Here is a 57,538-nt window from a genome sequence, read left to right on the forward strand (position 1 = left end):
CGAAGGCGCCGATGAGGCCGAACACGTTGTTGATGGCGAGGTAGTAGGCGAAGCGTTCGTCGGTGACCTCGTCGGAGACGAAGGTGTCGCTGTGCTCACCGATGCCCGGCAGCCGGGCGTCGAGGTCGCCCCGGCGGGACTCGCGGAAGTAGTAGCCCTGGTTGTCGCGGTAGCGGCCGCCGGCCGGCCAGCCGTCCTGGTCGAGGCGGAGCAGCGTGTTCTGCTGGTGCGCCTCCAGCGCGATCCCCGCCTCGCCGTCGAGCCAGAGCACGGGCCGGACGACCTGTTCGAGGTAGCGCAGGAACCACTCGGCGGCGACGGCGCCCACGGGACGGCCGGTGCGGGCTGCGAGCCCCGCGACGAGCCGGGCCACGCGGGAGTTGAGGCTCCTGGGGCCTGTCGTCGGACTCGGCTCGAAGTCCGGGCGCGGGGAGACCAGTCCGGCGACGCAGCCGATGTCGTCGGTGGGGGCGAACGGGTTGTGCCTGATCATCACGTCGAGGCCGGGCACGGGCAGCCCGTCCGGGTCGTCCACGGCGAGCCAGGCGGGGTCGCGGACGATGTCGAAGCCGGGGTGGGCGGCCTGCCACTGCTTCGCCAGCCCGGCGCGCAGCAGGCGGTGCACCTCGACGCCCCGGTGGAGTTCCTTGCGCAGGTTCTCCCGGCGGGAGTTGGTGATGCGCAGTCCGAGCGACAGCTTGAGCATCGCCGGGGCGCCCGGGCGGTGGACGGTCCTTACGGAGGAGGTGGGGTGCCAGGGCGAGCCGAGGGGGCCGAGGTCGCGCAGGAGGCCGGAGTCCAGCAGGGCGGCGACCGGCGCGCGGTGTCGTACGTCGCGGGCCTGCCAGGGGTGCAGGGGCAGGGCGCTGTAGCCGTCGGGCATGGGCAGCTCGGTTCCGGCGAGCCGCCCGAGGAGCTGGTCGGCGGGGACGGGGCGGCCGCGTTCGGTCCAGGCCGAGTCGGAGGCGAGCAGGGAGGGGGCGACGGCCATCCAGTGCAGGGGGAAGGAGCCGCGGAGTTCGGGCGCGTACTGCCGGGCTTCGGCGTCGGTGAGTTCCTCGCGGCTCTTCGGGGTGGGGTGCAGGGGGTGGCCGAGCAGGAGGGCCTGTTCGGCGCTGAGGAAGAGGTCGGGTCCGTCCTCGGGGTGGGCCCGGCGGTCCCGCAGGAAGGTGGCGGTCCTGCGTTGTGAGTCGGCGACCCGCGCGACGAGGTCGGCGCCGTCCGCCGCAGCGGTGCCGTGGGGCTCGGCGGGGTCTGCCTGACCGGGGCTCTCGCGGGTGAGCAGGGCGGCGAGGGTCACGGCGTCGACGGAGGGGGCGTGCTCGGGGGCTCCGGCGAGCCGGGGCGGGCCGAAACGGTGCCAGCCGGTCGGGGACCAGTGGCGGACGGGGGTGAGGAGAACGCTGCCGCTGGCCGGGAGCGGGATGTGCAGGGTGCCGTTGTCCGGGGCGGTCAGGCCGGTCTCGCGCACCCAGCAGCGCAGGAGGTTCTCCACCGCCGCCGCCTGCGCCGCGATGTGCGGGTCGTCGGCCTCCAGCGGGTCGGCGTCGGTCCCGCCGGGCCCTCCGGCGACCGGCGTGCGCCGCTTCTGGTGCGGCACCGCGTCGGCGAGCGGTACGGGGCCGCTGCCGGGGTCCGCCGGTTCGTCGGGGGTCTCGGAACGGCCGTCGGGTGTGGGCGTGGCGTTCATGACAGTTCCTCGGGGGTGATGCGGGTGCGGGTTGGTCGCGGAGGGGTTCCGCACGGCGGACGAGAGGTGGGGCGGTGACGAGAGCAGGGGGTGCCGGCGCGCGGCGGCGGGTGTGCGGGTTCGGCGGAAGGGCGCTGCCCGGAGGTGGGTTCGCCGCTCTCCGCCGACGCGCGCGGATGGTGCGCGCCGGCGGTGGGGTGGCCTGGCGGCGGCTAGCCCGTGCGCTGGTGGTCGCGGTTCGCGGCGGTCACCGCGTCGGCGAGACGGTCCAGTACGGCCGACGCCTGCTCGTCGCTGATGGTCAGCGGCGGGAGGAGCCGTACGACACTGTTGTGGCGGCCGCCGAGTTCCACGATCAGCCCCCGGTCGAGGCATTCGCGCTGGACGGCTGCGGCGAGTTCGGGGTCGGCGGGGTGGGGCGTGGTGGCGGAGTCCCAGCCGTCCGTCTCGGAGCCGCGCGCTTCCGGCACGGGCCCGCCCGCCGGGTTCACCAGCTCGACCCCGATCATCAGCCCGCGCCCCCGCACGTCTCCCACGCAGGCGAACTCATTGTGGAGTTCGCGGAGTTGGCCCAGCATGCGGGCACCGAGGGTGCCGGCTCGTTCGGCGAGGCCGTTCTCGCGGACGTGAGCGAGGGTGGCGGTGCCCGCGGCCATGGCGAGCTGGTTGCCCCGGAAGGTGCCCGCGTGGGCGCCGGGCTGCCAGACGTCGAGTTCCTCGCGGTAGACGACGACGGCCAGCGGGAGGCTGCCGCCGATGGCCTTGGACAGAACCATCACGTCGGGGGTGATCCCGCTGTGGTCGACCGCCCAGAAGGCACCGGTGCGGCCCACTCCGGTCTGGACCTCGTCCGCGATCAGGGGAATCGACCGGTCGGCGGTGACCCGGCGCATCCGGCGCAGCCAGTCGTCCGGCGCCGGGATCACCCCGCCCTCGCCCTGGACGGGTTCGAGGATCATCCCGGCCGGCCGGGGCACGCCCGACTTGGGGTCGTAGAGGACGGACTCGGTCCAGCGGGCGGCGAGTTCGGCGCCGCGCGGGCCGCCGACGCCGAAGGGGCAGCGGTAGTCCTGCGGATAGGGCAGGCGGCCCACCTGGAGGTCGGGGGCGCCGCCGGACGCGGCCAGGGCGCCCGCGGTCATGCCGTGGTAGGCGCCGGTGAAGGCGAGGATGCCGTTGCGGCCGGTCGCGGCGCGGACCAGCTTGAGGGCGGCCTCGACGGCGTCGGTCCCGGCAGGCCCGCAGAACTGCACGCGGGCCCGGTCGGCGAACCCGGCCGGCAGGGTGCGGAACAGCTCGGTGATGAAGGCGTCCTTGACCGGGGTCGCGAGGTCCAGCACGGAAAGGGGCGCGCCGGAGTCGAGGACCTTGCGGATGGCCTCCAGCACCACCGGATGGTTGTGCCCGAGGGCCAGCGCCCCGGCGCCGGAGAGACAGTCGAGGTAACGACGGCCGTCCGCGCCCTCGATGGTGAGGCCCCGCGCCCGCACGGGCACGATGGGCAGGGCTCGGGCATAGGTACGCGCGGCGGACTCGCGCGCCGACTGGCGCCTGAGAATCCCCTCGTGCACGGCCGGGGTTCCCCGGTAGGTGCTGTCGGCCTCCGACTCGGTCACGGCCACGGCTCGCTGTCCTCCCGCTGTCCAGAGGCGAGTTGCTCGACGGGGACGGGCGCAGGCAGCGGTCCCCCACGGCTACCAACCGCCGGCCGGCCGCCTGGTTACGGGTTGCTTCAAGATCCTTGCCGTGACGTAACCGTTGCGGTTCCGTCGGAAGTCCCCTACAGCGAACGCATAGTGTGTGGTCCCGTCCCGCGAGTCCGGGGAACCGGTGCCTGTCCGCAGCAAGTTGGGTGCCGGTAACGGGCCGAAGCGCCATGTTCCGTCACAACAGGGAGAGTCACCACCATGCACTCCATACGGCCGTCGTCCACCGCTCGCCGAGGGAGGGGTACGCCCCGCAGGACCTCCCGCGCGCTGGCGGCCGTCGCCCTCGCCTCGGCGCTGGCGCTGACCGCCACCGCGTGCGGCGGAGACGGTGACGACAACGCCGGCGGCAGCCCGTCCTCCACCGCGCGGGGCTCGGACGGGAAGGTCCGGGTCCCGCAGGACCTCCAGGACAAGCTCCGCCAGCACGGCATCGACATGGACAAGTGGAAGAACGGCGCCTGGAAGAACTGGGACCGGGACGACTGGCTGCGCGAGGCCAACGACTTCATCAACCCGATCATCAGCGGCCTGTGGGACAAGGACCGGATGCGGGGCGCCGACGACCCGGCCAAGCGGGTCGACGACAACGACCTCTCCGGCGACCAGGGCGTGACCGACCCCGAGCCGCAGCCGGTGCAGGCCAAGGCGGTGCGCCCGCCGTACCACACCAACGCGGCCACCTCGGGCAAGGTCTTCTTCGACTCCCCCAAGGGCACGATGGTCTGCTCGGCCACGGTGGTCGAGGACCCGGCGCACCCGGGCAGGTCCAACCTGATCTGGACGGCCGGCCACTGCGTGCACGCGGGCAAGAAGGGCGGCTGGTACCGCAACATCGCCTTCGTGCCGTCGTACAACAACCAGAGCCTGTCCTCCTCCGAGATGGAGGGCGCCTCCCGCGCGCAGGTCGCGCCGTACGGTGTCTGGTGGGCCGACGCCGCGAAGACCTCGCAGCAGTGGATCGACGGGGGCGGCGAGACCGGCGGCAACGGCGCCTCGTACGACTTCGCGGTGATCCATGTGACGCCGGAGCAGGGCAACGGCGGCAAGTCGCTGGAGGAGACGGTCGGCGGCGCGCTGCCCGTGGACTTCGCCGCTCCCGCCGCGACCGAGGTGAGCGCGGTCACCGCGAGCGGCTACCCGGCGGCGAAGCCGTACAACGGCCAGTTGCTGTACCAGTGCCAGGACAAGCCGGGCCGGCTGTCGATCGCCAAGGCGGACCCGACGATGTACCGCATCGGCTGCACCATGACCGGCGGTTCCTCCGGCGGCGGCTGGGTGGAGCAGGGCGCGGACGGCAAGCCCACGCTGGTCTCCAACACCTCGATCGGCCCCGCCTCCTCGGGCTGGCTGGCCGGGCCCCGGCTCGGTGAGGTCGCCAAGGGCGTGTACGACTCGGTGAGCGCGAAGTTCGCGGACCGGTAGCCGCCCCGCACCCATGACGAAGGCCCGCCGCCCCCTCTCGCGAGGGGACGGCGGGCCTCTTCGTGCTCCGGCCGGTCAGGCGGTCGCGGTCGGCGTGTACGGGGCCAGGTCGGCCGCCAGCTCCGCGTGCACCCGGACCTTGATCAGGGTGCCCTCGGCGGTGTGCTCCTCGGAGAGCACCTCGCCCTCGGTGTGGGCGCGGGCGACCAGCTTGCCCTGCGTGTACGGCACGAGCGCCTCGATCTCGACCGAGGGGCGGGGCAGCTCCTCGTCGATCAGGGCGAGCAGCTCCTCCAGGCCCTGGCCGGTGCGCGCCGAGACGGCGATGGACCGCTTCTCGACCCGCAGCAGCCGCTGGAGGACCAGCGGGTCGGCCGCGTCCGCCTTGTTGATCACGACGATCTCGGGCACGTCGGTCGCGCCGACCTCCCGGATCACCTCACGCACGGCGGCGAGCTGCTCCTCCGGGACCGGGTGCGACCCGTCCACCACGTGCAGGATGAGGTCGGAGTCGCCGACCTCCTCCATGGTGGAGCGGAACGCCTCGACCAGGTGGTGCGGCAGGTGCCGGACGAAGCCCACGGTGTCGGCCAGCGTGTACAGCCGGCCGCTGGGGGTCTCCGCGCGGCGGACGGTCGGGTCCAGGGTGGCGAACAGGGCGTTCTCCACCAGGACCCCCGCGCCCGTGAGGCGGTTGAGCAGGGAGGACTTGCCGGCGTTGGTGTAGCCGGCGATGGCGACGGAGGGCACCTTGTTGCGGCGGCGCTCCTGGCGCTTGATCTCGCGGCCGGTCTTCATCTCCGCGATCTCCCGGCGCATCTTCGCCATCTTCTCGCGGATGCGGCGCCGGTCCGTCTCGATCTTGGTCTCACCGGGACCACGTGTGGCGAGGCCACCGCGACCGCCACCCATCTGCCGGGACAGCGACTGACCCCAGCCGCGCAGTCGCGGCAGCATGTACTGCATCTGCGCGAGCGCGACCTGCGCCTTGCCCTCACGGGACTTGGCGTGCTGGGCGAAGATGTCCAGGATCAAGGCCGTACGGTCGATGACCTTGACCTTGACGACGTCCTCGAGCTGGATGAGCTGGCCGGGGCTCAGCTCACCGTCGCAGATGACGGTGTCCGCGCCGGTCTCCATCACCACGTCGCGCAGCTCCAGGGCCTTGCCGGAGCCGATGTAGGTGGCCGCGTCGGGCTTGTCGCGGCGCTGGATCACGCCGTCGAGCACGAGGGCGCCCGCCGTCTCCGCGAGGGCGGCCAGCTCCGCGAGGGAGTTGTCCGCGTCCTGGGCGGTGCCGGTGGTCCACACTCCGACGAGCACGACCCGCTCCAGGCGGAGCTGGCGGTACTCGACCTCGGTGACGTCCTCCAGCTCGGTGGACAACCCCGCCACGCGGCGCAGGGCCGCGCGCTCGGAGCGGTCGAACTGGTCGCCGTCACGCTCGCCGTCGATGTCGTGCTTCCAGGCGACGTCCTCTTCCATCAGGGCATCGGCCCGAAGACCTTCGGGATAGGCGCGCGCGAGGCGCTTGGCGTCCTGTGAAGGGGAAGAAGAAGAGGTCATTGGTTCCTTACGTCGAGGGGAGGACCGGTCCGGCGGTCGGACGACCGGGAGGTCGGCGAGGGACCGGTGTTCATGAGGTGTAACGCGCGTGCGCTCCGGGAGATTCCCGTGCACCGCGCCGCGCCGACCGGAAGATGTTCGCACGGCGCGGCGCACCGCGTCACCGGGTTATCGCCCGGGCACCGGGAGTCAGCCCTTCTTGGCCGGGCCCGGGGACGCGGGCGGCGGGACCTGCTTCCAGTCCGGGTGGCCAGGCATCGGCGGGGTCTTCTCGCCGTACAGCCAGTCCTCGAAGAAGCCGGTCAGGTCACGGCCGCCGATGGCGGAGGCGAGGCGGACGAAGTCGGCGGTGCCGACGCTGGTGTCCCGGTTCTCCTGGACCCACACCTTCTCCAGCCGCTCGAAGGCGTCCTTGCCGATCTCCTGGCGCAGGGCGAAGAGCACCAGGGCGGCGCCGTCGTAGATGTTGGGGCGGAAGATGCCGATCTTCTGGCCGGGCGCGGGCGGCTTGGGCCTGGCGGGCGGGCCACCGGCGGCGCGCCAGCGGTCGGAGGCCCCGTAGGCGGCCTTCATACGGTCCTGGAGCGGGTGGTCGCTCTTCTCCTCGGCGTAGAGGGCCTCGTACCAGGTGGCGTGGCCCTCGTTCAGCCAGACGTCGGACCAGGTGCGGGGGCTGACGCTGTCGCCGAACCACTGGTGGGACAGTTCGTGGACCATGACCGACTCGATGTACCACTTGGGGTAGGCGGGCTCGGTGAAGATGTCCTTCTCGAACAGCGACAGGGTCTGCGTCTCCAGCTCGAACCCGGTGCTGGCCTGGGCCATCAGCACGCCGTAGGTCTCGAACGGGTACGGGCCGATCTTGCTCTCCATCCAGGCGATCTGGTCCGGCGTCCTGGCCAGCCAGGGCTCCAGTTCCTTCTTGTCGGCGGCGGGCACCACGTCGCGCAGCGGCAGCCCGTGCGGGCCCGTGCGCCGGACGACGGCGGAGCGGCCGATGGACACCTGGGCGAGTTCGGTGGCCATGGGGTGCTGGGAGCGGTAGCTCCAGGTGGTGGAGCCGCCCGTCTTGACCTCGCCGGCCGGCAGGCCGTTGGCGACGGCGGTGTAGCCGTCCGGGGCGGTGACGTGGAAGGTGAACATCGCCTTGTCGGACGGGTGGTCGTTGCACGGGAAGACCAGGTGCGCGGCGTCGGCCTGGTTGGCCATGGCGAGGCCGTCGGTGGTCCGTACCCAGCCGCCGTCCTGGTCGTCGGCGGGGCGGGGGTCACTGGTGTGCCGCACGGTGATCCGGGTGACGCTGCCGAGCGGCAGGGTGTGGTCCGGGGTGACGACGAGGTCCTCACCGGCACTGGTGAAGGCTGCCCTGCGGCCGTCGACCTCCACTGACTCGACGGTGCCGTGCGCGAAGTCGAGGTTGATCCGCTCCAGGGAGTCGGTGAGCCGGGCGTCGATGGTGGTGACGGCCTTCAGCGGCTTGTCGTTGCTGCCGGGATAGGTGAAGGCGAGGTCGTACGCGGCCACGTCGTAGCCGGGGTTGCCCAGCTCCGGGAAGATCCGGTCGCCGACGCCCAGCGGTTCGGCGGGGGCCCCGGCGGCGACGAGGCAGACCGTGACGGCCGAGGCGAGCAGGGCCGCCTTCGGGCGCCGGAGGAACCGGAGTGCGGGGTGGGGGCGCGTGGGGCGAGTGAGCAGCATGCCCCACCGCTACCAGCGCCCGGCCGCCGGGTGGCGACGGCGCGCGCCAGGCCCACCCGATCGGGTCGGTCAGGCGGCGGGCGCCTGGGCCCGGCTGACGTCGTACACGCCCGGCACGTCGCGCATCGCGCGCATCAGGGCGGGCAGTTCGGCGGCATCGGGGAGCTGGAGGGTGTAGGTGTGGCGGACCCGCTGCTGGTTGGGGGACTCCACGGTGGCGGAGACGATCTCGGCGCCCTCCACGGCGATCGCCTCGGTGAGGTCGGCGAGCAGATGGGGGCGGCTGAACGATTCGGCGACCAGGGTGACCCGGCAGGCGGTGGTGTCGCCCCAGCGCACGGCGATCTCCTCGCGCCCCCGGCTCTTCATGTCCTCGACCATGGAGCACTCCACCCGGTGCACGGTCACCGCTCCCCCGCGCACGGCGAAGCCGACGATGTCGTCGGGCGGCACGGGCGTACAGCAGCCGGCCAGGCGCACCGGGCCGCCAGGCCGGTCCAGCAGCACGTCGGCGCCACGGGGACGCGCGGCGGGGGCACTGCCGGCGGGGCGGCTGCCGCCGGGGGCGTCGGTGGTGTCCGAGGTGCGGGCGTCGGTGCCGGGGTGGGCCGCGAGCCAGCGCTGGATGGCGATGCGCGCGGCCGGGGTATGGGCGTGCTCCAGCCATTCGCGGGAGGGTTCGGAGGCGGGGTCCTGGCCCATGAGGAGCTGGACGGTGTCGCCGTCGCGCAGGACGGTGCCGAGGGCGGCCAGGCGGCCGTTGACGCGGGCGCCGATGCAGGCGTGGGCGTCGTCGCCGTACTGGGCGTAGGCGGCGTCCACGCAGGTGGCGCCCTCGGGGAGGCCCAGGGTGCCGCCGTCGGGGCGGACGACGGTGATCTCGCGGTCCTGGGCGAGGTCGTCGCGCAGGGTGGACCAGAAGGTGTCGGGGTCGGAGGCCCCGCGCTGCCAGTCGAGGAGCCGGGAGAGCCAGCCGGGGCGGGTGGGGTCGGCCCGCTCGCCGTCGAGGCCGGCGGTCTGCTCCTCGGCGGACGGGGCGTAGGGGTTGCCGAGGGCGATCACACCGGCCTCGGCGGCCTGGTGCATGCGGTGGGTGCGGATCAGGACTTCGACGACCTGGCCGTCCGGGCGGGCCACGGCGGTGTGCAGCGACTGGTAGAGGTTGAACTTGGGGACGGCGATGAAGTCCTTGAACTCCGAGACCACCGGCGTCAGACAGGTGTGCAGCTCACCGAGGACGGCGTAGCAGTCCGCGTCCTCGTTCACCAGCACCAGCAGGCGGCCGAAGTCGGTGCCGCGCAGCGGGCCGCGCTTGCGGGAGACGCGGTGGACGGAGACGAAGTGGCGGGGCCGGATGAGGACTTCGGCCGGGATGCCGGCGTCGCGCAGCACCCCGCGCACCTCGTCGGCGACTTCCGCGAGGGGGTCTCCCCCGGCGGCGTTCTGAGCGATGAGTTCGCTGGTGCGGGCGTATTCCTCGGGGTGGAGGATGGCGAAGACGAGGTCTTCCAGCTCCGTCTTGAGGGCCTGCACACCGAGGCGCTCGGCGAGCGGGATGAGGACGTCGCGGGTGACCTTGGCGATCCGTGCCTGTTTCTCGGGGCGCATCACGCCGAGGGTGCGCATGTTGTGCAGCCGGTCGGCGAGTTTGATCGACATCACGCGGACGTCGTTGCCGGTGGCGACGAGCATCTTGCGGAAGGTCTCCGGCTCGGCGGCGGCGCCGTAGTCGACCTTCTCCAGCTTGGTGACGCCGTCGACGAGGTAGCGGACCTCTTCCCCGAACTCCTCTCCGACCTGGTCGAGCGTCACCTCGGTGTCCTCGACGGTGTCGTGAAGGAGGGAGGCGGTCAGGGTGGTGGTCTCGGCGCCGAGTTCGGCGAGGATCAGGGTCACGGCGAGGGGGTGGGTGATGTACGGCTCGCCGCTCTTGCGCATCTGGCCGCGGTGGGAGGTCTCCGCCAGGAGGTAGGCGCGGCGCAGCGGGTCGAGGTCGGCGTCGGGGTGGTGCGCGCGGTGGGCCTCGGCGATGTGTCCGATGGCGTCGGGCAGCCTGCTCCGGACGGCGGGGCCCAGCAGCGCGGCCCGGCCCAGCCTGCGCAGGTCGATCCGCGGCCGGGACTTCCTGCGGGACACCGCGGGCGCCGCGGGCGCTACCGGGCCAGGGCTCGCAGGGTTCGTGGCCTCCGCACTCATGGGCACCTCCGGCTCGTGGACCGGCGGACGGGGCCCGAAGGGCATACGCGGCTCAGGGTTGGCGACGTTCCCCCGTCCGTGCCGGTGCTTGATGCTATCGAGCCCATCACGTGCTACCGACCGCCTCTCGGCCACCGTGAAACGGATCACCCATTCGAGCGACGGTACGGAGGTTTGGAGTTTGCGCCACGTGCCCTCCAGTCGGCCGCGGTTTCGAACGGCCTCGCTGCCGGAGAACGGCTGGTCCCCGGCGTACGGAGCCACCGGGAACGGTCCGTCCAGGTCAGCGGGCCGCGCTTTCCAGCCACTCGGCGTCGATCTCGCCCTCGGCGACGATCACGGCGGGACCCGTCATTTCGATCTCACCATCCGGTCGTTCGGTGATGACCAGCCGCCCGCCGGGCACGTCCACGGCGTACGTCGCCGGGGTGCCGGTGACCGCCGGGTCGGCGCCGTCGCGCCGGGCCGCGGCCACGGCGACGGCGCACGCGCCCGTGCCGCACGACCGGGTCTCGCCGGAGCCACGCTCGTGCACGCGCATGGCGACGTGTCCGGGGGCCCGGTCCACGACGAACTCCACGTTGACGCCGTCCGGGTAGGCGCCCGCCGGGCCGACCGGCGGCGCGCTGTAGAGGTCACCGGCGTGGTCGAGGTCGTCCACGAAGGCCACGGCGTGCGGGTTGCCCATGTTCACGTTCCGCGCCGGCCAGCTCCGCTCACCGACGCTGACCCTGACCTCGCCCTCGGGCAGACGGGCCCGGCCCATGCCGACGGTGACGTCTCCGGCGCCGGAATCGTCCTTGGCGATGTGGACCCGCTTAACACCCCCGCGCGTGGCGATGGTGAGGTCACCTTCACCCACATGTCCGGCGTGCTGGAGGTAGCGCGCGAACACACGCACTCCGTTGCCGCACATCTCGGCGACCGAGCCGTCGCCGTTGCGGTAGTCCATGAACCACTCGGCCTCGCCGGCCATGTCGCGGGCCTCGGGGTGCGCGGCGGAGCGCACCACGTGCAGCACCCCGTCGCCGCCGATACCGGCCCGGCGGTCGCAGAGCGCGGCGACGGCGGCGGGCGTCAGGTCGAGGGCGTTCTCGGGGTCGGGCACGATCACGAAGTCGTTCTCGGTGCCGTGCCCCTTGAGGAATGCGATCCGCGTGCTCATCCCTCGATCGTACGGGGTGACGCGGACACCCTCCGAGGGCAGCCGGGGGCGTAGGGGGTGTCTCGCCAGGCGTCGCGAGCCCGGCGTGATCGCTAACGCAGGCGGGCGACCCGCCATACGGCGAGGACCGCGACGACGCCCACGAGGAGGGCGTAGGAGAGGGCGACGCGCCAGTCGGCGCGGCGGCCGGAGCCGCGCGGGGGCAGGCCGGGCCAGGTGTAGCCGACGCGGCGGGCGGCCATCATGCCCCACCCGGCGGCGCAGGAGCAGATCAGCAGGCCCAGCATGGCGATGACCGCGCCGCTGTCGCCGAAGTCGAAGGCGAGCGGGAAGGCGAACATCAGCGAGCCGAGCGCGGCCAGGCCCACGATGGGCGCGAGCTGCCAGATGCGCAGCCGCCGCTGGGGGCGCAGTTCGACCTCGACCTCGGGGCCGCCCGCGAACATCTCCTCGGGTGTGGGTCCGTCGGCGACGACCACGAGCGGGCTGTCGTCCGGACCGTCGTCGGTCAGACGGTCCTCGACGCCGGACTCGTCACCGTCGGTGGTGACGTGCTCGGTGCCTGCTGCGGTGTCACGAGGGCCGGCCTCCATCGCCACGCGCCCTCCCAACTAGGACTTCACTGGTCGATCGAAGCTCGATGATGGCACGGCGCCGGAGGCCGGGCTGACCGGTGGCGCATCCCGATGCCAGGACGTGATCAGGCTGTGACCGCTCGTTCGACCAACGTCAGCGCCCGTCCCGGAAGTTCCCCGCGGTCCGCCGCCGCCCCGCTGAGCCAGTGGACCCTGGGGTCGCGCCGGAACCAGGTGTCCTGGCGGCGCGCGAAGCGCTTGGTGGTGCGCACCGTCTCCACGCGCGCCTCCTCCTCGGTGCACTCCCCGGCGAGCGCGTTGAGCACCTGCTGGTAGCCCAGCGCGCGGGACGCGGTACGGCCCTCGCGCAGCCCCTGGGCCTCCAGCGCGCGCACCTCGTCCACGAGTCCGGCCTCCCACATGAGGTCGACGCGGCGGGCGATGCGCTCGTCCAGCTCGGGGCGGGCGACGTCGACGCCGATCTGGAGGGTGTCGTAGACCGAGTCGTGGCCGGGGAGGTTGGCGGTGAAGGGGCGCCCGGTGATCTCGATGACCTCCAGGGCGCGGACGATGCGGCGGCCGTTGCTGGGCAGGATGGCGCGGGCGGCTTCGGGGTCGGCGGCGGCCAGCCGGGCGTGCAGGGCGCCGGGGCCGCGCAGGGCCAGCTCGTCCTCCAGGCGGGCCCGGACCTCGGGGTCGGTGCCGGGGAACTCCAGGTTGTCGACGGCCCCGCGCACGTACAGCCCGGAGCCGCCGACCAGGATCGGCCAGCGGCCCTCGGCGAGGAGGGCGTCGATGCGGGCGCGGGCCAGCTTCTGGTACTCGGCGACGGAGGCGGCGACCGTGACGTCCCAGATGTCGAGCAGATGGTGCGGGATGCCGCCGCGTTCCTCGGGGGTGAGCTTGGCGGTGCCGATGTCCATCCCCCGGTAGAGCTGCATCGAGTCGGCGTTGATGACCTCGCCGCCGAGCTGCTGGGCCAGGAAGACGCCGAGGTCAGACTTTCCGGCCGCGGTGGGGCCGACGACGGCGATGACACGGGGGGCGGGGGATGCACTGCTCACCGCACCAGTCTCGCAAACCCCGCGGGCCGGCCGGTGGCCGACGGTGCGTGATGAGCGGCTGGGCGGGCAGGGGTCACGGACGTGGCCCAGGGTGATCGCGTGGTGTGAGGCCCTCTGGGCAGGGGTAACGTCCCTCCCAGGCGACGCATCACGCGCATTTGGGTTGTTCCGGAAGGTGGATCATGGGTCTGTTCGACAATGTGAAGGCCGCGCTCGGCCCGGCCAAGGACAAGGTGACGGACCTGGCCCGGCAGCACGGCGACAAGGTGCAGGACGGTCTCGACAAGGCCGCTCAGGTGGTGGACCAGCGGACCAAGGGCAAGTACACCGACAAGATCCACGCCGGTACGGACAAGGCGAAGGAAGCGGTGGACCGCCTCGGCCAGGAGGGTCAGAAGCCGGGCGACGGCCCGCAGGCCGGCCCCCAGACCCCGCCGAAGGGCTAGCTCCAGGCGGCGACGAGGTAGCCGACGCCGTACGGCGCCTCGTCGTACAGCAGGGTGCCGTCCAGGCCCGCGCCTTCGGCCGCCGCGGCGAGGACCTGCCAGGGGGCGCGGCCGGACGCCTGGAGTTCGCGGGCGAGAGCGGTGTCGAGTGCGGCGAGGGCCGCGAGGTCGGCGGCGGCGAGGGCGCGTGCGGCCTCCGCGTCGAAGGGGGCCGCGCGGTCGTCGAGGTAGCCGGGCGCCTTGAGCGTGCGGGAGGCGCTGCCGTCGCCCATCACCAGCAGGGCGGTCCGGTCGTTCCCTGCGGTGATCTCCGCGCCGAGCGCGGCACACCGGTCGGCGGGGAGATCCGCTGCCACGGCCACTCCCTCGACCGGTACATCCGCCCAGCCGGTCCGCTCCAGCAGCCACGCGGCGACGGCCAGGGAGGCGGGCAGCTCAGGGCCGGGCGCGTTACCGGGGCCGAGCGTCACCTCGAGGCCGACACCGAAGCCGCGGAAGGAACCCCGGGTGCCCTGCGGGTGGCGTCCGCCCCGCTCGGCGGGGCCGACGACCACCAGGCGGTCGGGGCGGGCGGCGGCGAGGACGCCGAGCGCGTCCGCGCAGGCGGCTCGGGCGGCGTCCAGTTCGGGCGCGGCACCCGCGGCGACCTCGGGGACGAGCAACGGCGGGCAGGGGCAGACGGCGGCTGCGACAAGCATGATCGGCAGCGTAACCCGCCTCACCCCCGGCCCGCGCACGCCGTGGACCGGGGGTGAGGCGCGGTACGGGTCAGTCGCAGCCGCAGCCGCTCGTGGCGGCCGGCAGCGGCGCGGGAACGCCGATCTTCGGCAGGCCGAGCATGACGCCGGCCTTCTCGGCGCTCTCTGCGGCGTTGCGCTTCTCCCAGGCGTCGCCCGCGCGCGTGCGGCGCACGGCGAGGACGGGGCCCTCGGCGAGGAGGTGGTGCGGGGCGGCGTAGGTCACCTCGACGGTGACGACGTCGCCGGGGCGGACCTCGTCGTCCGGCTTGGTGAAGTGGACCAGGCGGTTGTCGGGGGCGCGGCCGGAGAGGCGGTGGGTGGCGCCGTCCTTGCGGCCCTCGCCCTCGGCGACCATCAGCTCCAGGGTGCGGCCGACCTGCTTCTTGTTCTCCTCCCAGGAGATCTCCTCCTGGAGGGCGACGAGGCGCTCGTAGCGCGCCTGCACGACCTCCTTGGGGATCTGGCCCTCCATGGTCGCGGCGGGGGTGCCGGGGCGCTTGGAGTACTGGAAGGTGAACGCCTGCGCGAAGCGGGCCTCGCGGGCCACCTTCATGGTCTCCTCGAAGTCCTCCTCGGTCTCGCCGGGGAAGCCCACGATGATGTCGGTGGTGATGGCCGCGTGCGGGATGGCGGCGCGGACCTTCTCGATGATGCCGAGGTAGCGCTCCTGCCGGTACGAGCGGCGCATCGCCTTCAGGACGGTGTCCGAACCTGACTGGAGCGGCATGTGGAGCTGCGGCATCACGTTCGGCGTCTCGGCCATGGCGGCGATCACGTCGTCGGTGAAGTCGCGGGGGTGCGGGGAGGTGAAGCGGACGCGCTCCAGGCCCTCGATCTTTCCGCAGGCCCGCAGCAGCTTGCTGAACGCCTCGCGGTCACCGATGTCGGAGCCGTAGGCGTTGACGTTCTGCCCGAGCAGGGTGATCTCGCTGACGCCCTCGGCGACCAGCGCCTCGATCTCGGCGAGGATGTCGCCGGTCCTGCGGTCCTTCTCCTTGCCGCGCAGCGCCGGGACGATGCAGAAGGTGCAGGTGTTGTTGCAGCCGACGGAGATCGACACCCAGGCCGCGTACGCGCTCTCGCGCCGGGTCGGCAGGGTGGAGGGGAACGCCTCCAGCGACTCGGCGATCTCGACCTGCGCCTCCTCCTGGACGCGGGCGCGCTCCAGCAGCACGGGCAGCTTGCCGATGTTGTGCGTGCCGAAGACGACGTCCACCCAGGGCGCCCGCTTCACGATGGTGTCGCGGTCCTTCTGCGCGAGGCAGCCGCCGACCGCGATCTGCATACCGGGCCGCGACACCTTCCGCGGCGCGAGTCGGCCGAGGTTGCCGTAGAGCCGGTTGTCCGCGTTCTCGCGGACCGCGCACGTGTTGAACACGACCACGTCGGCGTCGCCGTCCGAACCCTCGGGCGCCCGCACATAGCCGGCGTCCTCGAGCAGCCCGGACAATCGCTCGGAGTCGTGGACGTTCATCTGGCACCCGTAGGTGCGCACCTCGTACGTCTTGGCTTCTCGAACGTCCACTGCCGGGCTCCGGTCGCTGCTGGTGGTCATGGGTCAAGGGTAGGCGGTCCCCGGAGGCCCTCCGTCCCCGCTCCCGGCGGCCCGTGACCGGGGACACAGCCGGGTCGTCAGCCCTCCGCCGCGGCCCAGCCCTGGCGGCGCAGGACCGCCGACACATCGGGCGCCCGGTAGTGCTCGCCCTTGAGGACCTTGCCGTCCTCGCGGCGGCTGATCTCGCCGGACGGGCCGACCTTGCTCATGTTGGCGCGGTGGATCTCGGCGATGACCTCGTCGAGGTCGATGCCGTGGACCAGGGCGGTGCCGTAGGCGACGTAGACCACGTCCGCCAGTTCCTGCGCGAGGTGGTCGAGCGGGCCGGTGACCGAGACCTCGGCCACCTCCGCGGCCTCCTCGGCGAGCAGCTTCCCCCGGTGCGCGGCAAGTTCGGGACTGATCTCGGTGGGTATGGCGCGGGCGTCGAGACCGAAGGCGCGGTGGAACTCGCTGACGAGTCGGGCGGGAGAAGTGCTCATGCGGCGACTGTATCCGCCGTCTCCGACAGCCCGGCCGGTTGTCCACAGGCGGCCGCAGACCTGGCCGTCCGGTTGTCCACAGCCCTGGTCGGCCCGCTTGCGGCCTGGCAGGATCGCCCGCATGTCCAAGGTGTTCCCGTTCGCCGAGATCTCCGCCCGGCTGCCCGGCCGGCGCCGCTTGCTGTGGGCGTCGGGCGTGGGAGTCGTGGTGCTCGGCCTGCTGCTCTGGTGGCTGGCGCCGCTCGGCGAGAAACCGCCGAGCGGGACGATCGTGTTCAGCACCGGCGGCACCCGCGGGGTGTACGAGGAGTACGGCCGCCGCCTGCGCAACGAGCTGGCGAAGGACATGCCGGGTCTGACCGTGAAGCTCACCAGCAGCGCCGGTTCGCAGGAGAACGTGCAGCGGGTGGCATCCGGCAAGGCCGACTTCACCATCGCGGCGGCCGACGCGGTGCAGACGTACGAGCAGGCGCACCCCGCCGAGCACCGGCTGCGCGGGGTGGCCCGGCTCTACGACGACTACGTACAGCTCATCGTGGCGCCCGGCGCGAAGATCGACAGCGTCGCCGACCTCCGGAACAAGCGGGTGGCCACCGGGCTGCCCAACTCCGGGGTGCGGTTGATCGCGAACGGTGTGCTGAAGGCCGCCGGGATCGACCCGGAGAAGGACATCGTCCCCGTGGCCGCCGGGATCGACACCGGTCCGGACATGCTGGCGGACCACCACATCGACGCGTTCTTCTGGTCCGGGGGTCTACCGACCGGCGGACTGTCGGAGCTGGCGGACAAGTCGGGGTTCCGGTTCATACCGATAGAGGGGAAGCTCGTCTCCCAGTTGCACGCCGAGGGGGAGGCGGCGCGCTACTACCGGGCGACCAACATGCCCCAGTCCGCGTATCCGCTCGTGCAGGGCGGCTCCACCGTGGCCACCATCGCGGTGTCCAACCTGCTGATGACGCGCTCGGACCTGGACCCGAGGCTCACGGAGTGGATAACCCGCATCGTGATCAAGAGCCGGGACGAGATAGGCAAGCACGTGCACTCCGCGCAGCGCGTGGATCTGCGCACCGCCATCTACACCGACCCGCTTCCCCTGCACAACGGCGCCCGGCGCTACTACCGCTCCGTCAAACCCTGACGGGGGCCAGGCACGGGGGCGTGCCGGGGCAGGGTGACGGTGACCCGCAGACCCTCGGGCTCGTGGTGGCCGTAGGAGATGGAGCAGCCCGTCGCGGCGAGCAGGGCGCGGGTGATGGACAGGCCGAGTCCTGAGCCCTTGATGTTCTGATGGCGTCCGCTGCGCCAGAACCGGTCGCCCACGCGCTGGAGTTCGTCGTCGGTCAGGCCCGGCCCGGTGTCGGTGACCTGGACGGTGGTGGTGTCACCACTGGCGAGGACACCGACCTCGACCGTGCCGTGCTCGGGGGTGAACTTGACCGCGTTGTCGATCACCGCGTCCAGCGCGCTGGACAGGGAGATCGCGTCGGACCAGGCGGTCGTGGGCGGGCAGTCGCCCACCAGCCGGACACCCTTGGCCTCGGCCGTCGGTGTCCAGGCGGCGACCCGTTCCCCGGCCAGCGCGCCGATGTCGGTCAGCCGGGCCTCGGTCTCGGCGTGCTCGGCCAGCGCCAGGTCGAGCAGGTCGTCCAGCACCTGGGCCAGCCGCTTGCCCTCGGTGCGCACGGAGGCGATCTCCTCGTTGCCCTCGGGGAGTTCGAGAGAGAGCAGTTCGATCCGCAGAAGCAGAGCCGAAAGGGGGTTGCGCAGTTGATGGGAAGCATCCGCGACAAAGGCACGCTGCTGCTCCAGCACGTCCTCGACGTTGTCCGCCATCTCGTTGAACGACCTTGCCAGTCGCCGCAGTTCAGGCGGCCCGCCACCGACCGCGACGCGGGACTTCAGGCGTCCGGTGGCGATGTCGTGGGTGGTGGCGTCCAGGATGCGGACCGGCAGCAGCACCCAGCCGGTCAGCCGCAGCGCCGCGCCCACCGCGAGCAGCATCGCCGCGATCTCCCCGGCCGCGATCAGCGCCCAGCCGCGCAGCACCCGCCACCGCATCTGCTCGGTGGGCGAGTCGGTGACGACGACCGCGACCACGTCCCCGTCCCGGATGACCGGCGAGGCCACCACGAGCCGGGACCGCTGCCAGGGCCACACCTGGCCCGGGTCGTGGCTGCGGCGGCTCAGCAGCGCCTCCTCGAAGGCCGCCCGGACCGCCCCCTCCTGCGGTACGAGCCAGTCGCCCGGCGCGTTGACCATGGCGGAGCGGTCGCTGTAGAAGACGCCGGCACGGATGTCGTAGACGTCGTGGTAGCTCTCCAGCTCGCGGTGGAGGGTCTGGAGGCGCTCGTCGGGGGCGGTGGAGCGGCTGCCGCTCGGGGTGTCGGTGACGAACTGGGCGAGCGCGGCGAAGCGCGCGGTGTCGTCTATCCGGTCCACGATGACGCGCTGCTGCTCGGCCGCGGCCACGCTGACGGCGAGCGGTACGCCGAGCGCGAGGAGCACGGCCGCCATCAGCACGATGAGCAGCGGCAGGAGCCGAGCGCGCACCCGGCCCCGCTATCCGGCCGGGGCGACGAGCCGGTAGCCGACCCCGCGCACGGTCTCGATCAGCGCGGGCATCCGCAGCTTGGCGCGCAGCGACGCCACATGCACCTCCAGCGTGCGCCCGGTCCCTTCCCAACTGGTGCGCCACACCTCGCTGATGATCTGCTCCCGCCGGAAGACCACACCGGGACGCTGGGCGAGCAGCGCGAGCAGGTCGAACTCCTTGCGGGTCAGCGGGACGGTGACCCCGGCCACGCTGACCTGCCGGGTGGGCAGTTCGATGCGGACGGTGCCGAGCAGCAGGGCGGCGCTGTCGTCGCCGGTCACGGCGTCCTCGGGGACGGTGCGGCGGCTGACGGCGTGGATACGGGCGAGGAGTTCGCCGGTGTCGTACGGCTTCACCACGTAGTCGTCGGCGCCCAGGTTGAGCCCGTGGATGCGGGAGCGTATGTCGGAGCGGGCGGTGACCATGATGACCGGGGTGCCGGTGCGCTTGCGGATCTTGCCGCAGACCTCGTAGCCGTCCTGGTCGGGCAGGCCGAGGTCGAGCAGGATCACGCCGAAGCCGGGGCCCTCGGGGACGAGCGCCTGGAGCGCCTCCTCGCCGCTGCGGGCGTGGGTGACGTCGAAGCCGTGCCGGGCGAGGACCGCGGAGAGGGCCGCGGCGACGTGGTTGTCGTCCTCGACGAGCAGCAGTCTCATCCCGGCCCCCTTCAGTTCGGCGTTCGTACGGTCTGCGTTCTTCTCGGGCGCGTACCGATGGTGCGCGCGTGTGCACCATGCAGTGACGCCGATGAAGGACGACGCCGTCAAGAGCGTTCCGGTTGCCCAAGCCTTCCGTTATCCGGCCGATACGCGCACAGAACGCAAGTGCTACGACACGTGTCCGATTGCTATCGGATCGTGATGCTCAGATTCACCTCAGATGTGATGACGCGGGCGCGGGGTCGTCACTACTGTCCACCGAAACCGAGGAGGACGGAGCCCGAGAGCGATGACCGAAGTAGCGGTGGCCAAGGAAGACGTGGCCGCGTCCGACGACCTGGTCGTCCTGAAGAGCGTCAACAAGCACTTCGGCGCGTTGCATGTGCTCCAGGAGATCGACCTGACGATCGGCCGCGGCGAGGTCGTCGTGGTCATCGGGCCGTCCGGGTCCGGCAAGTCGACCCTGTGCCGCACCATCAACCGTCTGGAGACGATCGACTCCGGCAGCATCACCATCGACGGCAAGCCGCTGCCCCAGGAGGGCAAGGCGCTGGCCAAGCTGCGCGCGGACGTCGGGATGGTGTTCCAGTCCTTCAACCTCTTCGCGCACAAGACCGTGCTCGAGAACGTGATGCTGGGCCAGCTCAAGGTCCGCAGGACGGACAAGAAGAAGGCCGAGGAGCAGGCGCGCGCCCTGCTCGACCGGGTCGGCGTCGGCAGCCAGGCCGACAAGTACCCGGCGCAGTTGTCCGGCGGTCAGCAGCAGCGCGTGGCCATCGCGCGGGCGCTGGCGATGGGCCCGAAGGTGATGCTCTTCGACGAGCCCACGTCGGCCCTCGACCCCGAGATGATCAACGAAGTCCTCGAGGTCATGCAGCAGTTGGCCCGCGAGGGCATGACGATGGTCGTCGTCACCCACGAGATGGGCTTCGCCCGCTCGGCCGCCAACCGCGTGGTCTTCATGGCGGACGGCCGGATCATCGAACAGGCCGACCCCGAGCAGTTCTTCAGCAATCCGCGCAGCGACCGGGCCAAGGACTTCCTGTCCAAGATCCTGCACCACTGAGCCGCGGGCCGGGCTCGCGCGCCGAGCGCGCCGACCGTGCCGACCCGGCCGTCCGGACCCCCGGGCGGCCCGGGGCCGTCCGCACGGCGGCCCGCGCCCTCGCGCTCTTTCTCACGTTCGCTCCGTCACGCATCACGCAAAGGATGTCCACCATGAAGCTCCGCAAGGTCACCGCCGCCTCCGCCGTCGTGCTCGCGCTCGCCGTGTCCGTCACCGCCTGCGGCGGCGACAAGAAGGACGACGCCGCGGGCGGCAAGAAGATCAAGATCGGCATCAAGTTCGACCAGCCGGGCCTCGGTCTGAAGCAGCCCGACGGCTCCTTCTCCGGCTTCGACGTGGACGTCGCCACCTACGTCGCCAAGCAGCTCGGCTACCAGCCGAACCAGATCGAGTGGGTCGAGACCAAGAGCGCCGACCGCGAGAACGCCCTTCAGCGCGGCGACGTCAAGTTCATCGCGGCCACCTACTCCATCACCGACGAGCGCAAGCAGAAGGTGGACTTCGCCGGCCCGTACCTGCTGGCCCACCAGGACCTGCTGGTGAAGAAGGGCTCCGACATCACCAAGGGCACGGACCTCAACGGCAAGAAGCTGTGTTCCGTGACCGGTTCCACCTCGGCGCAGAACGTCCAGAAGACGATCGCCCCGAAGGCCAACCTGCGTGAACTGTCCGGCTACTCGGAGTGCGTCGCCGGTCTCCAGAGCGGCGCCGTCGACGCGCTCACCACGGACGACTCGATCCTCGCGGGCTTCGCCGCGCAGGACAAGTACAAGGGCCAGTTCGCGCTCGCGGGCCTGAAGCTCAGCAACGAGAACTACGGCATCGGCGTCAAGAAGGGCGACTCCGCGACCGTCGACAAGATCAACAAGGCGCTGGAGCAGATGGTCTCCGACAAGTCGTGGGACAAGGCCGTCGAGAAGAACTTCGGCCCGGCCGAGTACAAGAACGAGCCCGCCCCGAAGATCGGCGACATCGTCAAGTAGGCCCAGCGCCCACGACGCGAGGACCTGGCGGGCTCCGCACGGTCCACGGCCCGCGCCGCCGTCCACCGCTTCCCGGACGGCGGCGCGCCCCGACCACCCCGTAGGCCACACACCCGGAAGCGCGGGAGAACGTGTTCGACTTTCTTGAAGGCTACGACGTCCTGGGGGCGTTCTGGACGACGGTGCAGCTCACCGTCTTCTCCGGCGTCGGCTCCCTCGTCTGGGGCATCCTGCTGGCCGGCATGCGGGTCAGCCCCGTCCCGCTGATGCGCGGATTCGGCACCGCCTACGTCAACATCGTGCGGAACATCCCGCTGACGATCATCATCCTGTTCACCTCGCTCGGCCTCGCCGACATCTTCGGCGTCACCATGGGCGCCGAGGACTTCAAGATCCAGGGCTTCCGGCTGGCCGTGCTCGGACTGGTCGCCTACACGGCCGCGTTCGTGTGCGAGGCGATCCGCTCCGGCATCAACACGGTGCCGGTCGGGCAGGCCGAGGCGGCCCGCGCCATCGGGCTGAGCTTCTCGCAGACGCTGCGGCTGATCGTGCTGCCGCAGGCGTTCCGCGCGGTCATCGGCCCGCTGGCCAACGTCCTGATCGCCCTGACCAAGAACACCACGGTGGCGGCCGCCATCGGCGTGGCCGAAGCCGCCACCCTGATGAAGACGATGATCGAGAACGAGGCCCAGACCGTCGCCATCGGCACCGTCTTCGCCCTCGGCTTCGTGGTACTGACCCTGCCGACCGGCCTCCTCCTGGGCTGGCTCGGCAAGCGACTGGCGGTGAAGCGATGAGTTCCGTCCTCTACGACACGCCCGGCCCCCGCGCCCGGACACGCAATGTCGTCCTCTCGGTCGTCTTCTTCGTCCTGCTCGGCCTGGCGCTGTGGTGGGCCGTGATGAAGCTGGACGACAAGGGCCAGTGGGCGTGGGCGCTGTGGAAGCCCTTCACCACCGGCGAGGCGTGGACCACCTATCTGCTGCCCGGCCTCGGCAACACCCTGAAGGCCGCCGCGCTGTCCATGGTCATCGCGCTGCCCCTGGGCGCGATACTCGGCATAGCCCGGATGTCCGACCACCGCTGGGTGCGCGTACCGGCGGGCGTGGTCGTGGAGTTCTTCCGCGCCATCCCGGTGCTGCTGCTGATGCTGTTCGCCGGTGAGTTCTACGTCCGCTCCACCGACATCCCCAGTGACTCCCGGCCGCTGTACGCCGTCGTCACCGGCCTGGTGCTGTACAACGCCTCGGTGCTCGCCGAGGTCGTCCGGGCCGGCATCCTCTCGCTGCCGAAGGGGCAGACGGAGGCCGCGTACGCCATCGGCCTGCGCAAGGGCCAGACCATGGCGGGCATCCTGCTGCCGCAGGCCGTCACCGCGATGCTCCCGGCCATCGTCAGCCAGCTCGTGGTGATCGTGAAGGACACGGCGCTCGGCGGTGTGATGCTCCAGTTCACCGACCTGCTCAACGCCCGCAGCACCCTGGCGGCCAACTACGCCAACGTCATCCAGAGCTTCGCCGTGGTGGCGGTCCTCTACATCGTGCTGAACTTCCTGCTCACCTCCTTCGCCTCCTGGCTGGAGGGCCGGCTGCGCCGCAGCACGCGCGGCACCGGCGCGGTGCTCGGGGCCGGCACGGTCGATGACCTCAACGCGGGTGACGCCGGCGGTTCGGCACCCGTCGGCACGACGGCCTGACACCCGCTCAGGCAAGCCCTCGGGGGCCGGGACGGCGCGTACAGCCGCCCCGGCCCCCCATTGCGGTCCTGGGCTCCGTACCCGATCCTGGTGAGGTGATCGCCACGGGCCCCGGTCACTTGACGCATACTCTGCCAATGGGTTGCATACGTTCTGTGATCGTGCACCCCGCTTCACCTTCCTGTTCCCGCGTGTTCGTCGAGGCATCGTCATGGGCAGGGGGCGCCACACCGTGGACCCGGTGATCATCGTCGGAGCGGGGCCCGTCGGGCTCACCCTCGCCCTGGCACTGGCCCGCCAGGAGGTGCCGTCCGTCGTCCTCGACGAGACCGGCGGCAAGGACGAACCCCGGCCTGCGCGCACCGTCGTCCTGCGCGAGGACACCGCGGCACTCCTGGAGCGGCTGACTGCGGTTCCGGTCGTTGAGCTGGGGCTGCGCTGGACCGGCTGGCGGTCGCAGCGGCGCAGGCAGGTGGTGAGCGAGATCGCCTTCGCGGCCGGCGACCCCGCGCCGGTCCACATCGAACAGCACGTCCTCACCGCCGCCCTGCGCGCGGCCGCCGACGCCGAACCGCTGGTCGAGGTCGCCCCGGACAGCCGCCTCGACTCCCTCGAACAGGAGCGCTCCGGCGTCACCGCGCACACCCGCGGCCCCCGGGGCACCTGGTGGCGGGGCAGTCACCTCGTCGGCTGCGACGGCCCCCGCTCCACGGTCCGCAAGCTGCTGGACATCCGCTTCCCCGGCCGGACCGCGGTGGAACGGCACGCGGTCGCCACCCTCCGTGTCGAACTCCCATGGGAGGGCAGCGCGTTGCTGCACCGGACGCCGCCGTGGCGGTCGTCCGGGCACCCCTCCAGCGAGGTCAGCGCGCGGCCGCTGCCGGACAGCACATGGCGCCTGGACTGGCTGCTGCCGGGCGGCAAGGACCTGATCACGCCCGAGTTCCTCGTGAGCAACGTCCGCAAGACGCTGGCGGGCTGGAACGGCGGCACGGTCCCGGCCTACGACCTCCTCGACACCGGTGTGCACGCCGTCCACCACCGGCTCGCCCGCCGCTGGCGCTCCGGCCGGGTGTTCCTCGCCGGTGACGCCGCCCACCTGCTCGGCGCGCTCGGCACGCAGGGGCTCGACGAGGGGCTGCGGGACGCCGACAACCTCGCCTGGAAGCTGGCCGTCGCCTGGCACCACGGCTCGCACGAGGCGCTGCTCGACAGCTACCAGGCCGAGCGGCGCGCGGTGGTCGCCGCCCGGCTGCGCGCCGCCGACCAACTGCTCCCGGTACTGCGCGGCACCGGCGGACTGCGCGGCTACGTACCCGGCGCGGCCCGTAACCAGGACACCCTGATGACGGACGGTCACCTGGGCCGGGGAGCGCTCGGCGAGCCGGGGGCGTACGCCACCTCGCCGCTCGCGCCCCGCTACCTGGAGGGCGAGATCCCGGTCGACACCGCGCCCGGCGCCCCCGTCACCGATGTACGGGTCACCGCGGAGGACGGCTCCTTCGTACGGCTGCGCGACCGACTGGGCCGGGGAGCGCTGCTCGTCGTCCTGATCGCGCCGGGTACGGGGGTGTGGGACCGCAAACACTGGATGTCCGCCGGGGTGATGCCCCGGCTCGCGGCCGCGGTGACCGCGCTGCCGCACCGGGCGGAGCTGCTGGTCGCGGAGAGCTATCCGGGAGCCCCGGCGCACAGCGTGCTCCTGGTGCGCCCCGACGGCCATCTGGTCACCGCGCTCAGCGGGGTGCGGCCCGCCGATCTGTACGCCGCGGCGGAGGCCGCGCTCGGCGGCGCGGTGCCGTTGGAGGACGCCGTGAAGGAGGAGGCGGAGGCCGGTTCGGGGGTGCGCTGACCTCGGGCTCGGGCTTCCCCTGTCCACATGATGACGATCGATTGACCGGAGTGCGGCGGCATGCTGTACTCCGGATCGTGACCGACACCCGTGTACGCCTGTGGCGGAGGGTCCATATGGACCTGCTCCGCTACGCGGGCTGCGTGTGTCGTCCGTCCTGCTGAATTCGCATCCCCCTTTCCGGGCGCCGTCGCGCGCCCGTTCGGCGAACCCTCTTCAGGACGGTGCACATGTCTGTCTCCCCCCTCACTTCCCCCTCCCCCGCCCCCACCCCCTCCTCGGCTCCCGGCCAGGCCGAGCTGCTCGACTTCGTCCGGCGCGCCGCTGACGACGCGGAACTGATCGCCTCCCTCCCGCTCGACCCCGAGGGCCGCACCTGGCTGCGGCTGGAGGGACCGGGCGGCAGCGAGGCGTGGCTGATCGGCTGGCCACCCGGCACCGGTACGGGCTGGCACGACCACGCCGACTCGGTCGGCGCCTTCCTCACCGCGTCCGGGGAACTGCACGAGAACTCGCTGGCCGCCCGGCTGCCCACGGACGGCTGGCGGACCCTGGAACTCACCGAGGACATCGACCGCGAACGCCGTCTCGGCGCCGGTCAGGGCCGCGCCTTCGGCCGGCACCATGTGCACGAGGTGTTCAACGACTCCCCCGACCGGCACGCGGTGTCGGTCCACGCCTACTACCCGCCGCTGCCGCGCATCCGCCGCTACAGCCGCACCGGCCAGGTGCTCCGGCTGGAGCAGGTCGAGCGTCCGGAGGACTGGCAGTGAGCGGCGACGGCGACGCACTGCGTCCGGTCGGGATCGACGAACTGCTGGACCGCGTCCGCTCCGGCTACCGGCGCGTCGAGGCCCGGGCGGCGCACGAGGCAGCGCGCGCCGGTAAGGCCCTGCTGGTCGACATCCGCTACGCGGCCCTGCGCGACCGGGACGGACTGATCCCCGGCGCCCTGGTGATCGAGCGCAACGAGCTGGAGTGGCGGCTCGACCCGCAGGGCAGCCACCGGGTGCCGGAGGCCACCGGGCACGATCTGCGGGTCGTGATCATCTGCAACGAGGGCTACGCCTCCAGCCTGGCGGCGGCCTCCCTGCACCAGCTCGGACTGCGGCGCGCGACCGACCTGGTGGGCGGCTTCCAGGCGTGGCGCGCGGCGGGGCTGCCGGTGGAGACGGTGGCCTAGACGTACGTCCGCTCGGGGCTCGACGCCCTGAGCGGACCGCCCTGGCCGCCCGTCAGAAACCGTCCTCCGCCAGGAACTCCGTGTCCTCGCCCTCTTCCTCCAGCGCCTGGCGGACGACGCGGAGGGCCATGCCCTCGGGATACCCCTTGCGGGCGAGCATCCCGGCGAGACGGCGGAGCCGTTTGTCCCGGTCGAGCCCACGGGTGGCGCGCAGCTTGCGGTCCACCAGCTCGCGGGCGGTCGTCTCCTCCTGCTCGGAGTCGAGTTGTCCCACGGCCTCCTCGATCAGCGCCGAGTCGACTCCCTTGGTGCGCAGTTCACGGGCGAGGGCGCGACGGGCCAGCCCCCGGCCGTGGTGCCGCGACTCCACCCAGGCGTCCGCGAAGGCACTGTCGTTGATGAGTCCGACCTCCTCGAACCGCGACAGCACCTCCTCGGCGACCTCGTCCGGGATCTCCCGCTTGCGCAGGGCGTCCGCGAGCTGCTTGCGGGTGCGCGGGGTTCCGGTGAGCAGGCGCAGACAGATGTTCCGCGCCTTCTCGGCCGGGTCCGCCTCCGTGGAGGACACCCCTTGCCCGGCCCTCGACGAGCGCGGGGTGTCCTCGTCCGTGCCGGCCGGCTCCCCGAAGCCGCGCCGCCGACGGCCGCGCCGGGAGGAGCCGCCCCCGTGGGACCCCTCCGAGCGTGTGCCGTCCCACCCGGACCGGCGTGGCGCCGGGTGGCTGTCCTCGTGTCCGTCCGCGTCGTCACCGGGCGCGGCCGTGGCCGGGTCGCCTCCGATGCCCCTCCCCCGTGGGGCACCGGACGCGGAGTGGTCGTACTCGGCCCAGTCGGTTCGTCGCGTCACGGGTCAGCTCTTGGCTGCGGCGGCCTTGGGCTTGGTGGCCTTGGCCGGGGCGGGGGCCGCCTTGGCGTCCGTGGCCTTCGCGTCGGCGACCGGGGCGGTGACCGCGGCGGCGTCCGTGCCCGGCTCGGCGGCGGGCTGCTCGGGACGCACTCCGACGCCCAGCTTCTCCTTGATCTTCTTCTCGATCTCGTTGGCGAGGTCGGGGTTGTCCTTGAGGAAGTTGCGGGCGTTCTCCTTGCCCTGGCCGAGCTGGTCGCCCTCGTACGTGTACCAGGCGCCGGCCTTGCGGACGAAGCCGTGCTCCACGCCCATGTCGATCAGACCGCCCTCGCGGCTGATGCCCTGGCCGTAGAGGATGTCGAACTCGGCCTGCTTGAACGGCGGGGCGACCTTGTTCTTGACGACCTTGCAGCGGGTGCGGTTGCCGACCGCGTCCGTGCCGTCCTTCAGGGTCTCGATGCGGCGGATGTCGATGCGCACCGAGGCGTAGAACTTCAGCGCGCGGCCACCGGTCGTGGTCTCCGGCGAGCCGAACATGACGCCGATCTTCTCGCGGAGCTGGTTGATGAAGATCGCGGTGGTCTTGGACTGGTTGAGCGCGCTGGTGATCTTCCGCAGGGCCTGGCTCATCAGGCGGGCCTGGAGACCCACGTGACTGTCGCCCATCTCGCCCTCGATCTCCGCGCGCGGGACGAGCGCCGCGACGGAGTCGATGACGATGAGGTCGAGGGCGCCGGAGCGGACCAGCATGTCCACGATCTCCAGCGCCTGCTCGCCGTTGTCCGGCTGGGAGAGGATCAGGTTGTCGATGTCGACGCCGAGCTTCTTCGCGTACTCGGGGTCGAGGGCGTGCTCCGCGTCGATGAAGGCGACCTGGCCGCCGGCCTTCTGCGCGTTGGCCACGGCGTGCAGGGTGAGGGTCGTCTTACCGGAGGACTCCGGGCCGTAGATCTCCACGACTCGGCCGCGCGGCAGACCACCGACGCCGAGAGCCACGTCGAGGGCGGTCGAGCCGGTCGGGATGACCTCGATGGGCTCCATCGACCGCTCGCCCATGCGCATCACTGCGCCCTTGCCGAATTGTCGTTCAATCTGTGCGAGCGCGGCGTCGAGCGCCTTCTCGCGGTCGGTTCCTGCCATGGGTTCCACCCGGTTTGCTTGAGTCGATCGCTTCACGTCAAAGACGCTAACGCCTGCCACTGACAACGCGCCCCGACGCCAGCCCGGCCTGTGGATAACTGGGGTACATCCCTACCCGAACCGTACTGAAATCCCTGCCGTCGGCCTCGCCTGAGCCTCCATAAGAATGTATGTTCGATTTTCATGTCAAGCACGTCCACCCCCCGGCGCGCTCGACCGCTCGGCCCAGGTGCGGGTACCCCTGCGGGGGCGGTACGGCAGCGCGCCGCACGAAGCGACAGCAGGGGGAAGCGACGGCCCGCGCCGTGCCCAGCACCCACCCCTGACCAGCGGCCCGGCGAGCCACTCACACAGCACACAGCCCGCCGGTCGCTATGCCGACTCCGCAAGCTGCGACAACGTCTACGTCACCCAGGGCAGCGGCCCGCCCCGTCGCTACTGCTCACGCCGCTGCGCCACCCGCGAGCGCGTGGCAGCCCACCGCCGCGCCCGCGCCGGACGAGAGGCCCCCTAGGTCGTCCGGAGGATCATGGCGCGGACGGGGTCGATCGGCACCGCTTCTTCCCGCAGCATGATCCGCCGGACAGGTCCTAGCCCTCGGAGTCCGGCTCCGGCGCTCGCGGGCGCCCCAGGCGGAGGCGGATGAAGGTGTCCGGGCGGCCCCGCCGGCGCAGCCGGTGGCCGTGCACGCGCGGGTCGTCCGTGACCGTGTACCGCTTCACGTACGCCCCCAGGAACGCCTGGAGCGTGGCGACCGCCGGGATCGCGATCAGGGCGCCCACCGCGCCGAGCAGGGCGGTGCCCACGATGACCGAGCCGAAGGCGACGGCCGGGTGGATGTCGACGGTCTTCGACGTCAGCTTGGGCTGGAGCATGTAGTTCTCGAACTGCTGGTAGACCACGACGAAGATCAGCACCCAGACCGCGTACCAGGGCGCCACGGTGAAGGCGATCAGCATCGGAAGCGCGCCCGCGAGGTAGGTGCCGATGGTCGGTACGAACTGGGAGACCAGGCCGACCCAGACGCCGAGCACGGGCGCGTACGGCACGCCGAGGGCCTGGAGCAGGATGTAGTGCGCGATGCCGGAGATGAGCGCCATCAGACCGCGCGAGTAGATGTAGCCGCCGGTCTTGTCGACGGCGATCTCCCAGGCGCGCAGCACCTCGGCCTGCCGCGCGGGCGGCAGCACCGAGCACAGGGCGCGGCGCAGCCGGGGGCCGTCGGCGGCGAAGTAGAACGAGAACAGGCCGACGGTGAGGACCCGGAAGAGCCCGCCGAGCACCTGCGCGGACACGTCGAGGACACCGGCCGCGCTGTTCTGCGCGTACTTGCGCAGCCAGTCGGAGTGGAGCACGCCCTCCTGGACGTCGACCCGGCGGACCTGGAGGTGGAAGGTCTGGTTGACCCAGTTGATGACCGAGTCCAGATACTCGGGGAATCCCTCGATCATCTTGATGATCTGGCCCGCGAGCATCGAGCCCAGCAGGGTGAAGAAGCCGGCGGTGACGACGGCCAGGCCGAGGAAGACCAGGAAGGTGGCGAGTCCCCGGCGCATCCCGCGCGCGGACATGCGGCTGACGGCGGGCTCGATGGCGAGCGCCAGGAAGAACGCGATCAGGATGTTGAGCAGCAGCCCGGTCAGCTCGTGGAAGGCCCAGCTCCCCAGTTGGAACAGGGCGACCAGCGTGAGCGCGAGCACCATGGCGCGCGGCAGCCATCGCGGCATCCGGGCACCCGTGAGGGCACCGGCGGCGGGCTCGCGCGGCGGCGTGCCGGCGGCGGAGGGCGCCGCCACGGGCGGAGGTGCCGTCTGCGGGTCGGTCGGCTCGATGTCGTCGATGCGTGCCACGGGCCAAGTCTCACCCACGCCACCGACAGCGCGGACCGTAGGAGGGCCCGGGTGACCTACTCGGCATGTGGCCGTCAACACACCCGTCGTGGGGTCCGCCGACCGGGTGACCGGCGATCCGCGTATTTCGCCCCCGCCTTTCGGCCGATGGCGCCCGGCACCGGCCGACGAGCACGGCTCAGCGTTTGTCCCCCGGCACGTCCATCACGGTGCACACCACGCGCCACACGTCCTTGGCGTCCCAGCCCGCGTCCAGTGCCTGGTGCACCGTCCGTCCGCCCAGCTCGGACATGATGTGATCGCGCGCGAAGGAGTCGGCGTACCCCGCACCGAAGTGCTCCGCCATCCGCTGCCAGAAGACCGTCAACCGCATGCCTCAAGTATCCCGCCTCGGGGGGCGGCACCGTCCGGGACCGTTCTCGGCGGGCTCCGGTGGCTCTACGGTCTGGTCCATGGCCGAATCAGGTGGTCCCTCACTCCCCTCCGCGCGCCCGGCGCACACCCCCCTCCTCCGCGCGGAGCGCTTCGTCTGGCTCACCGCGCGCGTGCTGGAGCAGCGGCTCTTCGCGCACCGCTTCCTGAACGGCGGCGCGGACCCGGTGGAGAGGGCCCTGGACGCCTATCGCAACGAGGACGGCGGTTACGGCCACGCCCTCGAGCCCGACCTGCGCGGCCCGGTGAGCCAGCCGCTGCACACCGCCCGCGCGCTGCACGTGCTGGACGCGATCGGCCGGTGCGGGGGCCAGCGGGTGGAGCGGGTGTGCCGGTATCTGACCTCGGTGTCCACCGCGGACGGCGCCCTGCCGGCCGTCTGTCCGAGTCAGCGCGGCTACCCGGTGGCGCCGTTCGTGCCGGTGGTGGACGACCCGCCGAGCGAGCTGCTGGCCACGGGCCCGGTGGTGAGCCTGCTGCACCGCAACGAGGTGTGGCACGCGTGGCTGTTCCGGGCCACCGACTTCTGCTGGCAGGCCGTGGACGCCCTGGAGACCTCGCATCCGTACGAGGTCGAGGCCGCCGTGGCCTTCCTGGACGCCGCTCCCGACCGCGCCCGCGCGGAGGCGGCCGCCGACCGGCTCGGCCGCCTGGTGCGCGAGCGGCGCCTCGCGGTGCTGGACCCGGACCATCTCGGCGCGTTCCCCGTCGCCCCCGGCTACGCGCCCGGCGAGCACCACTTCCCGCACGACTTCGCGCGCACCCCCGACTCGCTCGCGCGCGCGTGGTTCACCGACGAGGAGATGACGCGTTCGCTGGAGTTCCTCGCCGCCGAGCAGGAGGAGGACGGCGGCTGGCCGGTCCGGTGGCGCCAATGGGCACCGGCTCCCGCGCTGGAGGCGCGCGCCGGCGTGACCATCGAGGCGCTGCGCACCCTGAGGGCGTACGGCCGCTACGTCGGCTGACCCGGCGCTCAGCCGGTCAGGGCGCGTACGCCGGCGGTCACCACCACGGCCACGGCGACGACCACCAGGAACGGCGCGCGCAGCAGCAGCGCGACGGCCGCCGCCGCGACCCCTGCGGCCCGCGCGTCCAGGACGAGGGCGTGGCCGTCGGCGAAGGTCTGCTGGGCGGTGAGCGCGGCCAGCAGGGCGACCGGGAGCAGCGCGGCCAGCTTCTTGACCAGGGGCCGCTCCACGGCGCTGGCGGGGACGAGCAGTCCGGCGAGCTTGACGGCGTAGCAGCCGAGCGCGGTGACGCCGATGGCGAGCCAGGTGTTCAACGGTCCTCCTCCGGGGTGCCCGGCCGCTGTGCGGAGCGGGCGCGCAGACCTTGGACGAACAGGGCGAGCGGCGCCGCCAGGGCCGCCACCAGGACGGGCGCCCCGGCGGGCAGGACGGGCAGCAGCCCGAGGCCCAGGACGACCGCGAGGGCGGCGACCGCCCGTTCGGTGAAGGTGGTCAGCATGGGCGCGAGCAGCGCCAGGAAGACGGCGGGCCCGGCCGCGTCCAGCCCCCAGGCGCCGGTGTCGCCGAGGGCCTGGGCGCCGAGGGCGCCGAGCAGGGTGGTGAGGTTCCACAGCACGTAGAGGCTGAGCCCGGTGACGGTGAAGCCGAGCCGCGCGGAGCGGCGGTCCGGCTGGGCCACGGTGACGGCGGTGGTCTCGTCGATCACCCATTGGGCGGCGAACGGCCGCAACGCGCGCGGGAGGGCGAGCAACTGCGAGAGCCGCAGCCCGTAGAACGCGTTGCGCACGCCCAGGAAGAACGCTCCCGCCGCGGCCGTGAACGGGTTGCCGCCCGCCGCGAGCGCCCCTACCAGGGCGAACTGGGAGGCGCCGGTGAAGACCAGGAGGCTGAGTGCGCAGGTCTGGAGGAGTCCGAGTCCGCTGCCGGCCGAGGTGACGCCGAAGGCGAAGCCGGAGAGCCCTACGGCGACGCCGACCCCGAGGGCGTCCCGTACGACGGCGCTGTCCGGCTTTCCCACGTCCTCGGCGGCCCTGTCCGCGAGTGCTGTCTGTCGCTGTGCCACGCCCCGGACGCTACGGCCGCTCCTGCGGCGGCGTCTTGTACGTTGTTGCGCCCGGCTGTGTTCTCGCGGTTCTCGCGTTCGCGCTGGTAGGCCCCCGGAGGCACGCCGACGATGCGGGCGAAGTGGCGGTTGAGGTGGGGCTGGTCGGTGAAGCCGGCGAGCGCGGCGGCCTCGGCGGGCGGGGTGCCGGTGTCCAGCAGGAGCCGGGCGCGGCGCACACGCGCGTCGGTGAGCCAGGTGTGCGGGGGCATGCCGTAGGCGTCCCGGAAGGCCCGCAGCAGGGCGAAGCGGCTGGTGCCCAGGTCGGTGGCGAGCCGCTCCAGGCTGGGCGGCTCGGCCATCCGCTCCTCCAGCACGGCACGCGCGCGTGCGGCGATCCCGGCGCCGGCCGAGCGGGGGCGGCGCTCGGGCAGCGGGCCGCCGTTGAGCCGCAGCAGCCGGGTCACCGCGACGCTCAGCAGGGTGTCGGCGGCCAGCGCGTTGCCCTCCTCGGCGGCGCGCAGCACCTGGTGGACGAGGCGGACGGTGTACGGGTCGTCCACCATCGGCGCGGCGAAGCCGGGCGTGCCCCGGATGGTCGTCGTCTCGGCCGCTATCCGGGCCACTACCTCGGGCGAGGGGTAGACCGCGCCGTACCGCCAGCCCTCGGGGACGCCCGCGCGGCCGGTGTGCGGGGTGTCCGGGTTGACCAGGGCGAGGGAGCCCGCGCCCACGGAGACGTCGGCTCCCTGGTGGTGGAAGACCTCGACGCCGTCGGCGATGGCCGCGATCACGAAGTTCTCGTGGGTGTGGCGGACGAAGGTCTTGCGGATGTAGCGGGCGCGGAGCAGGTCGACCCCGGGCAGTTCCGCGTACCGCCAGTGCCGTGCCCGCTCCGCTGAACCCGCCATACGCCCATTGTCGGCCACGTCCGCCGGTCGCGGCACGCCCTGATCCGCCCCGTTTGCCCAGGTCAGCCCGATTGTCAGTGGGCGGGTGCAGGATGGAGGCATGGTCAGTTCCGCCCACCCGGCCCTCGAAGGCTTCTCCCCCGCGACCCGCGAATGGTTCACGGGGGCGTTCCACGCGCCCACCGAGGCCCAGGCGGGCGCCTGGAAAGCCATCAACGAGGGGTCGGACGCCCTGGTGGTGGCGCCGACCGGGTCCGGCAAGACGCTGGCCGCCTTCCTCGCCGCCCTGGACCAGTTGGCCTCCACCCCGCCCCCGGCCGACCCCAAGAAGCGCTGCCGGGTGCTGTACGTCTCCCCGCTGAAGGCACTCGCGGTGGACGTGGAGCGCAATCTGCGCAGCCCGCTGACCGGCATCCGCCAGGAGTCCATCCGCCTGGGCCTGCCCGAGCCCGAGGTCAAGGTGGGTATCCGCTCCGGCGACACCCCGCCCGCCGAGCGGCGCGCGCTGGTCACCCGGCCGCCGGACATCCTGATCACCACCCCCGAGTCGCTGTTCCTGATGCTGACCTCGTCCGCGCGGGACGCGCTCACCGGCGTCGAGACCGTGATCCTGGACGAGGTGCACGCGGTCGCGGGCACCAAGCGCGGCGCGCACCTCGCGCTGTCCCTGGAGCGCCTGGACGAGCTGCTGCCCAAGCCGGCGCGCCGGATCGGCCTGTCGGCGACCGTGCGGCCGGTGGACGAGGTGGCCCGCTACCTCTCGCCCCGGCGCAGGGTGGAGATCGTCCAGCCCGAGTCGGGCAAGGAGTTCGACCTCTCCGTGGTCGTGCCCGTGGAGGACATGGGCGAGCTGGGCGGCTCCCCCGCGGCCGACGGCGACGACAAGGCCGAGAAGCCCTCGATCTGGCCGCATGTCGAGGAGAAGATCGCCGACCTGGTCCAGTCGCACCGCTCGACCATCGTGTTCGCCAACTCCCGCCGCCTGGCGGAGCGGCTGTGCAACCGGCTCAACGAGATCGCCTACGAGCGCGCCACCGGCGAGAAGCTGGACGAGCACCACTCCCCGGCCGAGCTGATGGGCGGCTCGGGCGCGGCTCAGGGCGCGCCGCAGGTGATCGCCCGCGCGCACCACGGCTCGGTCTCCAAGGAGCAGCGCGCGCTGGTCGAGGAGGATCTGAAGGCCGGGCGGCTGCCCGCCGTGGTGGCCACCTCCAGCCTGGAGCTGGGCATCGACATGGGCGCCGTCGACCTGGTCGTCCAGGTCGAGTCCCCGCCCTCGGTCGCCTCCGGTCTCCAGCGCGTGGGCCGCGCGGGACACCAGGTGGGCGCCGTCTCCACCGGCGTGGTGTTCCCCAAGTACCGGGGCGACCTGGTGCAGGCGGCCGTGGTCACCGAGCGGATGCGCTCCGGCGGGATCGAGTCGCTGCGGGTGCCGTCCAACCCGCTGGACGTACTGGCCCAGCAGCTCGTCGCCATGACCGCCCTGGACACCTGGCAGTTCGACGACCTGCTGGCCACCGTGCGCCGCGCGGCGCCCTTCGCCTCGCTGCCCGAGTCCGCGTTCACCGCCACCCTGGACATGCTCGCGGGCCGCTACCCCTCGGACGCGTTCGCGGAACTGCGTCCCCGCGTGGTGTGGGACCGCGTGGCCGGCACCATCAGCGGCCGGCCCGGCGCCCAGCGGCTCGCCGTCACCTCCGGCGGCACCATCCCCGACCGGGGCCTGTTCGGCGTCTTCCTCGCCGGGTCCGACCCCAAGAAGGGCGGCGGCCGGGTCGGCGAGCTGGACGAGGAGATGGTCTACGAGTCCCGCGTGGGCGATGTCTTCACGCTGGGCACCAGCTCCTGGCGCATCGAGGACATCACCCGCGACCGGGTCCTGGTCTCCCCCGCGCCCGGTGTGCCGGGCCGGCTGCCGTTCTGGAAGGGCGACCAGCTCGGCCGCCCGCTCGAACTGGGCCGCGCGCTCGGCGCGTTCCTGCGCGAGGTCGGCGCGCTGTCCGAGGAGGACGCCCGGCTGCGCCTGCTCACCGCGGGCCTGGACGCCTGGGCGGCGGACAACGTCCTGTCCTACCTGGCCGAACAGCGCGAGGCGTGCGGGCACATCCCGGACGACCGCACCATCGTCGTGGAGCGCTTCCGGGACGAGCTGGGCGACTGGCGGGTCGTGATCCACTCCCCCTTCGGCGCCCAGGTGCACGCCCCCTGGGCCCTGGCTCTGGGCGCCCGCCTCTCCGAGCGGTACGGCATGGACGCGCAGGTCATGCACGCCGACGACGGCATCGTGCTGCGCCTGCCCGACGCCGATCTGATGGGCCTGGACCTGCTGGACCAGAGCCCCGGCAGGGGCGGCACGGAGTACGACGGCGAGCAGGCCCCGGTCGGCGCGGCGGATGTCGCCTTCGACAAGGGCGAGGTCGACCAGATCGTCACCGACCAGGTCGGCGGCTCGGCCCTGTTCGCCTCCCGCTTCCGGGAGTGTGCCGCCCGCGCGCTGCTGCTGCCGCGCCGCAGCCCCGGCAAGCGCACCCCGCTGTGGCAGCAGCGCCAGCGCGCCGCGCAACTGCTGGAGGTGGCCAGCGAGTTCGGGTCCTTCCCGATCGTCCTGGAGGCGATCCGCGAGTGCCTCCAGGACGTGTTCGACGTGCCCGGCCTGGTCGAGCTGATGGGCGACATCGAGTCCCGCAAGGTCAGCCTGGTCGAGGTCACCACCCCCGAGCCCTCCCCCTTCGCCCGCTCCCTGCTGTTCGGTTACGTCGCCCAGTTCCTCTACGAGGGCGACTCCCCGCTCGCCGAGCGCCGTGCCGCCGCGCTCTCCCTGGACTCCCGGCTGCTGGCCGAGCTGCTCGGCCAGGCGGAGCTGCGCGAGCTGCTCGACGCCGAGGTGCTGACCGAGCTGGAGCGCGAACTCCAGTGGCTCACCGAGGACCGGCGCGCCAAGGACCCGGAGAGCGTCGCCGACCTGCTCCGGCTGCTGGGCCCGCTGACCGACGCCGAGCTGGCCGAGCGGGGCGCGGAGCCGGAGTGGGCGCGTGAACTGGCCGCCGCCCGGCGGGTCATCAAGGTGCGCGTCGCCGGCCACGACCACTGGGCGGCCGTCGAGGACGCGGGGCGCCTGCGCGACGCGCTGGGCACCGCGCTGCCGGTCGGTGTCCCCGAGGCGTTCACCGAGCCGGTGAAGGACCCGCTCGGCGACCTCCTCGCGCGCTACGCCCGTACCCACGGCCCCTTCACCTCGGCCTCCGCCGCCGCGCGCTTCGGTCTGGGCGTCGCGGTCACCGAGGGCGCCCTCCAGCGGCTGGCCGGCAGCGGCCGGGTCGTGCAGGGCGAGTTCCATCCGGCGGGCATCGGCCAGGAGTGGTGCGACGCCACGGTGCTGCGCCGGCTGCGCCGCCGTTCGCTGGCCGCGCTGCGGCACGAGCTGGAGCCGGTCCCGCCTGCCGCGCTCGCCCAGTTCCTCCCCCAGTGGCAGCACATCGGCAAGGGCCACACGCTGCGCGGCACCGACGGACTGGTGCGCGCCGTCGAGCAGTTGCAGGGCGCCTCGGTGCCCGCCTCCGCGCTGGAGAAGCTGGTGCTGCCGTCCCGCGTGGCGGACTACAAGCCGTCGATGCTGGACGAACTCACCGCCGCGGGCGAGGTCGTGTGGGCCGGGGCGGGCTCCCTGCCCGGCAAGGACGGCTGGGTCTCGCTCTACCTCGCGGACACCGCTCCCCTCCTGCTGCCGCCCCCGCACCCCCTGGAGCTGAGCCCGCTCCACCAGTCGATCCTGGACACGCTCTCCGGCGGGTACGGCCTGTTCTTCCGTCAGATCGCCGACCAGGTCCGCGCCACCACGCACCCCGAGGCGAGCGACGCCCACCTCGCCGACGCCCTGTGGGACCTGGCCTGGTCGGGCCGGCTCACCAACGACACCCTGGCCCCGATGCGCGCCCTGCTGGGCTCGGGCCGCACGGCGGGCGCGACGGCCCACCGGGCCAAACGCAATGTCCCGCGCGGGCGGTACGGCTCCCTGACCGCCGCCGCCCGCGCCGGCTCCCGGTCCGGTCCGCCGACCGTGGGCGGCCGCTGGTCGCTGCTGCCCGTGCCCGAGCCGGACGCCACCGTGCGCGCCCACGCGCGTGCGCGCGCCCTGCTGGACCGGCACGGCGTGGTGACCAGAGGCGCCGTGGGCGCGGAGGGCGTCGAGGGCGGCTTCTCGGCGGTGTACCGGGTGCTGTCCGTGTTCGAGGAGAGCGGTCAGGCCCGGCGCGGCTATGTGGTCGAGGGGCTGGGCGCCGCCCAGTTCGCCATGGACGGCGCCGTGGACCGCCTCCGCGCGGTGTCCAACGCCCGCGACCGGGGCGAGCGCGTCCTGCCCGCCCCCGCCCCGGTGGGCAACGGCGCCCTCCCGCCCTTCCCCGGCGACGGCCACGCCGCGCCGGACGCCTTCGACCCTTCCTCCGGCGGCTTCGGCCACCCGAGCCTCGACGGCGACTTCGCCTGGCCGCCCCCGGGCGGGGACGACGACGGTCTGCCGCGCCCCTTCGGCCCGGCGGCCATCCCCGACCCGTACGCCTCCCCCGGCCAGGGCGGCCCGCGCGGCGGCACCGGCTACGGGGGCTCCCCCGCGAGCCGGAGCTACGGCCCGCGCGCGCGGGAGGCCGCCCCCGACTCCAGAGCGGTGGTCCTCGCCGCCGCCGACCCCGCCAACGCGTACGGCGCCGCCCTGCCCTGGCCCGAACCCCCGGCAGGCGCCGGGCACAAGCCCGGCCGCAAGGCGGGCTCGCTGGTCGTCCTGGTGGAGGGCGAGCTGACCCTCTACATGGAGCGCGGCGGCAAGACCCTGCTGGCCTGGCCCACCGACCCGGACTCCGCGGCGTCCGACGACCCCCGCCTGCGCGCGGCGGCGGAAGCCCTGGCGGCGGCCGCCCGCGCGGGCTCCCTGGGCACGGTCACCGTGGAGCGGATCAACGGCACCGCGGCCCTGACCTCGACCCTGGGCCCCCTGCTGGAAGGCGCCGGCTTCATAGCGACCCCAAGGGGCCTGCGCCTGCGCGCCTGACCTCGGCGGCCAAAGAAGGCGCCGGGGTCGTGGCACCCTGGACGCATGCCCGAAGGTGACACGGTGTGGCAGACCGCGAAGCGGCTGCACGACGCGCTCGCGGGCAGGGTGCTGACCCACAGCGACTTCCGGGTGCCGCAGTACGCGACGGTCGACCTGACCGGCCGCACCGTGCTGAACACCGCCCCGCGCGGCAAACACCTGCTCACCCGCATCGAGGGCGGCCTGACCCTGCACACGCATCTGCGGATGGAGGGCGCCTGGAAGGTGTACGGCACCGGCCGGCCCTGGCGAGGCGGCGCCGGACACCAGATCCGCGTCGTCCTGGGCGCCGACGACCGCATGGCCGTGGGCTACCGCCTCTCGGTACTGGAGCTGCTGCGCACCGAGGACGAGGAGCGCGTCGTAGGCCATCTGGGGCCCGATCTCCTGGGCCCCGACTGGGACCCGGAGCGCGCCCTCGCCAACCTGTACGCCGACCCGGAGCGCGCCCTCGGCGAGGCCCTGCTCGACCAGCGCAATCTCGCCGGGATCGGCAACGTCTACAAGAGCGAGCTGTGCTTCCTGCTCGGCGTGACCCCCTGGCTCCCCGTCGGCTCACTCCCCGAGGACCGCGCCGCCCAGCTCCCCGGCATGGCCCAGCGCCTGCTGGAGGTCAACAGGGCCCGCCCGGTCCGCCGGACCACCGGCCTGCCCCGCGACGACCTCTACGTCTACGGCCGCGCCTCCCGCCCCTGCCTGCGCTGCCGCACCCGCGTACGCGTGGCCGACCAGGGCGACGGCACCCAGGAGCGCCCCACCTACTGGTGCCCCACCTGCCAGAGCGGCCCCACCCCCGCACCCGGCACCGCCCAGCGCTGGCGCGAGCGCTACCCGCGCCCCGCACGCTGACCCCCGCCAGCACGCCGGCCCACGCGGCCAGAGGCCGCGGGACCACAGACCGCGAGACCCAACCCCCCGCCTCACCCGGAGCAGCCCCCGCTCACCCCGCCCCCGCCTCACCCGAACGAGTTACCCCAGCACCCGCTTCCGCACCCGAACCATCGCCCTCGCCCTCCTTCGCGCCGCGCCAAGCCTCCCGCCACCGTCCCGTCCGCACCGCCCCCTCGGCCCGGTCCTTGGCCACACAGTGGACCGGCAGCACCCCCAGCCCCCACCCGCCGAGCACCACGGACCCCTCCAGCACCCCCGCGCCGTCCCCCAGCGTCAGCCGCAGCACCGCCCACCACCACACCGCGCCGAACCCCAGACCTGCCCCCCAGCGCACTATTCGCCCGTCCATGGACCCGCCACCTCCAGCCGGAGAAGCTAGAACACCGCCTGCCACCCGCGGAAGGCGCACCGAAGGGCTCACCGGAGCAACACCGGGCAGACACCCGGAGAGGGCGGCCCGGAAGCCCGCTGCCGCTAAGCGCTCTCGGCCTGAAACATCCAGTGGTGCTTCTCGAGGTCGCCCGTGATCTGGATGAACATGTCCTCGGTCACCGGGTCGGCGTCGCCGGTGGCGTTCACCCGCTCCCGCATCCGGCCGATGACCGCACCGAGGGCGGCGACCATGCCGGCGACGGCGTCCGTGTCCTTGATCCAGCCGGACGGCGGAACCTTGATGCCGGTGCCGGAGGCGACCGTGGACGCGCGTCCGTCCGGCGGCACGCCCAGCGCAGAGGAGCGTTCGGCCACCAGGTCGGAGGCGGTGCGCGCGGAGAGGACCACCTCGTCGAGCTGGAGGTGGATGGACCGGAAGCGTGGCCCGACGACGTTCCAGTGGATCTGCTTGGCGACCAGCGAGAGGTCGACCAGGTCCACGAGCGCCCCCTGGAGGGCCTCGGAGACGGTCTTCAGCTCGGCCTCGGGAAGGGAACTCTTCACCACATACATCCGCTGTCCTCGGGTTCTCGGCGGGCTTCGGGTCCCTCCCACCATGACCGGGGCGCCCGCACCGGGCAAACGGAGCAAAGAAACCGAAACCCACCCGGGCACGCGCATGAGAAAGCCCCGGCCGCGCCTCACCTGAAAGATCCAGGGAGGCCCGGCCGGGGCTCACACGTATCGGGCGCTAGGCCGCGTGCGCGCAGGTCACGCGGCGACCACGTCCACCGCTTCGGCGGGTGCCTTGATGGTCACCCGTTCCGGTGGCACACCGGTCACCGACACGGAACCCAGCATCGGCCGGACCGGTGCCGGTACGCCGTCGTTGGCGGCGGCGGACTGGGCCAGCTCGGCGAGTGCGAGTTCGTCACTCACCTCACGCATGAGTTCCGACATCCGTACGTCCAGCGCGTCGCAGATGGCGGAGAGCAGTTCGGAGGATGCCTCCTTCTGCCCCCGCTCCACCTCGGAGAGATAGCCGAGTGAGACCCGGGCAGACGAGGAGACTTCGCGCAGAGTACGGCCCTGGCGCTGGCGCTGCCGACGCAGCACGTCACCCAGCAGGCGACGGAGCAGAATCATCGGTGGCTCCCTCCTCGGACCGCGTAGCCGCATCCTTCTCGCCCCACCGTACCGCCTCGCGCCGCGGCCGTGCGGGGAGCGATGTCGTGTTCACTCAGGGCTGCAAACATCAAAACCCCCCGTTCCGTTCCGTATCCTGTGCCCGCTCATTTCCGGTCTGTTCGCCCGCAAGCTCCGCAAGAAGCAGTGCGAGTACGCTCCGTACACTCTCCATACGAATTTCCGCACGGCCGCCGTTCAACCGCAGGGCCTCCACTTTTCCGCCGGGGGCGGAGACCGGGCCCTTCCGGAAGGGCCCGTCGACGGCCACGTACACCGTGCCGACCGGTTGTCCGTCCTGCGGATCGGGGCCGGCCACCCCCGTGGTGGCGATGCCCCAGTCGGCGCCGAGAGCTTCCCGCACACCGGCCGCCATCTGGGCGGCGACCTGCGGGTCCACCGCGCCGGACCGCTCCAGCAGAGCGGCGTCGACGCCGAGGAGCCGGTGCTTCAGCTCGGTGGCGTAGGCGGTGACCGAACCCCGGAACACCCGGGAGGCGCCGGGGACCGAGGTGATCTCGGCGGCGACCAGACCACCGGTCAGCGACTCGGCCACGGCGAGCGTCTCGCCGTTCACGTGGAGTAGCCGCACCACTTCGGTGGCTGTGGGGTTCACGCTTCTCACTCTTCCAACGCCGCCGCCCGCTCGGCGATTCCCCGGCGGCGCAGCACCATGGCCTGTCTCACATAGTCGAGGCCGGTGATGACCGTGAGGACGACCGCCGCGGCCATGATCCAGAACCGCAGGGTGGCCAGAGCGCCGGTCAGCGCGAGCACGTACATGCCGACCGCGACGCCCTGGATGAGCGTCTTCAGCTTGCCGCCCCGGCTGGCCGGGATGACGCCGTACCGGATGACCACGAAACGCAGCAGGGTGATGCCGAGTTCCCGGCCCAGGATGACCACCGTCACCCACCAGGGCAGGTCGCCCAGGAAGGACAGGCAGATCAGCGCCGCGCCCATGATCGCCTTGTCCGCTATCGGGTCGGCGATCTTCCCGAAGTCGGTGACCAGGTTGTAGGTGCGCGCCAGGTGCCCGTCGAACAGGTCGGTGATCATGGCGACGGCGAAGGCCGCCCAGGCGAAGGCGCGCCAGGCCGGGTCGTAGCCGCCGTCCGCCAGCATCAGCGCCACGAAGCCCGGCACCAGGACCAGTCGGAGCATGGTGAGCAGATTGGCGACGTTCCAGACGCTTGCCTGGTTGACGGCCGCCGCGGCCAGCTTGCCGCCACGCGGGTGCCGCGCCTCCAGCGCGGCGGCCGGGTCGGAGACCTCCGGAGCACCGTCGACGGCCTGGCCGGTCGCGCCGCGCGCGCCGGAGGAGCCGCCCGAGGCGGATGCCGGGACTCCGGTCATCTGGCCGCCTCCTCGCTGCCCACCGACGAGCCGGGGAGCGGCTCGGCCACCAGGTCGACGCCCTCGGTGCCGACCACCTTCGCCTCGACCATACGTCCCACGGCCAGGCCCTCGCCGCTCGTGAGCAGCACCTGGCCGTCCGTCTCCGGGGCCTGGTGCGCGGCGCGGCCGTACACCCCGTCCTCGCCGTCGACGGACTCCACCAGGACGCGCACGGTTTCCCCGAGGCGCTCCTCGGCGCGCTGCGAGACGAGTTCCTCGGCGAGCCGGGAGATGTGGGCGAGGCGCTCGGCGACCACGTCCTCGTCGAGCTTGGTGTCGTAGGTGGCCGCCTCGGTGCCCTCCTCGTCGGAGTATCCGAAGACGCCGATGGCGTCCAGGCGGGCGCCGGTGAGGAAGCGCTCCAGCTCGGCGAGGTCGCCCTCGGTCTCGCCGGGGAAGCCGACGATGAAGTTGGAGCGGACGCCGGCCTCGGGGGCCTTGTTCCGGATGGTGTCCAGCAGCTCCAGGAAGCGGTCGGTGTCACCGAAGCGGCGCATGGACCGCAGCACGTTCGGCGCGGAGTGCTGGAAGGACAGGTCGAAGTAGGGCACGACCTTCGGGGTGGAGGTCAGCACGTCGATCAGGCCGGGGCGCATCTCGGCGGGCTGGAGGTAGCTGACGCGCACCCGCTCGATGCCGTCGACCTCGGCCAGCTCGGGCAGCAGGGACTCCAGCAGGCGGATGTCGCCCAGGTCCTTGCCGTAGGAGGTGTTGTTCTCGGAGACGAGCATGACCTCCTTCACACCCTGCTCGGCCAGCCAGCGCGTCTCGTTGAGGACATCGCTGGGGCGGCGGGAGATGAAGGAGCCGCGGAAGGACGGGATGGCGCAGAAGGAGCAGCGCCGGTCGCAGCCGGAGGCGAGCTTGACCGAGGCGACCGGGGAGCCGTCCAGGCGGCGGCGCAGGGGCGCACGGGGGCCGGAGGCGGGCGCGAGGCCGTCCGGGAGGTCGGTCGGGCCGTGGCCGGGCAGGGCGACGTCGGCGGCGGACTCCTGGCGCTCGGCGGGGCTGATCGGCAGCAGCTTGCGGCGGTCGCGCGGGGTGTGGGCGGCGTGGACCCCGCCGGACAGGATGGTCTGCAGGCGGTCGGAGATGTCGGCGTAGTCGTCGAAGCCGAGCACGCCGTCGGCCTCGGGCAGCGCCTGGGCCAGCTCCTTGCCGTACCGCTCGGCCATGCAGCCCACCGCCACGACGGCCTGGGTTCTGCCGTGGTCCTTGAGGTCGTTGGCCTCCAGGAGGGCGTCGACCGAGTCCTTCTTGGCGGCTTCGACGAACCCACAGGTGTTGACCACGGCGACATCGGCGTCCGCGGCGTCCTCGACGAGCTGCCAGCCGTCCGCCTCCAAACGGCCTGCGAGCTCCTCCGAGTCCACCTCGTTACGGGCGCAGCCGAGAGTGACTAGTGCGACGGTACGGCGTTCAGGCATGGGCTCAAGACTACTTTGTCTGTCCCGCACCCCATGTCGACGGGGTTGGCCGTTGTGGGCCAACCCCGTCATCTCCGTCAGTGTCTGCTCGCTCCTGGCGCCCGGCGGGCTTCACCCGACCTCGGGGTCGCCCTTGGTGTACGTGAGCCGCTCCACGGCACCGGGCCGGAAGTCGTCGTCGATCTTCTTGCCGTTGACGTACAGCTCGATCGCCCCGGCGTCACCGAGGATCAGGTTGATCTTGGTGCTGTCCTGGAAGGTCTTGGACTCGCCCTTGTTGAGCAGCCCGTCGAAGAGCATGCGGCCGTTGTGGTCCTTCGCGGAGATCCAGCTCCGCCCGTTGGAGGCGGTGACCCGGACGGTCACCTTGTCCTGCGGGGCGGCCGCGATGGCGCTGTCGGACGGGTCGGACTTCGGCGTGGCGGACTGCCCCGTCTTCGGGGTGGGCGCGGCGGACTTGGTGGCGGTCGGCGAGGCGTTGCCCTCGACGGCCTGGGTGTCCGTGTCGCCGCCGGTCTGCGACTTGATGGCAGTGAAGCCGACGAAGCCGATGACGACGACGATCGCCGCGACCATGGCCGCGGTCCAGTTGGGGCCCCGGCGCTCGGGGCGGATGCGTTCCGCCTCGAACAGGGGGGCCGCCGGGGTGGGCGCGGGCCGGCCGCCGTGCTCGGCGTCGAACCGCGCGATGAGCGGGGCGGGGTCGATACGGACCGCCTTGGCCAGGTTGCGGATGTGGCCGCGCGCGTACACGTCGCCGCCGCAGGAGGAGAAGTCGTCCTCCTCGATGGCGTGCACGATGGCCAGACGGATGCGGGTGGCGTTGCTGACGTCACCCACGCTCAGCCCGGCCGCGACACGGGCCTGGCGCAGGGCGGTGCCGACGGAAGGACCGTCGGTCTGAGGGGCGTCGGTGAACGGGGGCTCGTCTTCGGGGGAGTTGCTGCCGATGGACACGGGGGCGCCTTTCGAGCGTGTGAGCCACCTGTGCTGAGCGTTCAGTCTAGGCGGGGTACGAAAGGGTGGGGCAAGCAGGCGAATGGAACGTGTACGCCATCGGAATGGCCGGTCAGCCCGACGGCGGACGGGAGCGGGAGGCCCAGGCCGGTACCTGTGCCCCTGCTCTCGCTCAACTTGACGTACTGCGAAGGGAAACGGTTGCCCGCCGATGTTTAACGGGTGGATCACGGTGGTGCCGCCACCCGGCGCAGTCCCGACACGCCGGGCGGCCCGCATCCCTATCCGTCAGACTCCCCGCGAATCACGGCGAGCACGCCGTCCAGTTCGTCAGGCTTCACAAGAACGTCACGAGCCTTGGAACCCTCGCTGGGGCCGACGATGTTCCGGGACTCCATGAGGTCCATCAGCCGGCCCGCCTTGGCGAAGCCGACCCGCAGCTTGCGCTGGAGCATGGACGTCGACCCGAACTGCGTGGAGACCACCAGCTCGGCCGCCTGGCACAGCAGATCGAGGTCGTCGCCGATGTCCTCGTCGATCTCCTTCTTCTGCTTGGTGCCCACGGTGACGTCGTCCCGGAAGACCGGCGCCATCTGGTCCTTGCAGTGCTGGACGACGACCGCGACCTCTTCCTCGGTCACGAACGCGCCCTGCATGCGGGTCGGCTTGCTGTCGCCCATCGGCAGGATCAGGCCGTCGCCCTTGCCGATCAGCTTCTCGGCGCCGGGCTGGTCGAGGATGACGCGGGAGTCGGCCAGCGAGGACGTGGCGAAGGCCAGCCGGGAGGGCACGTTGGCCTTGATCAGACCGGTGACCACGTCCACCGAGGGCCGCTGGGTGGCCAGCACCAGGTGGATGCCGGCGGCGCGGGCGAGCTGGGTGATGCGGACGATCGCGTCCTCGACGTCACGCGGGGCGACCATCATCAGGTCGGCCAGCTCGTCCACGATCACCAGCAGGTACGGGTACGGCTGCAGCTCGCGCTCGCTGCCCGGCGGCGGGGTGACCTTGCCCTCGCGCACGGCGCGGTTGAAGTCGTCGATGTGCCGGTAGCCGTAGGCGGCGAGGTCGTCGTAGCGCATGTCCATCTCGCGCACGACCCACTGGAGGGCCTCGGCGGCCCGCTTGGGGTTGGTGATGATCGGCGTGATCAGGTGCGGGATGCCCTCGTACGCGGTCAGCTCGACGCGCTTGGGGTCCACCAGGATCATCCGGACGTCGTCGGGGGTCGCCCGCATCATGATCGAGGTGATCAGGCAGTTGATGCAGGACGACTTGCCGGAGCCGGTGGCGCCGGCCACCAGCATGTGCGGCATCTTCGCGAGGGAGCGCATCACGTAACCGCCCTCGACATCCTTGCCGAAGGCGACCAGCATCGGGTCGTCGTCCTCGGCGGACTCCGCGAGCCGCAGCACGTCGCCGAGGTTGACCATCTCCCGGTCGGTGTTGGGGATCTCGATACCGACGGCCGACTTGCCGGGGATCGGACTGATGATCCGCACATCCGGACTGGCGACCGCGTACGCGATGTTCTTGGCGAGCGCCGTGATCCGCTCGACCTTCACGGCCGGGCCGAGCTGGACCTCGTACCGGGTGACCGTCGGGCCACGGGTGAAGCCGGTGACGGCCGCGTCCACCTTGAACTCGGAGAACACCGTGCGCAGCGAGTCCACGACGGCGTCGTTGGCAGCGCTGCGGGCCTTGCCGGGGCCGCCCCGGGTGAGCAGGTCCAGCGAGGGCAGCGAGTAGGTGATGTCCCCGGAGAGCTGGAGCTGCTCCGCGCGGGCGGGCATCTCGCGGGGTGTCTCGGGCGGCGGCTTGGTGAGGTCGAGGACAGAGGAGTCGGTGTTCTTCCTCCCCGGCACGGGCCGGGACGACGGTGCCGGGGAGGGCACGGGGACCGGGGTGGTCTCCTCGCGGTCCCCCGCGCTCACGCCCTGGGTGAGGTCGGCGACGACCGGGGACGGCGGCATGCCGTGCTGCACGGCGCCGTCGAGCGCGGCGGCGGCCGCGGAGGCCACGTCGACCGCGTCCATCCCGCGCGGGTCGGACCGCGCGGCGGACCGGCGGGGGCGGCGGCGCCGGGTGAGCGCCTCGTCCTCGGCGGCGTCGGGGTCGTAGTCCTGGGGGCCGCCGCGTCGGCTCCGGGGGCGCGCGGGCGCCTCGTCGCGCCACTGCTCGTCGTAGCCCTCGACGTCGTCCAGGTCGGCCGCGTAGTCGTGCAGCACGCCGAGGCGGATGCCGAGGGCGCGCAGCCGGCGCGGGATGTGGTTGACCGGGGTGGCGGTCACCACGAGCAGCCCGAACACGGTGAGCAGCACCAGCAGCGGTACGGCGAGCACCTCGCTCATCGTGTACGTCAGCGGGGTGGCGGCGGCCCAGCCGATGAGGCCGCCGGCGTCCCTTATGGCCCGCATGCCGTCGTCCCGCGCGGGCGAGCCACAGGCGATGTGCACCTGACCGAGCACGCCGACGACCAGCGCGGACAGACCGATGACGATCCGTCCGTTGGCCTCCGGCTGCTCGGGATGCCGGATGAACCGGACGGCGATGACCGCGAACAGTATCGGCACCAGCAGGTCGAGGCGGCCGAAGGAGCCGGTGACCAGGATCTCGACCAGGTCGCCGACGGGTCCGCTCAGGTCGGCCCAGGTACCGGCGGCGACGATCAGCGCGACGGCCAGCAGCAGCAGGGCGATCCCGTCCTTGCGGTGGGCGGGGTCGAGGTTGCGCGCGCCCTGCCCTATGCCCCGGAAGACGGCGCCGACGGCGTGCGCCATGCCGAGCCAGACGGCACGGACGAGTCGGTACAGGCCGCCGGTCGGGCTCGGCGCGGGCTTGGGCGGTGCCTTGCGGACCGGGGCCCGGCGGGCCGGTGCCTTCTTGGCCGGGGCCTTCTTGGCGACCGCCTTCCTCGCCGGAGCCTTCGCGGGAGCGGCCGCCTTCTTGGCGGGCGGCTTCTTGGCTGCGGAGGGACGTGAGGCCATGGGATGGAGGTTACCGGGGGAGACGACAGCGGACACGTGTGCCCACTGCTTCACCCGTTCGTGTCGCCCTTGGCGGGGCGTCGAATTGACGCCCGTTCACGGGATGCCGGAGATCCGGCGGAACGTCAACTCTGCGGAGGGACAGGGGCGGAGCCGTCGGCACCCGGCTCCAGGGCGTCCAGCGCCCGGCGCAGACCGGTGAGTTTGCGCTCCAGATGCGCGGCCGTGGCCACCGCCGCCGCGTCGGCGGACTCGTCGTCCAACTGCTTGGAGAGCGCCTCGGCCTGCTCCTCGACCGCCGCGAGCCGCGCGGACAGCTCCGCGAGCAGCCCGGCGGGCTCCTTGCTGTCGACCGGGTCCTTCTGCCCGCCCTCCAACTGGAGCCGCAGCAACGCCGCCTGCTCCCGGAGCTGGCAGTTCTTCATGTACAGCTCGACGAACACCGAGACCTTGGCGCGCAGCACCCACGGGTCGAACGGCTTGGAGATGTAGTCGACCGCGCCCGCCGCGTAACCCCGGAAGGTGTGGTGCGGGCCGTGGTTGATCGCGGTGAGGAAGATGATCGGGATGTCCCGCGTCCGCTCCCGCCGCTTGATGTGCGCGGCCGTCTCGAAACCGTCCATACCCGGCATCTGGACATCCAGCAGGATGACCGCGAAATCGTCCGTGAGCAGTGCTTTGAGCGCTTCCTCCCCGGAAGATGCCCGCACCAGCGTCTGATCGAGCGCAGAGAGGATGGCCTCCAGCGCCAGCAGATTCTCCGGCCGGTCATCGACCAGGAGGATCTTGGCCTTCTGCACCATGGCCCGCCCTCCTCGCCCCGGCGGTACACCGGGTGCCGCCCCAGGGGACGACTCCCTTTCGCCGCCCGTCCTTGTGCCGGTCATCGTAGCCGCACCCCGCCCGTCGCCACACCCTGTCACCGCGATGTCACGGTGCACACAGTTCAAACGCGGGCAGAGCCTGGAAGGTTCCCGGAATCCGAGGTTCCCACACCTGGTCCGCGCTTTGAACCGCGCCCCCGTGACCGGTCCTGGCGTGCCGTCACTCCGGCCGCATCCACTGTCGCATGACGCCCAGCAGATGATCGGGGTCGACCGGCTTGGTGACGTAGTCGGAGGCGCCCGACTGGAGCGCCTTCTCCCGGTCGCCCTTCATGGCCTTCGCGGTCAGCGCGATGATCGGCAGCCCCGCGAACTGCGGCATCCTGCGGATCGCGCTGGTGGTCGCGTACCCGTCCATCTCCGGCATCATGATGTCCATCAGCACCACGGCCACGTCGTCGTGCTGCTCCAGGACCTCGATGCCCTCGCGGCCGTTCTCGGCGTACAGCACCGACAGACCCTGCTGCTCCAGCACGCTGGTGAGCGCGAACACGTTGCGGATGTCGTCGTCGACGATGAGCACCTTCTCGCCGCCGAACCGCACCGTGCACACCGGCCGCTCGGCCTCCTCCGGCTGCTCGACGGTGATCGGCTGCTCCTGCCGCGGCTCGGCCGGGGGCAGCGTCCGGCGGCGGCGCCGGAAGAGCGCGGCGGGCCCGTTCTGCGTGTCCCGGTACGACTTCACCTCGGCCGGCGTCTCGGTCTCGGGCGCGGTGAGCCTGGCGGACAGATGCGCCTCCGAGGCGACCAGCTCACCGGCCTCCATCGGGGGCACCGACTGCTGGTAGCCCTGCGGCGGGAGTTCGCTCGGGTGCAGCGGCAGGTACAGCGTGAACGTGGACCCGCGGCCCGGCTCGCTCTGCGCGTGGATCTCACCGCCGAGCAACTGGGCGATCTCCCGCGAGATCGACAGACCGAGGCCGGTGCCGCCGTACTTGCGGCTGGTCGTGCCGTCGGCCTGCTTGAACGCCTCGAAGATCACCCGCATCTTACTGGCCGCGATGCCGATACCGGTGTCGGTCACCGAGAACGCGATCAGATCGGCGTCCGGATCGGTCAGCGCCCCGGCCTCCAGCAACTGCTCCCGGATGGTCTGCGGCACGTCCGCCCCGGCGGGCCGGATCACCAGCTCCACCGAGCCGGAGTCGGTGAACTTCACCGCGTTGGACAGCAGGTTGCGCAGCACCTGGAGCAGGCGCTGCTCGTCGGTGTGCAGGGTGGCGGGCAGCTCCGGGGAGACCCGCACCGACAGATCCAGGCCCTTCTCCGCGGTCAGCGGCCGGAAGGTCGCCTCCACGTAGTCCACGAGCTGGACCAGCGCGATCCGCGTCGGGGAGACGTCCATCTTGCCGGCCTCGACCTTGGAGAGGTCCAGGATGTCGTTGATGAGCTGGAGCAGGTCGGACCCGGCGCCGTGGATGGTCTCGGCGAACTCGACCTGCTTCGGCGACAGGTTGCTCTCCGCGTTGTCGGCGAGCAGCTTGGCCAGGATCAGCAGCGAGTTGAGCGGCGTACGCAGCTCGTGCGACATGTTGGCGAGGAACTCGCTCTTGTAGCGCATCGACACCGCGAGCTGCTCGGCACGCTCCTCCAGGACCTGCCGGGCCTCCTCGATCTCGGTGTTCTTCACCTCGATGTCCCGGTTCTGCCGGGCCAGCAGCTCGGCCTTCTCCTCCAGCTCGGCGTTGGAGGACTGGAGCGCCTTCTGCCGGTTCTCCAGCTCCGCCGAGCGCTCCCGGAGCTGCTCGGTCAGCAACTGGGACTGCTTGAGCAACTGCTCGGTCTTGGTGTTGACGGAGATCGTGTTGACGCTGGTGGCGATCATCTCCGCGATCTGGTTGAGGAAGTCCCGCTGGATGTGCGTGAACGGCGTGAACGACGCCAGCTCGATCACCCCGAGCACATTGCCCTCGAACACCACCGGCAGCACGATGACCTGCGCCGGCGGGGCCTCCCCCAGCCCCGAGGAGATCTTCAGATAGCCGCTGGGCACGTCACTGACCAGGATCGTGCGCTTCTCCTGCGCGGCCGTCCCGATCAGCCCCTCACCGGGCCGGAACGAGGTCGGCATGGCGCCCGTGGAGCAGCCGTAGGAGCCGAGCATGCGCAGCTCGTACTGCTCCTCGCCGTCCCCGGCGAGATCCTGGCCCTCCAGCAGCGGCATGGTCAGGAAGAAGGCGCCGTGCTGCGCGGAGACCACCGGGGTCAGCTCGCTCATGATCAGCGAGGCGACGTCCTCCAGGTCCCGGCGCCCCTGCATCAGCGCCGAGATCCGGGCCAGGTTGCCCTTGAGCCAGTCCTGCTCCTTGTTGGCGATCGTGGTGTCGCGCAGGTTGGCGATCATCTTGTTGATGTAGTCCTGGAGTTCCTGGATCTCCCCGGACGCGTCCACGTCGATCTTCAGGTTCAGGTCGCCGCGGGTCACCGCGGTCGCCACCTTGGCGATGGCGCGCACCTGCCGGGTCAGGTTCCCGGCCATCTCGTTCACCGACTCGGTCAGGTCCCGCCAGGTGCCGTCCACGTCCAGTACCCGGGCCTGGCCGCCGAGCTGGCCCTCGGTGCCCACCTCGCGGGCGACGCGGGTGACCTCCTCGGCGAAGCTGGAGAGCTGGTCGACCATCGTGTTGATCGTCGTCTTCAGCTCCAGGATCTCGCCCCGCGCGTCGATGTCGATCTTCTTGGTCAGATCGCCCTTGGCGATCGCCGTCGTGACCATGGCGATGTTGCGCACCTGGCCGGTCAGGTTGGACGCCATCCCGTTCACCGACTCGGTGAGGTCCTTCCACGTGCCCGCCACACCGGGCACATGCGCCTGGCCGCCCAGGATGCCGTCCGTACCCACCTCACGGGCCACCTTGGTGACCTGGTCGGCGAACGAACTCAGCGTCTTCACCATGGTGTTGATGGTGTCGGCGAGCTGCGCCACCTCACCGCGCGCCTCGATGGTGACCTGGCGCGTCAGGTCACCGTTGGCCACCGCCGACGCCACCTGGGAGATGTTCCGCACCTGCATGGTCAGGTTGTTGGCCATCAGGTTGACGTTGTTGCTCAGGTCCTTCCAGATGCCCGTGACACCCGGTACGTGCGCCTGCCCGCCCAGGATGCCCTCGGTGCCCACCTCACGGGCCACCCGCGTCACCTGCTCGGCGAAGCTGGAGAGCTGGTCGACCATGGTGTTGACCGTGGTGACCAGTTCGAGGATCTCGCCCTTGGCGTCGACGGTGATCTTCTTCGACAGGTCGCCCTTGGCCACGGCCGTCGTGACCTCGGCGATGTTGCGCACCTGGATCGTCAGGTTGTTGGCCATGAAGTTCACGGACTGCGTGAGGTCCTTCCAGGTGCCGGAGACACCCTGCACCTCGGCCTGACCGCCGAGCATGCCCTCCGTACCCACCTCACGGGCCACCCTGGTGACCTCCTGCGCGAACGACGAGAGCTGGTCCACCATCGTGTTCAGCGTGTTCTTCAGCTCCAGGATCTCCCCGCGCGCGTCCACGGTGATCTTCTGGGAGAGGTCACCGCGCGCGACCGCGGTGGCGACCTGGGCGATGTTGCGGACCTGGGCGGTGAGGTTGCCCGCCATGCCGTTCACCGAATCGGTGAGGTCCCGCCACACACCGGCCACGCCCGGCACCTGCGCCTGCCCGCCCAGGCGCCCCTCGGTGCCCACGTCACGGGCCACCCGGGTCACCTGGTCGGCGAAGGCGGAGAGCTGGTCGACCATCGTGTTGATGGTGTTCTTCAGCTCCAGGATCTCGCCGCGCGCGTCCACGTCGATCTTCTGCGACAGGTCGCCGTTGGCCACCGCCGTCGTCACCTGGGCGATGTTGCGCACCTGGGAGGTGAGGTTTCCGGCCATGAAGTTGACGGAGTCCGTCAGCTCCTTCCAGGTGCCCGACACCCCGTCCACCCGTGCCTGACCGCCGAGGCGGCCCTCGGTGCCCACGTCACGGGCCATCCGCGTCACCTGGTCGGCGAAGCTGGAGAGCTGGTCCACCATCGTGTTCACGGTGTTCTTGAGCTGGAGCATCTCACCGGACACGTCCACGGTGACCTTCTGCGACAGGTCACCGTTGGCCACCGCCGTCGTCACCTGGGCGATGTTGCGCACCTGACCGGTGAGGTTGCGGAACGCGGTGTTGACCGAGTCCGTCAGGTCCTTCCAGGTACCGGCCGCGCCCGACACCTGCGCCTGGCCGCCCAGCTCACCCTCGACACCGATCTCCCGCGCGACCCGCGTCACCTCGGCACCGAACGCCGAGAGCTGGTCCACCATCCCGTTGACGGTGTTCTTCAGCTCCAGCATCTCGCCCGCCACATCGACGGTGACCTTCTGCGACAGGTCGCCGCTGGCCACGGCGGTCGTCACGGCGGCGATGTCCCGCACCTGGGTCGTGAGGTTCCGGAACACCGTGTTCACGGAGTCCGTCAGGTCCTTCCACGTGCCCGCCGCACCCGGCACGTTCGCCTGGCCGCCGAGCCGCCCCTCGGCACCGACCTCGTTGGCCACGCGCGTGACCTCGTCCGCGAAGATCCGCAGCGTCTCGGTCATCTGGTTGATCGTCTCGGCGAGCTGCGCCACCTCGCCCCGCGCGGGCACGGTCACCTTCTGCGACAGGTCACCGTTGGCCACCGCCGTCGTCACCTGGGAGATCCCGCGCACCTGAAGGGTCAGGTTGCCGGCCATCGTGTTGACGGAGTCGGTCAGCTCCTTCCACACCCCGGCCACGCCCGGCACCTGCGCCTGCCCGCCCAGGATGCCCTCGGTGCCCACCTCGCGGGCCACCCGCGTCACCTCGGAGGAGAACGAGGAGAGCTGCTCCACCATCGTGTTGACGGTGTTCTTCAGCTCCAGCATCTCGCCGGCCACCTGCACGGTGACCTTCCGCGACAGATCACCGCCGGCCACCGCCGTGGTCACCAGCGCGATGTCGCGCACCTGGGCGGTGAGCCGGTTCGCCATCGTGTTGACGGACTCCGTCAGGTCCTTCCAGGAACCCGACATGCCCCGCACCTTCGCCTGCCCGCCGAGCTTGCCGTCGGTGCCGACCTCGATGGCCACCCGGGTGACCTCGTCGGTGAAGGTGGAGAGCTGGTCGACCAGGTTGTTCACGGTCCGGCCGACCTTCAGGAACTCGCCCCGCAGCGGATGCCCGGTCCCGTCCGGCGCCTCGGTGCGCAGGTCCATGCGCGGGGACAGATCGCCCTCCGCGACCGCCGTCAGCACCCGGCTGACCTCGGACACCGGCCACACCAGGTCGTCGACCAGCGCGTTGGAGTTCTCCACCGCGGCCGCCCAGGAACCCTCGCAGGCGCCCGTCTCCAGCCGCTCGGTGAGCTTGCCCTCCCGGCCGACCGTGCGCCGTACCCGCGCCAGCTCACCGGTCAGATGCAGATTGCGGTCGGCCACCTCGTTGAAGACCGCCGCGATCTCCGACATCACGCCGTCGCCGGACACCGTGAGCCGCTTGCGGAAGTTCCCGTCGCGCATGGATTCCAGCGCGGCGAGCAAGCGGTTCAGGGCAGCCGTGTCCACCTCGGTGACGCCACCGCTCCTGCGCGGGGACGGCCGGCCCTTCGCGCGCGTCTTGTTGCCCCGCGTCGCTGCGCCAGACTCCACTGTGTCCCTCCCGGAGGGGTAGACCGCCACTTCCGTGCCCGGCGCTGCTGCCCCTGGTGCACGGAACACACGCAGCCCGAACGGACCTTCATCAAAATCCTGCCCAGTGTTTCACCCCTGCCGAACCAGGCCATAACAGTTCGGCAGCTTCGCACACGGTTCGCACACCGTGGGGGGTAATCACCGGCGACCGGCATCCACTGCGACGGCGAAGGTAAGTAACCTTGCATCCGGCTGTCCAGCCGCACCGGCCCGACCGGCCTGGGCGGCGGCACGAGAAGGACACGGGCATCGGAGGGGCGGCCGCAGAGGATGACCACCGGACTGATCTCGGGGGGACCTCCCCCGGAGCCACGGCCGAAGGACGAACGGACCCCGCAGCAGCGGTCCGGACCGGCCGGCCCGCCGGCCCCGCACGTCGACGACAGAGATGGGAGTTCCGTGATCACCGCCCGCGCGGCCGCCAGCTTCGAGCCCGTCGGGCGTTCGGTCGCGACCGCCCGCGCCTTCGTCCGCGACACCCTCCAGGGCTGGGGGTTCGCGGACATCGTCGACGACGCCGTGGTGCTCACCAGCGAGCTGGTCACCAACGCCGTGGTCCACGCGGGCACCGAGGCCGAGGTCCTGTGCCTGCGCACCGAGCACGGCGTACGCGTCGAGGTCTCCGACCGCTACCCCGAGCGCGAGGTCCCGCTCCAGAGCGCGCACGCCGTCATGGGCAGCCCCGACCGCGAGGGCGGCCGCGGCCTCCAACTGTGCGCGGCACTCGCCACCCGCTGGGGCGTGGAGTACACGCCCACGCACAAGAACGTCTGGTTCCAGCTCGACCTGCCCGAACGCCCGGTCGGCACCCGCGCCGCCGGACCGGCCCTCCCGCCCGACCTGCTCCCGCTGGCCGACAGCCGGGTCCGCGTGGCCGTCCTCCAGATCGACCGCAAGGGCTGCGTCAGCGCCTGGAACGAGGACGCCGAGGAACTCTTCGGCTACCCGGCGAACGAGGTCATCGGCAAGCCCCTCACCGACCTCGCCGCCTGGCCGCACACCCCCGGCACCGGCACCGGCATCGCCGAGGCGCTCCAGCTCTCCCGCTGGGAGGGCAGCTACGGCATCCGGGGCGCCGACGGCCGCGTCTCCTCCGTCTACGCCTCCCACCTGCGCGTCCGGGACACCGGCGGCGAGCCCTCCACCGTCTGCCTCCTGGTCCGCGACCACGAGCGCGCCGTCCTCCAGACCCCCTCCCGCGTCCCCACCGGCGACCAGGGCGGCTCCGACGGCCAGAGCGCGGACCCCTTCGAGGTCTTCATCGGCTCCCCCGCCCCCGACGACCTCGACGGACTCCTCCAGCGCACGGTCGAGCGCGCCCGCGACATGCTCGACGGCGACTCCGCCTTCCTGCTGCTCGCCACCGACGACGAGACCGAACTCGAGGTCCGCGCCTCCACCGGCCTGCCCTCCACCCGCCAGCGCTTCGCCCGCGTCCCCGTCGAGGCCGGCCCCGGCCGCTACGGCTCCGCCCGCATGCCCGCCGTCCACGACGACCTCAACGCCATCCCCAGCGCCGCCGTGCCGCTCCTGGCGGGCACCGGCATGCGCTCGGTGGTCACCGTGCCGCTCAAGGTCGAGGGCCGCCTCACCGGCTCCCTCGGCGTCGCGGCCGAGGCTCCGGGCCGGTACTCCAACGAGGAGGCGCTGCGCCTCCAGTTCGCCGCCGACCGCATCGCGCTGGCCGTGGAGTCCGCCCGCCTCGGTGAGCTGGAACGGCTGCGCAGAGGCTCGCTCAGCTTCCTGGTCGAGGCGTCCGACCTGCTCGCCGGCACCCTGGACCGCGACCAGACCCTCGCCCTCATGGCCCAGATGACCGTGCCGACCCTGGCGACCTGGTGCGCGGTCTACACGATCAGCGAGCAGTCCGCGGACCCCTACCTCTCGTACGTCCTGCACGAGGACGAGGAGTTCATCGACGGCATCAAGTCCTTGCTGTCGAAGATTCCGCCGCCCGACCCGGTACTGACCCCCGGTGCGCGCGTCTGGCCGCTGCCCGGCGAGGTCGCCCACCAGGCCGCCCTGCGCAGCTCCATGCGCAGCCTGGGCCTCTCCGGCGGCCCCACCCAGCAGCTCGCCTCCAGCATCGGCCCCACCCTGGCGACGGCCTCGGCGGTCGGCGGCGAGACCGTCGTCCTCCCCCTGGTGGCCCGCAACCGCGTCATCGGCATGCTGACCCTCGGCAAGCCCACCGACGAGCACTTCCGCCAGGAGATCCTGGAACTGGCCGAGGACCTCTCCCGCCGGGCCGCCCTGGCCCTGGACAACGCCCGCCTGTACTCGGAGCGCACGGCCATCAGCCAGTCCCTCCAGCGCAGCCTCCTGCCCCCGGGTCTCCCGCCCATCGACGGCGTCGAGGTCGACGTCATCTACCGCGCGGCCGGCGAGGGCAACGAGGTCGGCGGCGACTTCTACGACCTCTTCCCCATCGGTGACGGCGCGTACGGCTTCGCCATCGGCGACGTCTGCGGCACCGGCCCCAACGCGGCCGCCGTCACCGGCCTCGCCCGGCACGCCCTGCGCCTGCTGGCCCGCGAGGGCCTGAGCGGCCCGGCGGTCCTGGAGCGCCTGAACTCCGCGATCCTCGACGAGGGCGACCGCAGCCGCTTCCTGACCCTGCTCTACGGCGAGCTGCGCCCCCAGGAGGACGGCGGCGCCGAACTGAAGGTGGTCTGCGCCGGCCATCCCCTCCCCCTCCGCCTGCGCCAGGACGGCACGGTCACCGCCGCGGCCGAACCCCAGCCCCTCCTCGGCGTCATCGAGGACCTGGAGCTGTACGAGGAGACGGTCACCCTGGACCCCGGCGACGTCCTCCTCTGCGTCACGGACGGCGTCACCGAACGCCGCGAGGGCACCCGCATGCTCGGCGACGACGGCCTCGCCGACGTCCTGACGACCTGTACGGGGCTCACGGCCGGCGCGGTCGCGGCACGTGTGCTGCGTGCGGTGGAGCGGTTCGCCTCCGACGCCCCCTCGGACGACATGGCGATCCTGGCGATGCGGGTTCCGGGGCTTCAGCAGGACTGAGGCCCACGGGCCCGCCCCGGCGGGCGGGCCCGACCCACGGACATGCGGACATGCGAAAGGCCCCACCCGAAAGGGTGGAGCCTCTATCGCTGAGCCCCCAAACGGAATCGAACCGTTGACCTTCTCCTTACC

45 protein-coding genes, 1 tRNA gene and 1 pseudogene (2 of these 47 only partly in view) are annotated in these 57,538 nt (G+C 72.1%); 16 read left to right on the plus strand and 31 right to left on the minus strand.

What is annotated here, in order from left to right; all coding sequences use genetic code 11:
* Positions 1–1,690, minus strand: the 5' portion of a protein-coding gene (locus tag ACZ3HQ_RS15180) for an IucA/IucC family protein (RefSeq protein WP_467510970.1). It extends 236 nt beyond the left edge of the window; 1,690 of the gene's 1,926 nt are visible here — the first part of the coding sequence; its start codon is at positions 1,688–1,690; its stop codon lies off the left edge, out of view.
* Positions 1,691–1,902: 212 nt separating this feature from the next.
* Positions 1,903–3,312 (minus strand): diaminobutyrate--2-oxoglutarate transaminase family protein, encoded by a 1,410-nt coding sequence (locus ACZ3HQ_RS15185; protein WP_467510972.1) that lies wholly within the window; start codon positions 3,310–3,312, stop codon positions 1,903–1,905.
* A gap of 285 nt (positions 3,313–3,597) precedes the next feature.
* On the opposite strand from ACZ3HQ_RS15185, the gene ACZ3HQ_RS15190 reads away from it, so the two are divergent.
* The gene (locus ACZ3HQ_RS15190) at positions 3,598–4,821 is read left to right on the plus strand and encodes a trypsin-like serine peptidase (protein WP_467510974.1); all 1,224 of its coding nucleotides are present in this window, start codon (positions 3,598–3,600) and stop codon (positions 4,819–4,821) included.
* A 75-nt stretch (positions 4,822–4,896) separates the two neighbouring features.
* On the opposite strand, the gene hflX is transcribed toward ACZ3HQ_RS15190, so the two are convergent.
* The 6 genes from hflX to miaA form a co-directional block, all read right to left on the minus strand.
* Entirely contained in the window at positions 4,897–6,387 is a 1,491-nt protein-coding gene (gene hflX / locus ACZ3HQ_RS15195) for a GTPase HflX (RefSeq protein WP_467510976.1), read from the minus strand.
* Between the two features lie 189 nt (positions 6,388–6,576).
* Entirely contained in the window at positions 6,577–8,085 is a 1,509-nt protein-coding gene (locus ACZ3HQ_RS15200) for a M1 family metallopeptidase (protein WP_467510978.1), read from the minus strand.
* Positions 8,086–8,154: 69 nt separating this feature from the next.
* The gene (locus ACZ3HQ_RS15205; protein ID WP_467510980.1) at positions 8,155–10,281 is read right to left on the minus strand and encodes a RelA/SpoT family protein; all 2,127 of its coding nucleotides are present in this window, start codon (positions 10,279–10,281) and stop codon (positions 8,155–8,157) included.
* 283 nt (positions 10,282–10,564) lie between these two features.
* Positions 10,565–11,446, minus strand: a complete 882-nt coding sequence (gene dapF, locus ACZ3HQ_RS15210) for a diaminopimelate epimerase (protein ID WP_467510983.1) — start codon at positions 11,444–11,446, stop codon at positions 10,565–10,567.
* A gap of 92 nt (positions 11,447–11,538) precedes the next feature.
* A complete protein-coding gene (locus tag ACZ3HQ_RS15215) occupies positions 11,539–12,039 on the minus strand; it encodes a hypothetical protein (RefSeq protein ID WP_467511078.1) in 501 nt (166 codons plus the stop codon).
* 107 nt (positions 12,040–12,146) lie between these two features.
* Complete coding sequence (miaA, locus tag ACZ3HQ_RS15220; protein ID WP_467510985.1) at positions 12,147–13,085, minus strand: tRNA (adenosine(37)-N6)-dimethylallyltransferase MiaA; 939 nt, start codon at positions 13,083–13,085, stop codon at positions 12,147–12,149.
* 182 nt (positions 13,086–13,267) lie between these two features.
* Here miaA and ACZ3HQ_RS15225 point away from each other — a divergent pair, with 182 nt between their 5' ends.
* Positions 13,268–13,531, plus strand: coding sequence for an antitoxin (locus ACZ3HQ_RS15225; RefSeq protein ID WP_467510987.1), 264 nt, complete (start codon positions 13,268–13,270; stop codon positions 13,529–13,531).
* Here the strand turns inward: ACZ3HQ_RS15225 and ACZ3HQ_RS15230 are convergent.
* The 3 genes from ACZ3HQ_RS15230 to ACZ3HQ_RS15240 form a co-directional block, all read right to left on the minus strand.
* On the minus strand, positions 13,528–14,229 hold the full coding sequence (locus tag ACZ3HQ_RS15230; protein ID WP_467510989.1) for a class III extradiol ring-cleavage dioxygenase family protein: 702 nt from the start codon (positions 14,227–14,229) through the stop codon (positions 13,528–13,530). The two genes, ACZ3HQ_RS15225 and ACZ3HQ_RS15230, sit on opposite strands and share 4 nt — an antisense overlap.
* Positions 14,230–14,299: 70 nt before the next feature.
* Positions 14,300–15,826, minus strand: a complete 1,527-nt coding sequence (miaB, locus tag ACZ3HQ_RS15235; RefSeq protein ID WP_467510991.1) for a tRNA (N6-isopentenyl adenosine(37)-C2)-methylthiotransferase MiaB — start codon at positions 15,824–15,826, stop codon at positions 14,300–14,302.
* Between the two features lie 77 nt (positions 15,827–15,903).
* On the minus strand, positions 15,904–16,308 hold the full coding sequence (locus ACZ3HQ_RS15240) for a pyrophosphohydrolase domain-containing protein (protein ID WP_467510993.1): 405 nt from the start codon (positions 16,306–16,308) through the stop codon (positions 15,904–15,906).
* A gap of 121 nt (positions 16,309–16,429) precedes the next feature.
* On the opposite strand from ACZ3HQ_RS15240, the gene ACZ3HQ_RS15245 reads away from it, so the two are divergent.
* Positions 16,430–17,446 (plus strand): TAXI family TRAP transporter solute-binding subunit, encoded by a 1,017-nt coding sequence (locus tag ACZ3HQ_RS15245; RefSeq protein WP_467510995.1) that lies wholly within the window; start codon positions 16,430–16,432, stop codon positions 17,444–17,446.
* On the opposite strand, the gene ACZ3HQ_RS15250 is transcribed toward ACZ3HQ_RS15245, so the two are convergent.
* Entirely contained in the window at positions 17,425–18,858 is a 1,434-nt protein-coding gene (locus ACZ3HQ_RS15250) for a sensor histidine kinase (protein WP_467510997.1), read from the minus strand. The genes ACZ3HQ_RS15245 and ACZ3HQ_RS15250 overlap by 22 nt on opposite strands.
* A 9-nt stretch (positions 18,859–18,867) precedes the next feature.
* A complete protein-coding gene (locus ACZ3HQ_RS15255) occupies positions 18,868–19,557 on the minus strand; it encodes a response regulator transcription factor (RefSeq protein ID WP_467510999.1) in 690 nt (229 codons plus the stop codon).
* A 292-nt stretch (positions 19,558–19,849) separates the two neighbouring features.
* Here ACZ3HQ_RS15255 and ACZ3HQ_RS15260 point away from each other — a divergent pair, with 292 nt between their 5' ends.
* The 8 genes from ACZ3HQ_RS15260 to ACZ3HQ_RS15295 all read left to right on the plus strand — a co-directional run bounded on the left by ACZ3HQ_RS15260 (position 19,850) and on the right by ACZ3HQ_RS15295 (position 26,340).
* Positions 19,850–20,626 carry an amino acid ABC transporter ATP-binding protein gene (locus ACZ3HQ_RS15260; protein WP_467511001.1) on the plus strand — a complete coding sequence of 259 codons (777 nt, stop codon included), beginning with the start codon at positions 19,850–19,852 and terminating at the stop codon, positions 20,624–20,626.
* Positions 20,627–20,778: 152 nt separating this feature from the next.
* Entirely contained in the window at positions 20,779–21,609 is an 831-nt protein-coding gene (locus tag ACZ3HQ_RS15265) for a glutamate ABC transporter substrate-binding protein (RefSeq protein WP_467511003.1), read from the plus strand.
* A gap of 131 nt (positions 21,610–21,740) precedes the next feature.
* Entirely contained in the window at positions 21,741–22,406 is a 666-nt protein-coding gene (locus ACZ3HQ_RS15270; RefSeq protein ID WP_467511005.1) for an amino acid ABC transporter permease, read from the plus strand.
* Entirely contained in the window at positions 22,403–23,305 is a 903-nt protein-coding gene (locus tag ACZ3HQ_RS15275) for an amino acid ABC transporter permease (protein WP_467511007.1), read from the plus strand. The genes ACZ3HQ_RS15270 and ACZ3HQ_RS15275 overlap by 4 nt, the downstream gene beginning before the upstream one ends.
* A 232-nt stretch (positions 23,306–23,537) precedes the next feature.
* Positions 23,538–25,157, plus strand: a complete 1,620-nt coding sequence (locus ACZ3HQ_RS15280; RefSeq protein WP_467511080.1) for an FAD-dependent monooxygenase — start codon at positions 23,538–23,540, stop codon at positions 25,155–25,157.
* A 77-nt stretch (positions 25,158–25,234) separates the two neighbouring features.
* Entirely contained in the window at positions 25,235–25,321 is an 87-nt protein-coding gene (locus ACZ3HQ_RS15285; protein WP_324608464.1) for a putative leader peptide, read from the plus strand.
* Positions 25,322–25,387: 66 nt separating this feature from the next.
* Complete coding sequence (locus ACZ3HQ_RS15290) at positions 25,388–25,930, plus strand: cupin domain-containing protein (protein WP_467511009.1); 543 nt, start codon at positions 25,388–25,390, stop codon at positions 25,928–25,930.
* The gene (locus tag ACZ3HQ_RS15295) at positions 25,921–26,340 is read left to right on the plus strand and encodes a rhodanese-like domain-containing protein (protein ID WP_467511082.1); all 420 of its coding nucleotides are present in this window, start codon (positions 25,921–25,923) and stop codon (positions 26,338–26,340) included. Before ACZ3HQ_RS15290 ends, ACZ3HQ_RS15295 begins: the two co-directional genes overlap by 10 nt.
* 52 nt (positions 26,341–26,392) lie before the next feature.
* Here the strand turns inward: ACZ3HQ_RS15295 and recX are convergent, their stop codons facing one another.
* Complete coding sequence (gene recX, locus ACZ3HQ_RS15300; RefSeq protein ID WP_467511011.1) at positions 26,393–27,187, minus strand: recombination regulator RecX; 795 nt, start codon at positions 27,185–27,187, stop codon at positions 26,393–26,395.
* A gap of 3 nt (positions 27,188–27,190) precedes the next feature.
* Positions 27,191–28,327, minus strand: coding sequence for a recombinase RecA (gene recA, locus ACZ3HQ_RS15305; RefSeq protein WP_467511013.1), 1,137 nt, complete (start codon positions 28,325–28,327; stop codon positions 27,191–27,193).
* 382 nt (positions 28,328–28,709) lie between these two features.
* Here recA and ACZ3HQ_RS15310 point away from each other — a divergent pair.
* Positions 28,710–28,841 (plus strand): annotated as a pseudogene (locus tag ACZ3HQ_RS15310) (CGNR zinc finger domain-containing protein); the annotation flags it as partial.
* Between the two features lie 76 nt (positions 28,842–28,917).
* On the opposite strand, the gene ACZ3HQ_RS15315 reads toward ACZ3HQ_RS15310, so the two are convergent.
* Entirely contained in the window at positions 28,918–30,054 is a 1,137-nt protein-coding gene (locus tag ACZ3HQ_RS15315; protein WP_467511084.1) for an AI-2E family transporter, read from the minus strand.
* A 301-nt stretch (positions 30,055–30,355) separates the two neighbouring features.
* The gene (locus ACZ3HQ_RS15320; protein ID WP_031183082.1) at positions 30,356–30,550 is read right to left on the minus strand and encodes a DUF3046 domain-containing protein; all 195 of its coding nucleotides are present in this window, start codon (positions 30,548–30,550) and stop codon (positions 30,356–30,358) included.
* 79 nt (positions 30,551–30,629) lie between these two features.
* Between ACZ3HQ_RS15320 and ACZ3HQ_RS15325 the strand changes: the two genes are divergently transcribed.
* Positions 30,630–31,574: a hypothetical protein gene (locus ACZ3HQ_RS15325; protein ID WP_467511015.1), complete on the plus strand. Its 945-nt coding sequence runs from the start codon at positions 30,630–30,632 to the stop codon at positions 31,572–31,574.
* An 8-nt stretch (positions 31,575–31,582) separates the two neighbouring features.
* Here the strand turns inward: ACZ3HQ_RS15325 and ACZ3HQ_RS15330 are convergent, their stop codons facing one another.
* From ACZ3HQ_RS15330 to ACZ3HQ_RS15340, 3 genes are read right to left on the minus strand one after another with little or no spacing between them, the layout of a single operon-like run.
* Positions 31,583–31,891 carry an AzlD domain-containing protein gene (locus ACZ3HQ_RS15330; protein WP_030803336.1) on the minus strand — a complete coding sequence of 103 codons (309 nt, stop codon included), beginning with the start codon at positions 31,889–31,891 and terminating at the stop codon, positions 31,583–31,585.
* Complete coding sequence (locus tag ACZ3HQ_RS15335; protein WP_467511018.1) at positions 31,888–32,640, minus strand: AzlC family ABC transporter permease; 753 nt, start codon at positions 32,638–32,640, stop codon at positions 31,888–31,890. The genes ACZ3HQ_RS15330 and ACZ3HQ_RS15335 overlap by 4 nt, the downstream gene beginning before the upstream one ends.
* Entirely contained in the window at positions 32,538–33,530 is a 993-nt protein-coding gene (locus ACZ3HQ_RS15340) for an AraC family transcriptional regulator (RefSeq protein WP_467511020.1), read from the minus strand. The genes ACZ3HQ_RS15335 and ACZ3HQ_RS15340 overlap by 103 nt, the downstream gene beginning before the upstream one ends.
* 100 nt (positions 33,531–33,630) lie before the next feature.
* On the opposite strand from ACZ3HQ_RS15340, the gene ACZ3HQ_RS15345 reads away from it, so the two are divergent.
* On the plus strand, positions 33,631–38,574 hold the full coding sequence (locus ACZ3HQ_RS15345) for an ATP-dependent helicase (protein WP_467511022.1): 4,944 nt from the start codon (positions 33,631–33,633) through the stop codon (positions 38,572–38,574).
* A gap of 45 nt (positions 38,575–38,619) precedes the next feature.
* The gene (locus ACZ3HQ_RS15350) at positions 38,620–39,465 is read left to right on the plus strand and encodes a DNA-formamidopyrimidine glycosylase family protein (RefSeq protein ID WP_467511024.1); all 846 of its coding nucleotides are present in this window, start codon (positions 38,620–38,622) and stop codon (positions 39,463–39,465) included.
* A gap of 91 nt (positions 39,466–39,556) precedes the next feature.
* Here ACZ3HQ_RS15350 and ACZ3HQ_RS15355 read toward each other — a convergent pair whose 3' ends face one another.
* The 10 genes from ACZ3HQ_RS15355 to ACZ3HQ_RS15400 all read right to left on the minus strand — a co-directional run bounded on the left by ACZ3HQ_RS15355 (position 39,557) and on the right by ACZ3HQ_RS15400 (position 54,337).
* Positions 39,557–39,856, minus strand: a complete 300-nt coding sequence (locus tag ACZ3HQ_RS15355) for a hypothetical protein (protein WP_467511026.1) — start codon at positions 39,854–39,856, stop codon at positions 39,557–39,559.
* Between the two features lie 125 nt (positions 39,857–39,981).
* Positions 39,982–40,452, minus strand: coding sequence for a Dps family protein (locus ACZ3HQ_RS15360; protein WP_355195600.1), 471 nt, complete (start codon positions 40,450–40,452; stop codon positions 39,982–39,984).
* A gap of 198 nt (positions 40,453–40,650) precedes the next feature.
* Positions 40,651–41,025 (minus strand): helix-turn-helix domain-containing protein, encoded by a 375-nt coding sequence (locus tag ACZ3HQ_RS15365; RefSeq protein ID WP_031183054.1) that lies wholly within the window; start codon positions 41,023–41,025, stop codon positions 40,651–40,653.
* A gap of 109 nt (positions 41,026–41,134) precedes the next feature.
* The gene (locus ACZ3HQ_RS15370; RefSeq protein ID WP_467511029.1) at positions 41,135–41,680 is read right to left on the minus strand and encodes a CinA family protein; all 546 of its coding nucleotides are present in this window, start codon (positions 41,678–41,680) and stop codon (positions 41,135–41,137) included.
* Between the two features lie 5 nt (positions 41,681–41,685).
* Positions 41,686–42,420, minus strand: a complete 735-nt coding sequence (gene pgsA / locus ACZ3HQ_RS15375; RefSeq protein WP_467511031.1) for a CDP-diacylglycerol--glycerol-3-phosphate 3-phosphatidyltransferase — start codon at positions 42,418–42,420, stop codon at positions 41,686–41,688.
* Positions 42,417–43,889, minus strand: coding sequence for a 30S ribosomal protein S12 methylthiotransferase RimO (gene rimO, locus ACZ3HQ_RS15380; protein WP_467511033.1), 1,473 nt, complete (start codon positions 43,887–43,889; stop codon positions 42,417–42,419). The genes pgsA and rimO overlap by 4 nt, the downstream gene beginning before the upstream one ends.
* 111 nt (positions 43,890–44,000) lie before the next feature.
* Entirely contained in the window at positions 44,001–44,846 is an 846-nt protein-coding gene (locus ACZ3HQ_RS15385; protein WP_467511035.1) for a helix-turn-helix domain-containing protein, read from the minus strand.
* A 281-nt stretch (positions 44,847–45,127) separates the two neighbouring features.
* Positions 45,128–47,833: a DNA translocase FtsK gene (locus tag ACZ3HQ_RS15390; protein ID WP_467511037.1), complete on the minus strand. Its 2,706-nt coding sequence runs from the start codon at positions 47,831–47,833 to the stop codon at positions 45,128–45,130.
* Positions 47,834–47,958: 125 nt separating this feature from the next.
* Positions 47,959–48,636: a response regulator gene (locus ACZ3HQ_RS15395; RefSeq protein ID WP_467511039.1), complete on the minus strand. Its 678-nt coding sequence runs from the start codon at positions 48,634–48,636 to the stop codon at positions 47,959–47,961.
* Between the two features lie 241 nt (positions 48,637–48,877).
* Entirely contained in the window at positions 48,878–54,337 is a 5,460-nt protein-coding gene (locus ACZ3HQ_RS15400) for a HAMP domain-containing protein (RefSeq protein ID WP_467511041.1), read from the minus strand.
* Positions 54,338–54,649: 312 nt separating this feature from the next.
* Between ACZ3HQ_RS15400 and ACZ3HQ_RS15405 the strand changes: the two genes are divergently transcribed.
* Entirely contained in the window at positions 54,650–57,406 is a 2,757-nt protein-coding gene (locus tag ACZ3HQ_RS15405) for a SpoIIE family protein phosphatase (protein WP_467511043.1), read from the plus strand.
* A gap of 92 nt (positions 57,407–57,498) precedes the next feature.
* On the opposite strand, the gene ACZ3HQ_RS15410 is transcribed toward ACZ3HQ_RS15405, so the two are convergent.
* Positions 57,499–57,538 (minus strand) — tRNA-Thr (locus ACZ3HQ_RS15410); it runs 33 nt beyond the window's last position.

The sequence above is a fragment of the Streptomyces sp. NPDC018263 genome (assembly GCF_055562575.1).

Excerpts from the sequence above, each read along its gene's own strand:
- ACZ3HQ_RS15190 (WP_467510974.1), top strand. The coding sequence starts at position 3,598 with ATGCACTCCATACGGCCGTCGTCCACCGCTCGCCGAGGGAGGGGTACG.
- hflX (WP_467510976.1), bottom strand. The coding sequence starts at position 6,387 with ATGACCTCTTCTTCTTCCCCTTCACAGGACGCCAAGCGCCTCGCGCGC.
- ACZ3HQ_RS15200 (WP_467510978.1), bottom strand. The coding sequence starts at position 8,085 with ATGCTGCTCACTCGCCCCACGCGCCCCCACCCCGCACTCCGGTTCCTC.
- ACZ3HQ_RS15205 (WP_467510980.1), bottom strand. The coding sequence starts at position 10,281 with ATGAGTGCGGAGGCCACGAACCCTGCGAGCCCTGGCCCGGTAGCGCCC.
- dapF (WP_467510983.1), bottom strand. The coding sequence starts at position 11,446 with ATGAGCACGCGGATCGCATTCCTCAAGGGGCACGGCACCGAGAACGAC.
- ACZ3HQ_RS15215 (WP_467511078.1), bottom strand. The coding sequence starts at position 12,039 with ATGGAGGCCGGCCCTCGTGACACCGCAGCAGGCACCGAGCACGTCACC.
- ACZ3HQ_RS15225 (WP_467510987.1), top strand. The coding sequence starts at position 13,268 with ATGGGTCTGTTCGACAATGTGAAGGCCGCGCTCGGCCCGGCCAAGGAC.
- ACZ3HQ_RS15230 (WP_467510989.1), bottom strand. The coding sequence starts at position 14,229 with ATGCTTGTCGCAGCCGCCGTCTGCCCCTGCCCGCCGTTGCTCGTCCCC.
- miaB (WP_467510991.1), bottom strand. The coding sequence starts at position 15,826 with ATGACCACCAGCAGCGACCGGAGCCCGGCAGTGGACGTTCGAGAAGCC.
- ACZ3HQ_RS15240 (WP_467510993.1), bottom strand. The coding sequence starts at position 16,308 with ATGAGCACTTCTCCCGCCCGACTCGTCAGCGAGTTCCACCGCGCCTTC.
- ACZ3HQ_RS15245 (WP_467510995.1), top strand. The coding sequence starts at position 16,430 with ATGTCCAAGGTGTTCCCGTTCGCCGAGATCTCCGCCCGGCTGCCCGGC.
- ACZ3HQ_RS15255 (WP_467510999.1), bottom strand. The coding sequence starts at position 19,557 with ATGAGACTGCTGCTCGTCGAGGACGACAACCACGTCGCCGCGGCCCTC.
- ACZ3HQ_RS15260 (WP_467511001.1), top strand. The coding sequence starts at position 19,850 with ATGACCGAAGTAGCGGTGGCCAAGGAAGACGTGGCCGCGTCCGACGAC.
- ACZ3HQ_RS15265 (WP_467511003.1), top strand. The coding sequence starts at position 20,779 with ATGAAGCTCCGCAAGGTCACCGCCGCCTCCGCCGTCGTGCTCGCGCTC.
- ACZ3HQ_RS15275 (WP_467511007.1), top strand. The coding sequence starts at position 22,403 with ATGAGTTCCGTCCTCTACGACACGCCCGGCCCCCGCGCCCGGACACGC.
- ACZ3HQ_RS15290 (WP_467511009.1), top strand. The coding sequence starts at position 25,388 with ATGTCTGTCTCCCCCCTCACTTCCCCCTCCCCCGCCCCCACCCCCTCC.
- recA (WP_467511013.1), bottom strand. The coding sequence starts at position 28,327 with ATGGCAGGAACCGACCGCGAGAAGGCGCTCGACGCCGCGCTCGCACAG.
- ACZ3HQ_RS15315 (WP_467511084.1), bottom strand. The coding sequence starts at position 30,054 with ATGCCGCGATGGCTGCCGCGCGCCATGGTGCTCGCGCTCACGCTGGTC.
- ACZ3HQ_RS15320 (WP_031183082.1), bottom strand. The coding sequence starts at position 30,550 with ATGCGGTTGACGGTCTTCTGGCAGCGGATGGCGGAGCACTTCGGTGCG.
- ACZ3HQ_RS15325 (WP_467511015.1), top strand. The coding sequence starts at position 30,630 with ATGGCCGAATCAGGTGGTCCCTCACTCCCCTCCGCGCGCCCGGCGCAC.
- ACZ3HQ_RS15340 (WP_467511020.1), bottom strand. The coding sequence starts at position 33,530 with ATGGCGGGTTCAGCGGAGCGGGCACGGCACTGGCGGTACGCGGAACTG.
- ACZ3HQ_RS15345 (WP_467511022.1), top strand. The coding sequence starts at position 33,631 with ATGGTCAGTTCCGCCCACCCGGCCCTCGAAGGCTTCTCCCCCGCGACC.
- ACZ3HQ_RS15350 (WP_467511024.1), top strand. The coding sequence starts at position 38,620 with ATGCCCGAAGGTGACACGGTGTGGCAGACCGCGAAGCGGCTGCACGAC.
- ACZ3HQ_RS15355 (WP_467511026.1), bottom strand. The coding sequence starts at position 39,856 with ATGGACGGGCGAATAGTGCGCTGGGGGGCAGGTCTGGGGTTCGGCGCG.
- ACZ3HQ_RS15360 (WP_355195600.1), bottom strand. The coding sequence starts at position 40,452 with ATGTATGTGGTGAAGAGTTCCCTTCCCGAGGCCGAGCTGAAGACCGTC.
- ACZ3HQ_RS15365 (WP_031183054.1), bottom strand. The coding sequence starts at position 41,025 with ATGATTCTGCTCCGTCGCCTGCTGGGTGACGTGCTGCGTCGGCAGCGC.
- pgsA (WP_467511031.1), bottom strand. The coding sequence starts at position 42,420 with ATGACCGGAGTCCCGGCATCCGCCTCGGGCGGCTCCTCCGGCGCGCGC.
- rimO (WP_467511033.1), bottom strand. The coding sequence starts at position 43,889 with ATGCCTGAACGCCGTACCGTCGCACTAGTCACTCTCGGCTGCGCCCGT.
- ACZ3HQ_RS15390 (WP_467511037.1), bottom strand. The coding sequence starts at position 47,833 with ATGGCCTCACGTCCCTCCGCAGCCAAGAAGCCGCCCGCCAAGAAGGCG.
- ACZ3HQ_RS15395 (WP_467511039.1), bottom strand. The coding sequence starts at position 48,636 with ATGGTGCAGAAGGCCAAGATCCTCCTGGTCGATGACCGGCCGGAGAAT.
- ACZ3HQ_RS15405 (WP_467511043.1), top strand. The coding sequence starts at position 54,650 with ATGACCACCGGACTGATCTCGGGGGGACCTCCCCCGGAGCCACGGCCG.